General features: G+C 32.8%; 48 protein-coding genes (2 of these 48 running past the window's edge). 43 read left to right on the top strand and 5 right to left on the bottom strand.

Annotation, left to right across the window (positions count from 1 at the left end):
• From FNW52_RS09260 to FNW52_RS09185, 16 genes are all read left to right on the top strand, one after another.
• On the top strand, nt 1–346 hold the 3' end of the coding sequence (locus tag FNW52_RS09260) for a hypothetical protein (protein ID WP_143377179.1). Its footprint begins 827 nt before the window's first position; the window shows 346 of its 1,173 coding nt (coding positions 828–1,173); its start codon lies beyond the left edge, outside the window; it ends in the stop codon at nt 344–346.
• 15 nt (nt 347–361) lie between these two features.
• A complete protein-coding gene (gene tssO / locus FNW52_RS09255; RefSeq protein WP_143377178.1) occupies nt 362–874 on the top strand; it encodes a type VI secretion system TssO in 513 nt (170 codons plus the stop codon).
• A 58-nt stretch (nt 875–932) separates the two neighbouring features.
• Complete coding sequence (locus tag FNW52_RS09250; RefSeq protein ID WP_143377177.1) at nt 933–2,006, top strand: peptidoglycan-binding protein LysM; 1,074 nt, start codon at nt 933–935, stop codon at nt 2,004–2,006.
• Nucleotides 2,007–2,011: 5 nt separating this feature from the next.
• The gene (locus FNW52_RS09245; protein ID WP_143377176.1) at nt 2,012–2,506 is read left to right on the top strand and encodes a DUF4280 domain-containing protein; all 495 of its coding nucleotides are present in this window, start codon (nt 2,012–2,014) and stop codon (nt 2,504–2,506) included.
• 11 nt (nt 2,507–2,517) lie between these two features.
• Entirely contained in the window at nt 2,518–4,887 is a 2,370-nt protein-coding gene (locus FNW52_RS09240; RefSeq protein WP_143377175.1) for a glycoside hydrolase family protein, read from the top strand.
• 13 nt (nt 4,888–4,900) lie between these two features.
• Nucleotides 4,901–5,893 carry a hypothetical protein gene (locus FNW52_RS09235; RefSeq protein WP_143377174.1) on the top strand — a complete coding sequence of 331 codons (993 nt, stop codon included), beginning with the start codon at nt 4,901–4,903 and terminating at the stop codon, nt 5,891–5,893.
• Nucleotides 5,894–6,208: 315 nt separating this feature from the next.
• Nucleotides 6,209–7,495 carry a hypothetical protein gene (locus tag FNW52_RS09230; RefSeq protein ID WP_185965946.1) on the top strand — a complete coding sequence of 429 codons (1,287 nt, stop codon included), beginning with the start codon at nt 6,209–6,211 and terminating at the stop codon, nt 7,493–7,495.
• 7 nt (nt 7,496–7,502) lie between these two features.
• Nucleotides 7,503–8,192: a type IV pilus biogenesis/stability protein PilW gene (locus tag FNW52_RS09225; protein ID WP_143377172.1), complete on the top strand. Its 690-nt coding sequence runs from the start codon at nt 7,503–7,505 to the stop codon at nt 8,190–8,192.
• Nucleotides 8,193–8,380: 188 nt separating this feature from the next.
• Nucleotides 8,381–8,701 carry a hypothetical protein gene (locus FNW52_RS09220; protein WP_143377171.1) on the top strand — a complete coding sequence of 107 codons (321 nt, stop codon included), beginning with the start codon at nt 8,381–8,383 and terminating at the stop codon, nt 8,699–8,701.
• Between the two features lie 469 nt (nt 8,702–9,170).
• Nucleotides 9,171–10,010, top strand: a complete 840-nt coding sequence (locus FNW52_RS09215; protein WP_143377170.1) for a DUF5991 domain-containing protein — start codon at nt 9,171–9,173, stop codon at nt 10,008–10,010.
• 275 nt (nt 10,011–10,285) lie between these two features.
• Nucleotides 10,286–11,296: a hypothetical protein gene (locus FNW52_RS09210; RefSeq protein ID WP_143377169.1), complete on the top strand. Its 1,011-nt coding sequence runs from the start codon at nt 10,286–10,288 to the stop codon at nt 11,294–11,296.
• Nucleotides 11,297–11,623: 327 nt separating this feature from the next.
• Nucleotides 11,624–12,073 (top strand): hypothetical protein, encoded by a 450-nt coding sequence (locus FNW52_RS09205; RefSeq protein ID WP_143377168.1) that lies wholly within the window; start codon nt 11,624–11,626, stop codon nt 12,071–12,073.
• Between the two features lie 65 nt (nt 12,074–12,138).
• Complete coding sequence (locus FNW52_RS09200; RefSeq protein ID WP_255515548.1) at nt 12,139–13,458, top strand: DUF5458 family protein; 1,320 nt, start codon at nt 12,139–12,141, stop codon at nt 13,456–13,458.
• Nucleotides 13,459–13,694: 236 nt separating this feature from the next.
• Complete coding sequence (locus FNW52_RS09195) at nt 13,695–14,192, top strand: hypothetical protein (protein ID WP_255515542.1); 498 nt, start codon at nt 13,695–13,697, stop codon at nt 14,190–14,192.
• A 46-nt stretch (nt 14,193–14,238) separates the two neighbouring features.
• A complete protein-coding gene (locus FNW52_RS09190; RefSeq protein ID WP_143377166.1) occupies nt 14,239–14,952 on the top strand; it encodes a hypothetical protein in 714 nt (237 codons plus the stop codon).
• A 12-nt stretch (nt 14,953–14,964) separates the two neighbouring features.
• The gene (locus FNW52_RS09185) at nt 14,965–15,396 is read left to right on the top strand and encodes a GPW/gp25 family protein (protein ID WP_143377165.1); all 432 of its coding nucleotides are present in this window, start codon (nt 14,965–14,967) and stop codon (nt 15,394–15,396) included.
• Between the two features lie 480 nt (nt 15,397–15,876).
• Here the strand turns inward: FNW52_RS09185 and FNW52_RS09180 are convergent, their stop codons facing one another.
• Both FNW52_RS09180 and FNW52_RS09175 read right to left on the bottom strand, forming a co-directional pair.
• Nucleotides 15,877–17,889, bottom strand: a complete 2,013-nt coding sequence (locus FNW52_RS09180) for a sensor histidine kinase (protein WP_143377164.1) — start codon at nt 17,887–17,889, stop codon at nt 15,877–15,879.
• 90 nt (nt 17,890–17,979) lie between these two features.
• Entirely contained in the window at nt 17,980–18,183 is a 204-nt protein-coding gene (locus FNW52_RS09175) for a hypothetical protein (RefSeq protein WP_143377163.1), read from the bottom strand.
• Between the two features lie 335 nt (nt 18,184–18,518).
• On the opposite strand from FNW52_RS09175, the gene FNW52_RS09170 reads away from it, so the two are divergent.
• The 27 genes from FNW52_RS09170 (at nt 18,519) to FNW52_RS09045 (ending at nt 49,312) form a co-directional block, all read left to right on the top strand.
• Nucleotides 18,519–19,175, top strand: a complete 657-nt coding sequence (locus FNW52_RS09170; protein ID WP_143377162.1) for a response regulator transcription factor — start codon at nt 18,519–18,521, stop codon at nt 19,173–19,175.
• A 176-nt stretch (nt 19,176–19,351) separates the two neighbouring features.
• Complete coding sequence (locus tag FNW52_RS09165; RefSeq protein WP_143377161.1) at nt 19,352–20,695, top strand: sigma-54 dependent transcriptional regulator; 1,344 nt, start codon at nt 19,352–19,354, stop codon at nt 20,693–20,695.
• Between the two features lie 184 nt (nt 20,696–20,879).
• Nucleotides 20,880–23,927: a PAS domain S-box protein gene (locus FNW52_RS09160; protein ID WP_143377160.1), complete on the top strand. Its 3,048-nt coding sequence runs from the start codon at nt 20,880–20,882 to the stop codon at nt 23,925–23,927.
• A gap of 608 nt (nt 23,928–24,535) precedes the next feature.
• Entirely contained in the window at nt 24,536–26,338 is a 1,803-nt protein-coding gene (locus FNW52_RS09155) for a type VI secretion system Vgr family protein (protein ID WP_143377159.1), read from the top strand.
• Between the two features lie 4 nt (nt 26,339–26,342).
• Nucleotides 26,343–26,507: a hypothetical protein gene (locus tag FNW52_RS20720; RefSeq protein ID WP_185965945.1), complete on the top strand. Its 165-nt coding sequence runs from the start codon at nt 26,343–26,345 to the stop codon at nt 26,505–26,507.
• A complete protein-coding gene (locus FNW52_RS09150) occupies nt 26,497–27,963 on the top strand; it encodes a hypothetical protein (protein WP_143377158.1) in 1,467 nt (488 codons plus the stop codon). The genes FNW52_RS20720 and FNW52_RS09150 overlap by 11 nt, the downstream gene beginning before the upstream one ends.
• A 12-nt stretch (nt 27,964–27,975) precedes the next feature.
• Nucleotides 27,976–28,890, top strand: a complete 915-nt coding sequence (locus FNW52_RS09145) for a hypothetical protein (protein WP_143377157.1) — start codon at nt 27,976–27,978, stop codon at nt 28,888–28,890.
• Nucleotides 28,891–28,939: 49 nt separating this feature from the next.
• On the top strand, nt 28,940–29,155 hold the full coding sequence (locus FNW52_RS09140) for a hypothetical protein (protein ID WP_143377156.1): 216 nt from the start codon (nt 28,940–28,942) through the stop codon (nt 29,153–29,155).
• Nucleotides 29,156–29,166: 11 nt separating this feature from the next.
• Entirely contained in the window at nt 29,167–30,093 is a 927-nt protein-coding gene (locus FNW52_RS09135; RefSeq protein ID WP_143377155.1) for a hypothetical protein, read from the top strand.
• 11 nt (nt 30,094–30,104) lie between these two features.
• Nucleotides 30,105–30,479 carry a hypothetical protein gene (locus FNW52_RS09130; RefSeq protein WP_143377154.1) on the top strand — a complete coding sequence of 125 codons (375 nt, stop codon included), beginning with the start codon at nt 30,105–30,107 and terminating at the stop codon, nt 30,477–30,479.
• Between the two features lie 11 nt (nt 30,480–30,490).
• The gene (locus FNW52_RS09125) at nt 30,491–31,405 is read left to right on the top strand and encodes a hypothetical protein (RefSeq protein ID WP_143377153.1); all 915 of its coding nucleotides are present in this window, start codon (nt 30,491–30,493) and stop codon (nt 31,403–31,405) included.
• Between the two features lie 49 nt (nt 31,406–31,454).
• Nucleotides 31,455–31,670, top strand: coding sequence for a hypothetical protein (locus tag FNW52_RS09120; protein WP_143377152.1), 216 nt, complete (start codon nt 31,455–31,457; stop codon nt 31,668–31,670).
• A gap of 11 nt (nt 31,671–31,681) precedes the next feature.
• Nucleotides 31,682–32,410, top strand: a complete 729-nt coding sequence (locus tag FNW52_RS09115) for a hypothetical protein (protein ID WP_143377151.1) — start codon at nt 31,682–31,684, stop codon at nt 32,408–32,410.
• 157 nt (nt 32,411–32,567) lie between these two features.
• Complete coding sequence (locus tag FNW52_RS09110) at nt 32,568–32,912, top strand: hypothetical protein (protein ID WP_143377150.1); 345 nt, start codon at nt 32,568–32,570, stop codon at nt 32,910–32,912.
• A 503-nt stretch (nt 32,913–33,415) separates the two neighbouring features.
• Nucleotides 33,416–33,850: a response regulator gene (locus FNW52_RS09105; protein ID WP_143377149.1), complete on the top strand. Its 435-nt coding sequence runs from the start codon at nt 33,416–33,418 to the stop codon at nt 33,848–33,850.
• A gap of 19 nt (nt 33,851–33,869) precedes the next feature.
• The gene (locus tag FNW52_RS09100) at nt 33,870–34,598 is read left to right on the top strand and encodes a polysaccharide biosynthesis/export family protein (protein WP_143377148.1); all 729 of its coding nucleotides are present in this window, start codon (nt 33,870–33,872) and stop codon (nt 34,596–34,598) included.
• A 14-nt stretch (nt 34,599–34,612) separates the two neighbouring features.
• Nucleotides 34,613–36,775 carry a Wzz/FepE/Etk N-terminal domain-containing protein gene (locus FNW52_RS09095; RefSeq protein ID WP_143377147.1) on the top strand — a complete coding sequence of 721 codons (2,163 nt, stop codon included), beginning with the start codon at nt 34,613–34,615 and terminating at the stop codon, nt 36,773–36,775.
• An 81-nt stretch (nt 36,776–36,856) separates the two neighbouring features.
• Nucleotides 36,857–38,089: a hypothetical protein gene (locus FNW52_RS09090; RefSeq protein ID WP_143377146.1), complete on the top strand. Its 1,233-nt coding sequence runs from the start codon at nt 36,857–36,859 to the stop codon at nt 38,087–38,089.
• Nucleotides 38,080–39,195: a glycosyltransferase gene (locus FNW52_RS09085; RefSeq protein WP_143377145.1), complete on the top strand. Its 1,116-nt coding sequence runs from the start codon at nt 38,080–38,082 to the stop codon at nt 39,193–39,195. The genes FNW52_RS09090 and FNW52_RS09085 overlap by 10 nt, the downstream gene beginning before the upstream one ends.
• Nucleotides 39,195–40,505: an O-antigen ligase gene (locus tag FNW52_RS09080; RefSeq protein ID WP_143377144.1), complete on the top strand. Its 1,311-nt coding sequence runs from the start codon at nt 39,195–39,197 to the stop codon at nt 40,503–40,505. Before FNW52_RS09085 ends, FNW52_RS09080 begins: the two co-directional genes overlap by 1 nt.
• A 115-nt stretch (nt 40,506–40,620) precedes the next feature.
• A complete protein-coding gene (locus tag FNW52_RS09075; RefSeq protein WP_143377143.1) occupies nt 40,621–42,996 on the top strand; it encodes a hypothetical protein in 2,376 nt (791 codons plus the stop codon).
• Nucleotides 42,993–43,730 carry a DapH/DapD/GlmU-related protein gene (locus tag FNW52_RS09070; protein ID WP_143377142.1) on the top strand — a complete coding sequence of 246 codons (738 nt, stop codon included), beginning with the start codon at nt 42,993–42,995 and terminating at the stop codon, nt 43,728–43,730. The genes FNW52_RS09075 and FNW52_RS09070 overlap by 4 nt, the downstream gene beginning before the upstream one ends.
• A gap of 45 nt (nt 43,731–43,775) precedes the next feature.
• Nucleotides 43,776–45,002, top strand: coding sequence for a glycosyltransferase family 4 protein (locus tag FNW52_RS09065; protein WP_143377141.1), 1,227 nt, complete (start codon nt 43,776–43,778; stop codon nt 45,000–45,002).
• A gap of 1 nt (nt 45,003) precedes the next feature.
• Nucleotides 45,004–46,071 carry a glycosyltransferase family 4 protein gene (locus FNW52_RS09060; protein WP_143377140.1) on the top strand — a complete coding sequence of 356 codons (1,068 nt, stop codon included), beginning with the start codon at nt 45,004–45,006 and terminating at the stop codon, nt 46,069–46,071.
• Between the two features lie 119 nt (nt 46,072–46,190).
• A complete protein-coding gene (locus FNW52_RS09055; RefSeq protein WP_143377139.1) occupies nt 46,191–47,399 on the top strand; it encodes a DUF1972 domain-containing protein in 1,209 nt (402 codons plus the stop codon).
• Nucleotides 47,400–47,405: 6 nt separating this feature from the next.
• Complete coding sequence (locus FNW52_RS09050; protein ID WP_143377138.1) at nt 47,406–48,491, top strand: MraY family glycosyltransferase; 1,086 nt, start codon at nt 47,406–47,408, stop codon at nt 48,489–48,491.
• A gap of 35 nt (nt 48,492–48,526) precedes the next feature.
• Nucleotides 48,527–49,312, top strand: coding sequence for an O-methyltransferase (locus tag FNW52_RS09045; protein WP_185965944.1), 786 nt, complete (start codon nt 48,527–48,529; stop codon nt 49,310–49,312).
• Between the two features lie 186 nt (nt 49,313–49,498).
• On the opposite strand, the gene FNW52_RS09040 is transcribed toward FNW52_RS09045, so the two are convergent.
• From FNW52_RS09040 to FNW52_RS09030, 3 genes are all read right to left on the bottom strand, one after another.
• Nucleotides 49,499–51,442 (bottom strand): OmpA family protein, encoded by a 1,944-nt coding sequence (locus FNW52_RS09040; protein ID WP_143377136.1) that lies wholly within the window; start codon nt 51,440–51,442, stop codon nt 49,499–49,501.
• Between the two features lie 11 nt (nt 51,443–51,453).
• Entirely contained in the window at nt 51,454–52,383 is a 930-nt protein-coding gene (locus tag FNW52_RS09035) for a type IX secretion system membrane protein PorP/SprF (protein ID WP_143377135.1), read from the bottom strand.
• Between the two features lie 61 nt (nt 52,384–52,444).
• Nucleotides 52,445–57,671, bottom strand: the 3' portion of a protein-coding gene (locus FNW52_RS09030; RefSeq protein WP_143377134.1) for a PKD-like domain-containing protein. It continues 4,307 nt past the right edge of the window; the window shows 5,227 of its 9,534 coding nt (coding positions 4,308–9,534); the start codon falls outside the window, past its right edge; it ends in the stop codon at nt 52,445–52,447.

Raw genomic sequence — 57,671 nt, 5'->3', positions numbered from 1 at the left:
AGTGTCCTTGGCCAGAGTCATGAAAAATTTTATTGATTCAAAATCAGGATCAGGTAAGGAAGAGCTCTTAAACTATTTTGCAGACTGGTGTGAATTATCTCAAGGTGATTTCGAAACCTTGTTTACTACCTTAATAAACACCAATTATGATCATGTGCATATTGATAAAACAGCCACGGCATCGCTTTATTTTCTGGAAAAAATAGAAAAACTTTTCGAGACCCTAAATAGATTGGATTACATAGGTAAGAAAAAAGAAAGTATCGAATTATTTGTGGCCGAAACGGATAAACAAGATAGTATTTTAAACAACAAAAAACGTCATAGTTTCTTTATAGAAAAATAAAATTAAAAAATCAAAATGGAAGTATTAAACAAACAGGAACGTCAAAAAGCATTTTTTGCCTTTTTAGTCGTTTTTATTCTAACCGTTACGGTCATACTAATTGCAGCATCATTCAATTTTTATATGCCAAAGGCCGAAAATAAAGTATTGAAGTCTGACAATGAAAAACTCAAAAAAGAGATGGAATATCAAACCAACTTCGCTGTCAAGATTGATAGCGTGAGAACGGTGATAGACTCGATAAACGCTCCAAAACAAGACAATGATTTTCAGCAGCGATTGGCAAATGTAATCTTGGCAGACATTTATCAAAAACTACCAAAAGATTCTATTAACAACAAGAAAATGTACAACAACATCATCTTGGCCTACAAACAAATCATCGATTACAAAAAAGAAATCAGAAGCCTTACACACAATGCGCACCTTATAGACAGCTTAAATCAATCGGCTAAAACCTATAAAGAAGAGCTAGAAAAAGTGCGCAGAGACTTAGACGTTTGCCGACAAATCTATCAAAATCAATAAGTAAGGCTTCTTTTTTTAGCATATAAACGAAACTATCTAGACCAAAAACAGGAATCTCTTGAGAACAAAAGAAAAAACCTATACTATCAAAACAGGAGACACTTTGCATAAAGTAGCTCAGGAACTTGCTATGACCCCTATGGAACTCAGAAGGTATCATAATATTTATTGCGAAATTCCAGATTTGATTGAAGCTGATTTTCCAAGTCATCTGGAATTACTGCTATTACCGCCCGATAAGAGTGACATTGCTGAAAACAGTTCAACAGAAAAAAAGCCTAGAAAAGTTGGTTTTATAAATGGAAGCACATTGCCTTTTTTGCCTTCAGGTTCTAAGAAAAGTTATGCTGTTCGTTATGTTTTGGAAGAAGGAGACGAAAAAGATACGATTCATTTTGAAGCTAGTGTAAAATGGATGGCTCTTGATCCAAAAGGATTTCACTTTTTTGAAATTGACCGATTGACCAAAACATACATTAACGATACTGAACCTGACACGATGATGGAGGAATTGGCTGCAAAAACTGCTGAAATTCTATATCCGTTACAAATAGTTGTTGACCTTACCGGCAAATGGATCGACCTGCATAATTACACACAAATTCTAGAACGTTGGGGAAATAAAAAAAGAGAAATCTTAGACTATTATGAAGGCGAAGTAACTCAAATACATATCGAACATACGGAGCAATCTCTTACCAGCAAAGCTGCATTGATTGATTCATTAAGATCCGATTTGTTTTTGAGAGTCCTATTCAATGGTGTACATGTAGACTATACCTCAGAGCATACTTTTGAGAACAACATCACTTTCCCATTGGTAAAGGAGGAGGAAGCATCATTTCTTGTGCAACAAACAGTAACTCCTTTTTTGAAAGATGGTAAGTGGATCAAGGTAGAACAAAAAGGAGATTATATCGACACCGATTTTGATATTGATTTTGAATTAGATCCTTGGGAAGGTAATTATAATGCTACTTATTTTTTGAATCCAAATTCCTATTGTGTAGAAAAAATGGAATTAGAATCTATAATTCATTATGACAGTCCTATAAAGGCGACCCTAAATATTGAGGAGCTAAAACCGAAGGAGGTTGTAAATACCAATAATGAACCTCAAACACAAAATTAAAAGCTATGAGCGAGAAACATATAGTAGTACAAGGAGCCACCGTAAAATGCAAGTTTAGCGTAGAGCCTAAGTTAGACAAACTAAAGGTAAAAACACATAGTAAGCATTATGCCAATGACAAAGATGCCTCAAAGAAACTCATAGCCACCGATAAAGAAATTGGTCAAACTCTGGAGAAAAACACCTTTGGTAAATGCAAAATGCAACCCAACGGAAGCGGTGATTATTTGCCGTGTCAAGCGGTGATTACCAAATGGAGTGGTTTTTATGATAAAGTCACACTGTCTAATAAAGGAAAGATCTTGTTAGAAAACAGCAAAGCCACTTGTCCCATTGGAGGACCTGATTGCATTACTGTTGACAAACACGGACAAAAAGCAGAACCCGGTAAGCAAAATGCCAAAAAGGCCAAACCGCAAGTAAATAACCAATTGAATCCTTTGGTTAATACTACAAAATTTAAAGCTGAAGTTAGTGGAACTGATTCTATTTGTATATAAAAATAATAGTTATGTCTGAATTAAAAATAACAGGAAATCCAACTCCAGTAGTAGGCAAGGAAGAATTTTACTCGGTAAACCAATTGTTAGCAAACTCCATACCTACTAAAAATTTAGATGGATCAAAACCTAATCCTTTTGAATATCCAGTGGAGTGGTCGGTGCATATATTGGAAAACGGCAAATGGCGTAAAACAAAGGAGAATGACAAAAAAGGAATTAAGGTTACCTATAAGTTTATACAGCAAAGTCTGGAAAGAAAAGGCATTCGTATTTTGGCCAAAAGAGGCGATCAAGTGGCTAGACTTGACGTAAAACCTCACAAAGCCGAGAGTCCTAAAATAGACAGTATTGAGTTTCTTGACAAAAACGGAAAGAAGCCTACCAAACCTTTTGCTTACGGTCAAACCCTGAAAGCCAGAGTACATTGCCTGCATATGGAAAACCGTAGAGTATATGCTACCCTATGGGAAGATGATGCTGCCGGTGCAGGACATAATAAAGCCAATGAGAAGAACAAAATGAAAACGCTTCACGGTACTGTAAAAGGCGGAATTGCCGATATTGATTTTGTTTTAGAACCTGACTTTGCCAAAATTGCCAATGCCATAAAAGCCAAAGGAGATTCTAGTGAAGGCAAAACCCATGAGTATTATGTTACCGCCGAAATTTTGAATAAAAAGACAGCGAGTAAAAACACTAATGTTGCTAATCCTGATGACAAGGTTACAAAAGCAAAACCAGCTACTCCACCAAAACCAGCGGCTCCAAAAAAACAAACACCCGCCCAGAAAAAAGGGCCGTCCAAAAAACAAAAGAAAGAGAAATCTATTGGAGATGATGTTATAGATTGGTGGGAGGGTTTATTTAAAGTAAAACCAATAATTGTTCCTAACCCACAAGCACCTACTGGAAATAATCCTTTAAAAACTGGAGAGGCTGATAAAAATCCTAAAGAGGATAAAAAAGAAGGGCCAAATTGCGGAGAAAAATTTTGCATCAAAAAAGGCGACAAAAGTGAATTAATACGAGAAATAAATATTCGTCTAGCAGGTTTCGGTGGAAATGTCCCAACGGATGAATTTACGGATCGTACCGAAAAAATGATCAAACAGTTCCAACGAGATTATATGAAGGTACCTGAAACTGGAAAGGTCTGTGGGAATGTTTTGAAAGCGGTTGATGAATTTTGTAATAAATGGGTAGAAAAAATATCTGATTATACTTGTTTGTGTAAAAATGTACATTCTATAACAAACAAATGTTCTGGTTTTGGAAAAGGAAGATATAATGGAGAATATTCATCATCTTCAAAAATTGAACGATATCATAAATATGAAAGACCAGGAATTCATAGAGCATTATTATGGGGGACAAGCACACTAAGATTCTATTTGAGCAAACAAGATGTTTATAAATATTTATGGAAAACAGCTGGCTATAGATGTTGGGAGCATAATAATTCTGTTCCTAGAACAAGTACAAACCATATGGGTAAAGCTGTAGATATTCAGTTTAGTAAAAATGGTATTACAATTGGGGGGAAAAGAGAATCTAATTTGCCATTATTAAGAGATATAAATGATAAATTCTATTCGAAATATTTGAATGCAAAGTATCAGTGGGTAAATGGGAAAAATAATTTTTCCATTGAGCCAATTGGATTGGGCACAAATCAAACGTATAGTTGGATACATTTGGATGTTCGGGAATTTGATAACGAATATTTAGATGACAAATATTTTGTAAAAACACAAGAAAAAATTACAAATGGCAGTATTTCAGAATTAGCCAAAAAACTTGGATTTTTAAATACTTGTATGTGTAATTCTGGAGGAAATAATTCTGACACAAAACCACAAGAAGATGCTGAAAACGATAAAAGGATTGATCCAAAAAAATTGAAAGCATCATCAAAAGCAAAACTATTTATAAAAGACTGGGAAGCTTTCAAACCTAATCTATATAATGATGATTCTGAGGATCATCATTGCACAATAGGTTATGGACATTTGGTACATTCAGGACCTTGTAATGGCTCTGAACCTCAGGAATTTAAAAACGGAATATCAAAAGAAAGAGGTTTACAATTATTTGATTTAAGAATTGCTGATTTTGAAAAAGCTGTGCAACGCGACATCACAGTACCATTATATCAATATGAATTTGATGCGTTAGTGAGTTTTTTATTTAATTGTGGTGAAAACTTTTTTGTATTAAAAAAAGCACCAAAACTTTATAAACACCTTTTGAATAAAGAATACGATGATGCTGCTAAAGAGTTTTTGGATGTTACAAGTGGCGGTTTGGGAGGTCTTGTAAAAAGAAGAAAAGCTGAAAACAATATGTTTTTAAATAATATATATGACTCTAACCATTAATAAAAATAAAATTATGAAAAGAATACTAAACATCGCAATTTTATCATTACTATTTGCAAATTGCAATGGAAATGTAAAATCAGAAAATATTAAAAGTTCGAATGATAATTTAAATACAGAATTACTAAACGATTCTACTAATAAAATAGTAGAAGAAAACAGAGATGATGTAGTATCTAATGACAACAATACACCTTTAAACTCTTGGTCTTTTTATAAAATTTCTGAATCTTCAATTTCAGAGACTGCGAAAAAAACCAAAACAGAAATCACAAATGAACTTGAAGATGTAAAGATTGAAATTGATGACAAGAATCTTAATGTAATTAATGTCTGTACATACGAGTATTATAAAAGTAATAAAACACCAATCAAATATTATTTAAGTGTTAAAACCGCAAAATTATATGAGTCTATATATGCAAAAAATGGTATTAAGCTTGGAAAGGAGATTACTGTTTATAAATCTATGTATCCCGAAAAAGCTTGCCAAATACCTTGGGAAGAAATAGTGATTATAGATAACACATTAATAATTGTTTATGATGACTATTTAGTTTTCTTTAAAAAAGGCAATACTGAAAATCAACAAGACTGTTACTCCAAAACAAAAATCACAAATTTACCTATTACAAAAAACATTATAAATGGTAATAATGTGTGGAATCAATTAGAGTGTAATATAGCCAATTTAGAAACTAATGATTATCTCAGATTACCTGATATTAATAGTATTAAAGTTTTTATTATAGGTAATTTTAACTTTGATGATTTTACATATACGTTAGTAACATTAAAGAACAATAAAGTTATTACAAAAAAGGATATTGGTTTTACTAAAGAAGGAAATAAACCAAATACAATTTCTGAATTCACTCAATTTGAGATTAGTAAAGATTATATTTTTAATTTAAATACTAAAACAAAAAGTGGTCAAGACTTCAAAGTCTTAAAAACAGAGAAGTTTAAGATAGATGATAATGGATTAATTGTAGTTGTCAAATAAGATCTAATATCAAAGGAATAAAAACCCTAGATAGCGCGGATTTGCAATCCGTGCCCACAAAGAGAATAAAAACAATCCTTAAAGGATTCTGAATATATAAAAAGTTCATTGACATTTTGAAAAACAAAAAAATGGCTCATTAAGGCAAACAATAGCGTGTCGTAATAAACACGATGCGCTATGGGTTTGTTAAAAGGTCAAGCCCTGAAAGCCAGAGTACATTGCCTGCATATGGAAAACCGTAGAGTATATGCTACCCTATGGGAAGATGATGCTGCCGGTGCAGGACATAATAAAGCCAATGAGAAGAACAAAATGAAAACGCTTCACGGTACTGTAAAAGGCGGAATTGCCGATATTGATTTTGTTTTAGAACCTGACTTTGCCAAAATTGCCAATGCCATAAAAGCCAAAGGAGATTCTAGTGAAGGCAAAACCCATGAGTATTATGTTACCGCCGAAATTTTGAATAAAAAGACAGCGAGTAAAAACACTAATGTTGCTAATCCTGATGACAAGGATACAAAAGCAAAACCAGCTACTCCACCAAAACCAGCGGCTCCAAAAAAACAAACACCCGCCCAGAAAAAAGGGCTGTCCAAAAAACAAAAGAAAGAAAAATCTATTGGAGATGACATTATAGATTGGTGGGAGGGGAAAATTAAAATAAAACCTATTGTATTACCAAACCCTATTGATATTATAAGCGGTATTGCGAAAATTTTCACTCCTGATAAGAAGGAAGACGAGAAGAAAGAAGAGAAGAAAAAAGTGGGTGATTGTTTTTGTAATAGGGATATAACAGTTTTAGAATTAAAAAATGCTGGAGTATCAGAAAATAAAGCAACTGAATTTTTAGAAGCAATAAATAAAACTTTTACAGATTATAATATAAATACTTGTCTGCGAAAGGCTCATTTTTTAGCTCAAATAATACATGAATCTGGAGGCTTTAGATATACGGAAGAACTTCATGTAGCTGATACTGCATATCATGGATATAAAGGACGTGGATTAGTTCAATTAACTGGACGAACCAATTATGAAGAATATGGTAGATATGAGCGCGAAGATTTCACTTCAAGTTTAGAAAATAAAAACAAATTAAAGGTACTTCCGTATGCGGCAAGATCGGCTGGCTGGTTTTGGACAGAAAGCGCAAAACTTAATGATGATGCTGATTTAAATGACCATATTAATATTACTAGAATTATTAATGGTGGATTTAATGGTTATAATGATAGGACAAAAAACATAAAAAAAGGGTTTGCTGTATTTTATGAAAATTGCAAAAATGATACAGGGAAAAATACAAATTTTGAATTTAATTTAAGTAAAGCATATAATAATAAAAGAGGTGCTTTTGCTTGGGGATTATGGCATGATCCAGATTTAAGAAAAGATGGGTGTACAAAAGACAAAGATAAAGCTATAGCAGGTTATTCAAGATTTATAGAACTTGCAGGAGACCACTATAACGAAACGAATTGGTATAATATTTTAGATATATCAAGTTTTCATAATTTGATATATATTGTTAATAGAAAATCACATATCAAAGTTATTGATGCAGCAAAACAAAGATTAGAAAGTTTAAATTAAAGTAATCATGAAAAAAAAAATAATTCTATTTCTCCTAATATTTATTTCAATTAGCTGTAATTCACAAAATAAAAAAGCGGAAAGTAATATTTTGCATTCTAATTTTCCATTTAACAACTCATTGTTTTTTTCATATAAGAGTATATGTAACATTAAACTTGAATTCCTTTCAGATAATGATGTCGTTTTAATTATAAATGGAAAAATCATAAATGGAAAAATGACTCAAGACAAAAATGATAAAAGCTATTTTAATATAATGGAGAACAAAAAACATATTATGTCATTTTCTATAGAAGATTCGAAAATAATTGTTGAAAATCAAAAATATCAATTTGGTTGCGAGTCTGCAAAATTTATAGAATTAATACAAGTTGATTACGATGGAAAATCACTTCATGAAATCAAAGAATACATAAAAGAAAATACTGATATTTTTGACATAGCTTCTCTCAACGATAAAGCCTATTATTTAGAACAAATGAAATGTTATAAAACGTCAGCATATATACTGGAACAAATCCTTAAAAAACACCCTGATAGAGTAGTTGCATATTTAAATTTAGGAGATGCACGATGGGGTATCAATGACAAAGAAAATGCAGAAAAATCATACAAAAAATACATTGAATTAATGACAAGCCAAGGCAAAGATTTAAATAAAATACCAAAAAGAGTTTACGATAGAACAAAATAAAACCCGATAGCACGAATTTGCAATCCATACCCACAAAGTGAATAAACAAAACAATCCATAAAGGATTTTAAATATAAAAAAGTTCATTGACATTTTGAATACAAAAAAACAAAACTTGTAGTACAAGGATATGCTCAGGGAGCAAACTGTAGAACATCGCTAGAGATTGAGTTTCTAGCGATGTTTCTATGGTTTTTGTGAAAATAAAACAAGACCTACTCGAATATTACGAAGGAGACACAACAGATCAATATGTAGCGATTGTCGACAAAACGCTTCAATCTAAAGGAAAACTTGTAAACAAACTTGCTGCAAATTGGTTTTTAAGAGTATTTTTTAATGGAATTCATATTGATTACACCAAAAAGTTGGAAATTGAAAAAAATGTGTTTTTTCAGCCAATCGCCAAAATAGAGGATTTGGAGTTTTTAATAACCCAAAAAACCGAACCTTTAACAGATGATTTTTACAGAATAATTGTGAATCAAAAAAGGCTCTTTAGTAGATGAATATATAGACGAAAAGTATGACGCTACCTACTATTTAAACCCCTATAATCATAATATAGAACAACTATCATTAGAGTGCCTTATTGAAATAGAACCCTCTCAAAAAATAAGAATTGAGGTAAGTCCTAAAAAAGTTGAAAAAATAGATAGCATTACACAACCCTAAAATAGAGAGTATCGAGTTTCTTGATAAACAAGGAAACAAACCATCTAACCCGATAGCGCGGATTTGCAATCCGTGCCCACAAAGAGAATAAAAACAATCCTTAAAGGATTCTGAATATATAAAAAAGTTCATTGACATTTTGAAAAACAAAAAAATGGCTCATTAAGGCAAACAATAGCGTGTCGTAATAAACACGATGCGCTATGGGTTTGTTGAACGAGTAATGCAAATTGTTAAAAAAAAGAAATTAAAATTAGAAAAGAACCAAGATCATTTTCATCTAGGTTTAAGATAAATAGTAATATGAAAAAATCAAAATTAACATTTTTAATACTATTACTAATCATAGTATTTGGTTGTAAAAATGACAATAAAAAAAATGAATTAAGTAATCAAATTAATAAAAATAGTGCTTCTAAAGAATTTTTAAATAATCAACCAAATGACACCTTAGTTCTTTTAGATAACAATATTGTTGTTTTCTTTGAGCCAAACACAAAAGAGATAAAAGAATTAAAAAAGAAACATGGCGATGATGATTTCTATATAATTGCTGACGATGTTGCAGGATATATTGCTAACATCACAGAACAATTGGATTTAAAAAAAATCAAATACATAACAACCGATAAAATGGTAGTTACCTTTAAAAAATCGGGACTATCTATCAATAAGAATAAGTTAGAAAGTAAATGGTCGATATTATATTTTAATAAAAATGGAAAAATAAAAATTGTTGCCCCCATAAATTTTAATGAGAGTGATTTAAATATTAACAACAATATTAAATATGACAAATGGTATGGTAAATATGATTACACAGTAAATTACGGGAAGATCGATGATTTATCTGGAGCTGTAGTTGGGTATAATATTTCAATAACGAAGGATAGTATAACATTTTCAGGATCTGGATATCAAACAGATTTTTATTATTTATGTAATACAGAAATAAATAAAGATACTCTGACACTCAAATACAACAAAACAATTGAAGGAAATCCTTTCAAAGGAGATTTAAAACTTCCTCTATTAAAAATGTATTCAAAAAATGGAGATTTTTTTATTAAAAGTGAATTAGTGTATTCTAATGAAAATGGAAAACAAATTAACAATAATTATGTTAAGGCTCTAAAACGGTAAGTAATTGGAAATAAAACATCCTTATAAAGGATTCGATATAAAAAGTTCATTGACATATAGAAAAACAAAAAAAGCTCCTTAAGGCAAACAAAAGAGTGTCCTCATAAACACTATGGGCTATGAGTTTGTTAAAATAGCAAACCTAGACCAAGAATATATTTAATGGAGTTGAGAAATATTAAAAAAAATGTTTCAATTGTAAACCCTCTTTTTCTAGTTATGTAACGAAAGTTAAAAAAAGTAGCTATTAAATTATTATAAAAATTAAAATACTAATGAATAACATAAGAATAACAATGATTGTGCTATTGGCATTATCATATTTAAGTTGTAAAAACTACCCAAATAAAGAAGAAAAAATAGCTGTAATAGAGAAAAACGAGATAAAGGATTCCATTCTCATTTCGGAGAACAAGCCATGTGATATTCAAAAAAAGAATAGTAAAGAAAGATGGGTTTTTTATAAAGTAGTTCCTCTATCAAATTCTTATTCATGTAATTCGGACATGTATAAAAGTTTTAAATTTAGTGTAGAGAATGATTCTGTTTTTATTGATAATACATATACAGATGATGTTTTTAGTGGTGAAATAAAATCGGAAGCTTTTTTTAAAAAGGAAAACCTATATAGTTTATACAAGGATTTTTTGCCTAAAAATTTCAATGTAAATTTACCTCAAACAATTAAGTATATAAGAAATAAAAAAGCATATCAATCAGATTCTAAACTAGATGCTTTTTTTCAAGATGCCTTTTTCATAGATAAATTTATTTTTTTCAAAAAAGAGGGTTGTTTATATTGCTTCAAAAAAGAGGAAGTAAATAAAATAAATGAAAATAACTGCTTAAATAGTAAAAATAATTCTTCTTCATTACCATATAAAATTAATCACAAGGGTTTTAAAAAATTTGAAATAGCAAATTGTGATTTAAAAGGCGGCGAAGAATTTCTTTGTGATAAAAAAAACCTGCGTTATATTCCTTTACCTGATTATAAAAATATCCATGTTGTTTTGGTTCCACAAGATTGTGGTGATTTCTCTTATCGATTTTTCCTGCTCACAATATTAAATAATGAAATAATTTCTAATCAGTATGTTGAAGGTAAATGGAATGAACCAGAAGACGAATCATATAAAGAAATTACTAGTTTTAGTATTAATCCAAATTATAAGTTAGAAATCATAACAAACTCAATAGAGAACGGAAAGAGTTCTTTAAAGGAAAAATTGACATTTCAACTTACTGATAGTGGCGTTTTAAAAAAAATAAAAACGATTAAATAAGCTTTTTTAGTACTAATTTGTAAACCCGTTAACGAGGATTTAGAGTCCGTACCCACAAAAGGTACAAACAAAAAATATCCTTTAAAGGATTTTAATCATTAAAAAAACGTTTCTCTAAGAAACATTCAAAATAAAAATCTAAGGCAAAATACCACACTCTTGCCAAACCTTAGTATCAAGCCAAAAAGCTTGAGGGACATACTCATGCCCAAAAAAGAAAAAAACCAAAAACACGACATAAGGAAACACGCTATTGTATAGCAAAAAATATAAATAAATAAATCCTTAAAAAAGTAAAAAACGAACATTCATTTAAAAACAGAAACTATGTTAACAAATTATGGAATTGGAGGGAATGAGGTAAAATTAGACGCTGATGAAGCAATTAGCGCAATCCCTCAAAACAGAACCCTTATCGCACAAAAGCTTACAATTGACACGCCTGTAAAACCAGAATTGGTAGAAGGAATTACAAGCATCGAGAAAGCATTCGAACATTTTAAACCAGAAGTAAAAGTAAACTTCGAAAACGCTGAAGGGGCTACTAAAGCCGAAGCGTTGAAATTCAAAAATCTTGGAGATTTTGGTGTAAAAGGAATTACAACGCAAAGTACGTTCTTATCCGACTTAGAAACTGAAAAAGACCAATACCAAAAAATTATTCGCCAGTTGAAAACGAATAAAATTTTGAAAGCAGCTCTAGAAGATGGTGATGCCAAAAAAGCATTATTAGAAAGCTTAGGTGGGTTAATTAATGAATTAAAAGAAAATAAATAATTTAAGATATGAAGGATATCACGACAAAAGGAGCATTTCAGGATAATGATGGGGATGTTGCAGTAATGGAACGTAAAGTTGCCGGATCAGTAGAAAAAAGTGTTGAGAAATTAGCCAAATACGGTGGTTTCGATTTATTGGAAATGTCTATTGAAGGAACTCAAAACTTAAATCCTGACAGAAAAGCGAGAAGAAAAATTTTCTTGGGAGAAATCAGCAAAGCCAAAGAAAGAGAAACTTTGATGAAAACCCTAGAATTATGGGTTGCGGTTTTGAATAACAACGAAGCATTGACTGACATGGTGGCTCAATGTGAAGATAAAAGCAAGGAATCTGAAGCATTGCTTAAAAAGAATCTTGTAAAAGCGGTAGAAGATACAAGAGAAATTGAAGCAGCTTACCGAACGCTATCTTTGTTTTACAAAAACACAGAAACCGATAAAGTAAAAAATATCACTATTGTAAATGCCGATATTGAGCAACTAAAAGATCTCGACAACACTCGTTTTATTGATTCTATTCATGCTGAATTAGTGGACAACTACGACCGTTTGGATTTGAAAAATAACTACGGTATTGTTGTTATTCCTGGTTATTTAGGATCTAACAAAGTGGTTGAAAAATGGGCTAAAATAGCACACGAAAACAAAGTAATGTTGGTTACGGATTTCGAACACCTTGACGAACCGGATGATGTTATGGAAATGTTTGACGCTGCCAACTTAACAGGAGGTGATGTATATCGTTCGAATGTAATTATGACCTGCAACTGGTTAGTAGGACGTGGGCGTTTTGAGCAAATTGGAGAAGGCGAAGATTTATACATCGCTCCATCTGCGGCTCTTGCTGGTAAAATCTACAAAACGTTAATGTCACAAGTTACTGCCGGTAAGAAATTTGGTGGTATCAACGAAGTAGACGGAGTGAAATTTGACCTTAAGAAAAGTGAAATTGCCAACCTAGAAAACATGGGATTGGTTCCTATGGTAAATGAGTACGGTAAAGTAATGGCGTTTTCGGCTAAAACTTTGTTTAGCGGAGACAATTTAGGATTACAAACGTATTCAGTAGTTCGTGTATTTGATTATGTGACCAAAGTGTTAATGGATTTCCTTAACCGTCGTGCTTTTGAGAATTTCACTGCCAAAACACGTAAAGAAATCATGGGACAAATTGTTAGTTTCTTAGACGGAATTACAGGTCCAGACAAATTGATCGAGAATTTTGAAATTCGTCGTTTTGAACAAGATCCTATCCAAAAAGATAGAATCTATGTGGACATTCACATGAAACCGTACTTTCCTGCAAAGAACTTCCTTATCAAAATGGATGGTCATAAAGGAGATGACGGAACAGAATGGGATACTGATTACGAACAAAAATAATCCTTTGAATAATCCACAAAAAAGGGAACACAATTATTGTGTTTCCTTTTTTTTAAAAACCCATTTCAAAGAAAATCAAATGCTATAATTCAAAACCAATGAAATCGCCATGACAAAAGCTGTCGCAAACACCAATGAAGATCTGGCGATACCTCCCGATAGCTATCGGGATTCCATAAAAAAACAAATATTATCTTCATATGAAACTGTCCCATAAAATTTTACTTTTAATTGTAATGATTACTTTTTCTGGGGTATCCGCTCAAAAAAAGAAAAAGAGTCATCCTTTAGACGACATCAATTGTCCTATAACCCAAAATGAATTGTTACTTGATGGAAAACATTTTGCGAGTGTACCCCCTATTTTTTTAAGAGTATATAATGAGACTGCTGAATATGCAACAGTCCAACTTGGAAAAAGAAAAGGAAATGTTTTTTTGTATTTCAAAATATTCACGGATAATACCTGTGTCAAACAAGAACAGCCTCTAGAACTTTATTTTGAAGATGGAGCGGTTTTAAGTTTAAAAAATCAACTCAAAGTAAACTGCGATGGAAATGTTGTCTTAGAACTGAGTGTTCGACAAATTAAAATAATAAGAAGCCATCTGATCAATAAAATCAAATTTTTTACTTTAAATAAAGATTATGAATTTAGCCCAACAGATGCCGATAATAAACTATTAAGAGAGTATTTAACCTGTTTTAAATATTACAAAGTCAAGAACGATTAATCTCTTATAGTAACACAAACCTTTTTAAAATTAAACTTACAAAAACATGCCAATCCCTCAATTACACCTTTCGCTAGGACTGACAGACAATGACGGATCGGTATTTTATGCCGGATCTGGAGAAGGAAAAGTGATTGTACGAACCGATACTGCATTGATAAAGCACACCATCAGCATTACCATTTCCGAGCAAGAAGTAGGAACCATTAATCTAAGAACCCATTTGCCAAGTTCGGATATTCCCTCAGAAATTGAGATTCCGACCTATCAAATGATTCTTACTGATGATAAAACCAATGAAAAAGAAATCTACAAAGTAACTAGAGACACTTTTTTTTATAAAGAACAAACCACCAAAAAAAGCATTTGGAGTTTTCTGGGCCTAAAATTTTTAGCGCCTAAAAATTTCTTATTCGAAAACATTCCATTCGAACCTTTACTGGAAGAAATTGAGACTTTTGACATTTCAAAATACAGAAAACTCAATTCAGAAGAACTTACTTATACTTTTGAAAAAGACAAGCAAACCATCCAACTTTTTGCTGGAGATATTAATACACTTCAAATACAAAAAGGGATTAGTTACTTTATCATAGTTGATGAAAACAATGGCAAAAAATTGATTGGAGACCTACTCTATCGCGAGAAATTTTTGAAGCTTACGCCAAAAGTAAAATTGCATATTGTAAAAAGAAAAAAAGTTACAAAAGCCATGCAAACTGACTTAAAAGGAAAAACAGACAAACTTATTTATCTATAATAGCTATTCACTATGAAAGGAGCATTTTATAAATTACCCATCGATTTTGGAAGTATCATCCAAAAAAAAGAACTTGAAAAAACATCTTTAGAACATTCTATTGCCCAACAAATTATATTGATGGCCACCACTACTTTCGGAGAATGTAAATTTGACGAAACCTATGGCTCCAAAATATGGGAAATTGATTTTGACCTATTGATGAACGAAAACACCTTGAAAGAAATCATTTCGAAAACGATGAAACAATCGTTGAGTCTGCACGAAGCAAGAATCAAAGTCAATGAAATAAAGATTGAACTATCCGAAACAAAATACCTAATAAAGGATGTCAATAGAGCTAAAAAGAGAGTTGACATCATCATTGAAGCAACCGTAAAGAGTACCAACAGACCCTTTGACTTTAGAGGATACTTTTTTGTAGGGCCATTGTCATATAAGTAATTTTTTTTTTGCAATTCTGCGATGAGCACACCCTATCTATATATACTGTAAATAAAAAGATTGTTCAATTTGGAATGCGAATGCAATTACGCCTTTACTGCGAAAGCGAGACATAGTTTTCTTTTCTATTACACATCTTATTGTACTAATACGATTGGACGCTAGTGCTGAATTATCTCGCTACCGATTAAGAAAAAAATTCGGACTCACTAAAAATGAAAATCTTATAGTTTTTTTTAATGTCTGTTTAGTTACAATTTTGAATTGTCCGATTTATGTAAAGTGCTTAGCAATTTTGTCCTTTTGAATCAACTACTGGGCTATATAATTTTTATTGAGCCGTTTTTCTGAATGCCAATTAAAATTATCCGAAACGGTATAATTATCCTTTTCGTAATTCTTTCGCAAGCGGAACCACAATATTTTGTACTTCATATCTAATAATAGAATCTCCTTCAGCAGCAAATTTACTGTATTAGATTAAAAGACAACTTCTATAGTAGTACCATTCCCTAAACTTGAAATAATTTTTAAATCTCCTTTTAATGCATTGGCTCTTTCTTCAATATTTTTCAGTCCAATGCCATTTATTGAATTTTTAGGATTGAAACCTGTTCCGTTATCCCAAATGCGAATTGTTATTTTATCGGCAGTTTTCAATAGCATGATATAACATTTTTCGGCTTTAGAATACTTGTTACTATTTTGTATTGCTTCTTGAATTATACGATAAATATGTATTTTATCGGAACTGCTAACTCTAGACCAATAAATATATTTATCAATAGACAAATCAAATTTAGTATTAAATTGATTTTGCTGTGATGCGATTAAAGTTTTCAAAACCTCCGGCAAACCTTCTTCTTCAAAAATCAAATTCTGAGTTAAATCATGTGAAACTTTTCTAATTTCTTTTTCCGTTTTTTCAAGTTCTTGAACCAATTGCTCTTTTTTATCTATCTCAATTGAATTCAATTGCATTAAATTAAATCGAGTCGTAAAAATGCCATTTACAATTCCATCATGCAACTCCATCGCTATTCTTTTTCTTTCTTCTTTACGGGCATCCTCAGTTTCTGATTGTTTTGTTAACATCAATTGGTATATTTTTTCATTTGCTTCTTGCTGGCTCTGTACAAAAACAAGTTGACTGTTTTTGATTTTTAAGCGGCAAATCACAAAAAAACCACTCAAAACAATAAGAAGCCCCCCCAAACACAAAAGGAGAACTGTATTCCTTTTTGACAAAATTTCATTTTTCTCTTCTACTTGCTCAGTTTCGTATGCTATTCTTGCAAATTTATTTCTAGTTTTTCTTTCTATAATTTGAATACTGTCATTAACTTTAAAATATAATTTTGAATAATAACATTTCTTCTTTGTATCATTCTCCGTCAATAATTTTAATGATTGAATAACATCATCATTACTTTTAATTATTTTGGCCAATACCAATCCTTCATTTAGATACGAAAGTGCTTTTACAGTATCTTTTTCTAACAAGTAAAACTCTCCGATTCTAATTTTGCTAGCGACCAAACACGACAATACCTGCAAACTATCTCTTATTTTTAAAGACTCAAATAATCTGTTTTTAACATTTTTATTATGGTTTCCTAATTTCATTTCTGAATATGCCAGATTATTCAATAACATGGCATAGGATTTTGGATGATTTTGTTTTAGTTTTTCTGTTTGCAAACCCATTTTATACAAGTGAATGGCTTCTTTATAATTTTGAGATTTTTCATAGACGGTTCCCATATTGTTATAACAGGATGCTCTAGATTTTTTAATTATATCCTTAGAATAATTTTCTTTATCCAATTGTTCTAATTGCAACAAAGCCATATCAAAATATTCTAAAGCTTCCTTATAACTGTTCAATTCCTTCAAACACAATGCTATTATAACATTAGTTTCATAAATTAATCTCGTATTCTTTGTTTTAGACAACAATCTTAGCGCTTTAATTCCTTCTATTTCTCCTTCGCTAAAATTTCCTGTATCGTATAAAATACCCGCATTATACAAAGCTAGTTTCCCTAAATTCAAAGTGTCGTTGAGTTTTTTATACATCTTCTCAGACTGAAGATAATAAGAAAAAGCACTGTCTAATTGCGTTTTAGATTCATAATAATCGCCCAAATAACAGAGCGATTTTGCAATATGAGCTGAATCATTTTTCTGAATTGATTGCTCATAAACAATCTTTGTAACCTTAAAATATTTATCTAAAGAATTAAGATTAAAATATTTTACAGCAATCTTAAAATACAAATCTCTTGTAACGGAGTCGTTTACTTGATTCTGCATTTTTTGACATACCGTATCCAAGTATTTTTCTTCTGTATTAGGATCTAAATCCTTTACATCAGTTTTCTTGAAAAATACTAAAACATCATCTTTTTTTTCAAGTTCAAATTTCTTTTTTTGACAAGAAATAAGCAGCAGTAAACTAATAAAAAGAACTATCTTTAATTTTGCTTTCAATTTTTATAAATTTATAAATCGTATCAAAAATAAAGATTAAAAACCAGACAAACCATTAATAAAAAAGAATTATCTGGTTAATTCAAAAAATCACAATTTGACTCTATCTTTATCGGTATCTCCATTGAGCAAAACAGTATTTTGGACTGAAATAGAATCAATAACACTTCCCGAAATTGCCTTTTGATTATTCAAATTTGTTACAGTATTTGCTCCCTCAAGGTTGTCTGTTGTACAAGCAGTAGTTAGAAATACAGCTGTGATAAAGCCCATAGTAATTAAAAAATTTTTCATAAAAATAAAATTAAAGTTAGTAAAATCTAAAGGGTTGTGAATGAAAAATAAGCGTCATTTCTTTTTGATGGAATTCTTACAAATACGAGCTGTGATTGCACTTTTTTCAATCTGATTTATTGCGGTTTGACTATCTTTGGCAATACCTACACACAAATAATTTGAGAAATTTTCAAAAAGAGCGAAAGTTTCCTTTGTAGTGGTTGTATCGTCAATAATAAGAAAAGAAAAACACATAAGAATGTACTAAAAATGAGTAGTTGCAATATAGATAAGTAGCCATTTATTTTGTTGCAGAAAAACTACCTGTTTTGTTAAAATTAAACAACCAATTAATGAATATACTCCTAATAGACGACCATCCTATGACAGTAGAAGGGTACATCAATGCGCTATTGACACCTCCATTTGGTTCATTTGACCCCGTTTTTACCAAAGCCTATACTTGCGAAGAAGCCTACTCTCTCCTATCCAAAAGTGCTGCTATAAAACTCCCGTATGACATTGCAATAATAGATAAAGGACTCCCTAGTTATGAAGAAAAATCAATTTTCTCTGGCAGTGATTTAGCCATTTTAATACGAGAAATGATGCCTAATTGCAAAATTATTATCATTACGGCACATACTGAGGTTGTAATTGTTTATGATATTGCCAAAAAAGTGCGACCAGATGCGCTAATCATAAAAAATGACATTACACCCGAAAAACTGCAACATGCACTAATGGAGATTATGCGAGGGAATCAATACCAAAGTCCAACGGTAAAAAAATGCATTAATGAAATATGGAAAAAGGAGTTAATGATAGAAGACTACAATCGACAAATACTTTTATACTTGTCTAAAGGATTTAAAATAAAAGAATTAGAATCGATCATTCATCTCACTACAAGCGCTATTCAAAAACGTGTCATTCGGATGAAAAAAGTATTTGAGGTAACGGATGATACTGGCTTGGTAAAAGAAGCTATAAAACAAGGTTTTATTTAGCCTCAAAATCATAAATTTAACATAGTTTGTTTAAAAAATGCATATTTTGTTAAATCTGTTTTTATTGTATTACATATTGCTTTTTATTTTGAAACTTAGCGTAAAACATTTATTAAGAAATGTTTTCCATAAACTTTTGCTCGTTAATTTATAATGTTTCCAAATAAATAGAACTAATGTGCACACTAAAAATTTTTCTCGTTGAAGACGATCTTTTTTTTGGAGAAACGCTAAAATATCATTTACAATTAAATCCCGATTTTGATGTACACCTTTTTCAAACAGGAAAAGATTGTATCAGTAATTTATATAAAAAACCCCAAATAATCTGTTTAGACTTTGGGCTTCCAGATATAACGGGAGATAAATTATTAAAAAAAATACAAGAAACAAATGACAAAATTCCTATCATCATCATCAGTGGTCAGGAAGAAATAGAAGTTGCCGTAGATTTTTTGAAATCGGGTGCAAAAGATTATATCGTAAAAAACAGTCATACCAAAGATTTGCTTTGGAACTCTATTATCAAAATTAGAGAAAATCTAAAATTGGTTCAGGAAGTTGAAGAACTAAAAGAAAAACTGGAGCAAAAATTTAGTTTTGAAAAAACGATCATAGGTCAAAGTGAAGGCATTAAATTTGTTTTTAATAAAATCAACAAAGCCATCAATACCAATATCAATGTTTCGATAACTGGAGAAACCGGAACGGGTAAAGAAGTCGTAGCAAAAGCCATTCATTACAACTCTGATAGAAAAAACAAACCTTTTATAGCCATAAACATGGCTGCCATTCCCAAAGACCTAATGGAGAGTGTGTTTTTTGGACATGAAAAAGGCGCTTTTACAGGAGCCTCCGAGAGAAGCATTGGTAAATTTGAACAAGCTGATGGCGGAACCATTTTCTTGGATGAAATTGCGGAATTAGACATGAATCTTCAAAGTAAATTATTACGAGTTTTGCAGGAAAGAGAAGTGGTTCGTTTAGGAGGGACAACTAGAATAAAATTCAATGCCCGATTAATCATTGCCACACACAAAGATTTGTCGCAAGAAGTCAAAAAAGGAAATTTCAGAGAGGATTTGTTTTATAGAATAATTGGCTTGCCCATAGAACTGCCGCCGCTGCGAGAAAGAGGAAATGACACCTTATTACTTGCCAAATATTTTATTGATTTATTTGTAAAAGAAAATAAAGTAAAGCCCATTACCTTATCTAAAGAGGCGAAACAAAAACTAATGAAATATCCCTTTTACGGAAACATTAGAGAGTTAAAATCTGTAATTGACTTAGCTTGTGTAATGTGCGAAGAAAACGAAATCTTACTCGATGACCTCACATTCATTAGTATAAACAATAACGATGTTTTCCTTTCTGAAGAAAAAACATTAAAGGAATATACGGCTGAAATCATTTTTCATTACCTCAAAAAGAATAATAATGATGTTATTCGAACAGCCAAAAAATTGGATATTGGAAAATCTACCATTTATAATCTAATTCAATCAAAAGTAGTTTAGGGACTTACTATACTATCAAGCAGCAGTAAAACCAGTTCACTATTTGTAATTTCTAATGAATAAACCCATTATGAAAGTCGTGAGAACGAACAAATAAAATGAAATGCAACCCGTTTGAAAATTAATTTCTCCCAAAAAAAACAATCAATTAATTGTAAATAATATTTTTTAAAAAATACGATGAATGAATAACTTTCATGAGCTTTTACAAAAACAAATAGATACACACTTAACAGCAGATTGTATAAAAAATCATTCCATGACAGCTTTTTTTCAAGCTATTAATGAAAGCTATACAAATTTTGAAAAAGATAAAAAAATAATTCATACTACCTTTAATGAAATAAGATATGAATATGAATTAGCCAATCAAAAATTAAAAATGGAGCTTCATAAAAAGAAAGAATCTATAAAAAATCTAGACAAAAGTCTCGTAGAATTAGACTCGACCTATGAGGAAATAAAAAACAAAGGAGAACAGGAGGATATTCATTTAATTTCTACTTATATAAAAGATAAAATATCAAAAGGAAAAAAAATAAAAAAGAATTATTCACGCAATATTGAATTGTTAAAAACATTATTAACCAATTTGCAATCTGCAATTTTGGTAGAAAATGAAAATCAAAGACCCATGTTTACCAACCAATTATACTGTAATACATTTTTACTTTTTTATCAACCCGAAAAAATTGTCAGCAGTGGATTGCATAATTTATCAGAAATATCTGGCGATCTATTCAAAAATCCAGAATTATTTAAAAATAGAATAAAAAAAATCAAACAAAATAGAGTTATAGTTACCAATGAACTTCTAGAAACTGTTGACAATCGCTTTTTAGAAAGAGATTACATCCCCATTTTTATTAATTCTATACACAAAGGGCATCTTTGGAAATATAATGATGTAACGCAAAGGATAAAAACACAATCCCTTTTGGAACAAAGTGAAATTAGAAGTAACCTAATCATGAACTCCTCCTTAAATGGTATCATAAATGTTAATAGTTTTGGAGAAATTATTTTTTGGAATAATCAAGCTGAAATTATTTTTGGCTGGAAAAAAGAAGAAGTTTTGGGTAAAAGTTTATCCTGTAATATTTTTTCTAATCAAAATCATGTTGACTTACATACAAGTGCAATTGACAAGTATTTAAAAACTGGAGATGTTTCTGCATTAAACAAACAAATTGAATTATCTGTTTTAAATAAATCTGGAAATGAATTTCCGATAGAAATCGCCATAATCCCAATAAAACAAGGAGACGAAATATTTTTTTGCTCCTTTATTCAAGATATTTCCGAAAGAAAAAAATCAGAATTAAGCCTAAAACATCAAGAAGAAAAATACCGAAACATTATAGCTAACGTAAATTTGGGATTAATAGAAATTGACAATAACGACTCCATTCAATACGTTAATCAAACTTTTGTATTAATGTCAGGCTATCAAATAAACGAGCTAATAGGCAAAAAGACAACCGAAATTTTTGATTACGGGAACAACTTTGATGACATGAAATCAAGAATTGATGCAAAAGATCAAACTGTATCAGAGCTTTTTCAGTATCAGATTTCCAATAAAAGAGGCGAATTAAGATGGTGGGCAATAAGCCGTGCCCCAAATTATGATGACAACGGAAAATTAGTTGGTTCGATAGAAACTCATTTAGACATAACCAAACAAAAACAACTCGAGATTGACCTAGAAAATGAGAAAACAAAAGCCGAAAATGCCTCGATTGCTAAAGAAGCTTTCTTGGCCAACATGAGCCATGAAATACGTACACCTCTTAATGCAATAGTTGGTTTTTTGAGAGAATTAGAAAAACAAGACTTAACAGAACTCCAACAAAAACACATCCAAAATAGTACCATAGCCTCCAAACATTTATCGGCTATCATTAATAATATTTTAGATATTTCTAAAATTGAAGCAGGAGAAATGCATCTCGAAGATAATGATTTTACTATTGAAAACTCAATAAAAAAAATCATAACCGTCCTAGAACCAAAAGCAAAACAAAAAGGAATAAGCTTAACAACTACCATTTCAAATAAAATTCATAAAGTATTAATAGGAGACAGTTTGCGATTAGAGCAAATACTATTTAACCTTGTAGGAAACTCATTAAAATTCACTCAAAAAGGACAAATTGCTATTAACTGCGAACTCATCTCTGATGATGATACGTCACAAGAATTACGTATTTCTGTTTCGGATACAGGGATAGGAATGGATGATTTTTTTATAGATTCGATGTTTAGAAAGTTTTCTCAGGAAGACAAAGGTATAACCAGAAAGTTTGGAGGAACTGGTTTGGGAATGGCCATAACCAAAGAACTAGTGATCCTTATGGAAGGAAAAATTGAAGTAGAAAGCAAAAAGAATAAAGGCACAACAATACACATCAATTTCAGATTTAAAAAAGGAAACACACATAATTTAAATTTAGAAACAGAAAGAAAATCAATTAAAATAGACAATGTATCTATCTTATTGGTAGAAGATAATGAAATGAATAGAATGGTTGCTCAAAATTCCTTATCCTACTTTAATTGCAAGGTTACAGAAGCCGAAAATGGATTGGTAGCTTTAGAACTATTAAAAAAAGAAAAATTTGACATCATCCTCATGGACATTCAAATGCCCGAATTAGACGGAATTGAAACCACAAAAATCATAAGAAAAGAACTAAACCTAAGTGTACCAATTATTGCTCTGACAGCAAATGCCTTTAAGACCGAAATAAACAAATGCAAAAAAGCTGGAATGAATGATTATATTACCAAACCGTTTGAAGAAATAATCTTGATAGAAACAATTGCAAAACATACCCTTGGCAAAAAAATTGTAGCCGATAATCTAAATAGTTCCTCTACAGAACTACTATACAATTTAAATGCATTACAAGAAATGAGCAAAGGAGATCAAAATTTTGTAGTAAAGATGATTACCATTTTTACAAATCAAATAACTGATACTTTAGCGACGATTGATACTGCTCTTCTTGAAAATGATTTTAATGAATTGGCACGATTAATACACAAAATTAAGCCTAGTATCGAAAACTTAGCTATTGAATCTATTATTTCCGATGTTAAATATCTGGAAAAAGCCGTGAAATTCAACCGTAAAGATATAAGTCAGATCCTAATTGTTTATCATAAGGTAAAGGAAACTTTAGACAAAGTAGTGACCCAATTACTAGAAAATGAACTCAATACATAATTTCATTACTATTCAGCTAGTTTTCAGTCACAGTTTTCAGTCCAAAAAGGGTATTAATTTCTAAAATGATTCACTTTTTTATTAATAATGTTAAGAAATTGAATTACAATGTTTACAGCTAACTCTGAAAAATTGCGACAGAAAACTGCGACCTGAATATAGTACTAAAAATCAAGTCTTATCAATTTTAAAACTACTAAACCCTCCCGTAATTCTTGATTTAATTCAGCATAATTTTCCAAAATCTGGAACATAAGCAAAACACAAAAACCACTAACACACTGTAAGTTGTTTTTTAAAACACAAAAAACGCCCTTACTGGACAGCCTCATTTAAAAAAATAAACATTTATATTTTTTTATTATTATTTCGATCCTTATTTTAGCAAAAAATTATTTTATAAGATTATTTTTGTAAAAACTAAAAACAAAAGCGTTTCTTAGTTTTTCGGTACTTCTCCCTCCTCCTTAATTTGTTAAATCAAAAAAAATAAGTAAAAACTTAAATATCACTAAAAGTGGGTATTGTATTCTACTATTAAATGAGTTAAGTTTGTAAAAAATAAATTATATAGTTTATCATTAAAACAATACTTAACCTACAAGCCTATGAGTAATTTTGCACAGCAAGTCCATTTAGATATTAGCGGTTTCGCTCATAATGTCGTTTATTATGATTTGAAGTTAGAACAAAAGATGGCAGACCACCATCATTTTTCGTTTGTGTGGCAATACACCGCCTCACCTATTATAGAACCTAGCGCACAAGCCCAAGCCATAAGTGATTATCATGGTAATGAGGTAATCTTTACTTTCACAGGTCTTGATGGAAACAAGCTAATGGCTAAAGGTGTTATCAACACGTTAAAATCGGTTGATTTGCACGGCTGTCCAGCGGGATTACATGTTACAGGAATAAGTCACACGATTTTTCTTGATGATATGAAACGTTCCCGAACTTTTATGGAACAAGATCTCGAAACCATTGTTAAGAAAGTACTTGCCGAAGGCCCAACGGATTTTTTTAACCGTGATGCCATCATTCCCACCTACGACCCCAACCTAGACTATATGCCGCAATTCAACGAAACCAATTTTAAATTCCTAAAACGACTTGCCAAGCGTTACGGGCAATGGTTTTACTCGGATGGTATGCGCATGCAATTTGGACAGCTAAAACCCAGTAAAATAAAACTAATAAACGGTGGGTCATTGCATCATTTTAAGATAGAAACCTCGATATTTTCGCACAAAGAATCATTGGGTGGTTATGACTATAATAGTGCATCCCAGATCAAGAATTCATCATTAAAAACCACCACAGGCAGTGGCGATAGGTTTGCAACAATAGTAGGCTACAGGCAAGGCGCAGTAAGACAACCCGACCTAGAAGTAGGAGCCTATACCGCACAAGCCCCCGATTCTAGCACCCTTGCCGAAATGGTCAAACTGCAAGCCAACGGCAAAGATGCCAAGAGTGTTATTTACAGCGGTTTGTCCTATCTTCCGCTTGGAATTGGACAAAAATTCACCATAGAAAACAAAACCGTAGAACACAATTTGGTCGTTATAGAAGTAACGCATAACTCCGAAGTTCACGGGAATTACAGTTGCAATTTTAGAGCCATTCCTTCGGATGTTGGCGCGCCACATTACACCAATGTACACGCCTACGCCAAAGCTAAATCTCAATCTGCCAAAGTAATAGACAACAACGACCCCGAAGGTATGGGGCGTGTAAAAGTAGAATTTCACTGGGCTGGCGGAAACATGAAGAGTGACTGGATGCGAAAGCTCCAATCCTACGCTGGGGAGGGAAGAGGAATGTATTGGACTCCAGAAATAGGAGACGAAGTCGTGGTAGATTTTGTAGGTGGAAGCGCCGAGAGACCGTATGTAATAGGATCGCATTATAATGGTAAGGAAAAAAGCGGTTATGCAACCGCAGGAAACGATTTTAAAGTCATAAAAAACCGTTCGGGACAATATTTGGAATTCGAAGAACTAAAAAATATAACTCTTGCCGACAAAAAAGGAAATAAAATCCATATCGATAGCGATGGTAGTAATCTTAATCTTATTGCACTAGAGACAATTAATATAAAATGCAAGAATTTTAAAATAGAGGTAAGCGAGGATATGGAAACTAATGTGGGGCAAAGTGCTACTACAAAAACAGGCAAGGATATGAGTTTTGTAGCAGAGACAGATATACTAATTAGTGCTACTGGAAATTATTCTTCAAATGCCAATGAAAGACATGAAATGACAACTGGTGAATACAGTAGAGAAGCAAAAGAGATAGACCAATATGCAGATCAAATTAACCTCTCGTCTACCAAGGATAATATTATACTAAATGCATCCAAAGAGGTGAAATTGAATAGTGGCGAAAAATCTAATTTGTTTTAAACCTATGGCAATTACAATAACCGCAAAAAAAATTACAATCACTACAAAAACTAATGATGTAATTATGGCAGGAAAAATCAAGGAAAGTGCCGAAGATATTCATTTTGAAGCAACAAACGGAAATATAAATTTGAACAGTCAAAAAAAAATCATAGCAAATGGGAGTTAGTTTTGGAGATTATGTACCTAAAGTTAGGAAAAAAAGAGAAGAAAATACAAGCGAAACAGTAGTGTCGCTTACTGCCAAATGCATCGTGCATTTTAGACCCAAAAGCAATTGGAAAGGCGAGTTTGGTTTTGACTGGTTTAGAGATGGAGATACCGATAGAGACGATAGGAAAAACTATAATAATTGGGTAGGAAAGTATTACAATAATCCATTAACAGAACCTACGACTGCTATAAATAGAAGCGAAAATCTATGGTATATAACAAATGGTGAGGGAGTAAACAAAGAATATTTTAAGACAGACCCTCAAATAGATACTGCCAATAATACGTTAGAAAATCTCAAGGAAAGTTATGGAATCTATAGCTATTCTTTAGAAGAGAATGCACAAAAAAAATATTATGCTCCAATTATAGCCTTGTTTGCCGAAGATCAACAGGTTCTTGACTACAAGAGTGAGGTTGAGTTAAAACTATATTTGGAGTACAAAGACAACGACCACAAACCCGACCGATTGGAGTTTATGATGGATAATAAAATAGCTGATGCAAGCCATCCGCTAATAACCATTGACAAGGCAGTTATACAAAAAAGTGACATTGGCAGAGCAACAACCATTAAATTAAAATGCAAAACCGCAACCAATTTTAACACAGACAAAAAAATAGAAGTCTTTGCCATAACGGTAAACCCCGACAAAACCGAAACCAAAGAAAGCGCAGGCATACTCAAAATGTTTGCGCCTGGCAAAAAACAGACCTTGAATTTGGTTATTGTAAAAGTAATAACACCTGAAGGCGAAGGAAGCGTCAAGCCCTTGATCCAACTTCAACGCAATTTAAGACAGGCGCTTATTGTATTGAATATTGTAAAAGAAATAGCTCCAAAAAAGTCGATTGAAATTGACGTAAGTGCTAGTACTCTTGATTTCAACACTAAATTTAGTGTTGTTGATGATAATATTACAAAAACAAATTTTGACGAAACAATAGAGGGGGCAAACAATACCATAGACTTGATGGATTTTTTAGACCGTCATTTGGAGCTTGCCTACCCCAATGCCTATACCAACCATTACAAATTGTACTTTCTTAAAAATTATTGCGACAAAAAAACCAATGCAAATGGGGAACTTATAGGCTGTACAGCGGGCTATTCTATCAATAACACTTCGCACGCCATTATGTTTCAAGGACATAGTGAAGAGACTATTGGTCATGAATGTTTGCATGGGTTAGGATTACCACACAGTTTTAATAGCAAAGCCAAGTTTACTTATAAGGCTATGCAGACAGACAATGTAATGGATTATTCACACAGGGTACAAGACCCTGTTGAAACCCAAAAAGATGCCGATGGAAATATTATTAATAGAACCCCCATAGATCGATTTACGCTATGGCAATGGCAATGGCAAATTGTTAACGATAGAGTGAAAAATGCTTTTCAACAGTAAATCATTTAGGGTATGAAAAAAATAATTTTATTCGCAAGTTTACTGTTACTGAATAGTTGCAAAACAGGACTTATTACAAACCAAGAAAAAAAAGGAGACTATATGTTTGAAAAATTTGATTTTAATAAATTAGAAAATGAATACAAAGGGTTTGAGGATGCTGAAAATCTTGGTCTTTACAATTTAAAAGACGGGAGTATAGTACTTCCATCATATCCTAATTGGTACATACTCCCTCCTAAACCTGCGTTTTATACCATATATAAATCGTATTACAAAAGCAATGATGGTATCAAAGCAAAAGGTAAATATTTTGGCAAATGCGACCCCGGCTCTACCATTATGAAAATAGGTATTTGGACTTATTTTGACGAGCAAGGCAAGGTGATAAGAGAAGAAGACGAAGACAAAAAATTTGGTGCTTTTGGCTACAACGAACTATTAACGTTTTTAGACCAAGAAAAAGTAATTAACCTTAGGACAGGGAAAAACAGAGAAAACTTTAGTGCGTTTATTAACGATACAGAATTAAAAGGAAGAAAAATATGGCATGTAAAAGTCTATACCGATAAAACAAGATATAAAGGCGTACGATATCTCCTTGATTTTAATACTGGTGCACTCTTAATGAAGTTTAGTATAAAAGGCTGGGAAAATGGAAATGGTACTGACTATAAGTTTACTAAAATAATAGATAATACCATAATCTACAAAACAGAAAACGGCATTGACTATACCGAACCAGAATGGAAAGAACACCAAAAAAAGAAAGAAGAAGGAATCTATTACTATAATAATGATGATGATAATAAACCAAACAATACTAACTATTCATTATGGATAGTAGTGCTTATTGTAGTATTTGTAGTTATTTTTGGAGGTTTCATTTACTTAACCAATCACTCTCGTAGTTTGCTACAACCATAAACTAGGTTGCTCAAAGTTCCTGCTCCATGAATCCTTACATGGGTTAGGATTGCCACACAGTTTTTATAGCAAAGCCAAGTTTACTTACAAAGCCATGCAGACGGACAATGTTATGGATTATTCACACAGGATACAAGACCCTGTTGAAACCCAAAAAGATGCCGATGGAAATATTATAACCAGAACCCCTATAGATCGATTTACGATATGGCAATGGCAGTGGCAAATTGTTAACGATAGGGTGAAAAATGATTTTCAACAATAAATATTTGGGGCATGAAAAAAATAATTTTATTCGCAAGTTTACTATTGCTATACAGTTGCAAAACTGGACTTATTACTAACCAAGAAAAAAAAGGAGACTATATGTTTGAAAAATTTGATTTTGCAAGTAGAGATAATAACTACAAAGAATACAAAAAAGGTAATTCAGAGCATTCATTTTTTCTAAAAGATGGAAGCGAATTTTTAACAGTTGTTTATAAAGAGGGTTGCGAAATGTGGATACTTCCCCCAAAACCTGCTTTTTACACAGTAAATAAAGTGTATTATAGAGGGGGTATTATCAAAGAAAAAGGCAAATATTTTGGCAAATTTGACCTAGGTTCTACCCCTATAAAAATAGGTGTTTGGACATATTTTGACGAGCAAGGCAAGGTGATAAGAGAAGAAGACGAGGACAAAAAGTTTGGTAATTTTGGTTACAACGAACTATTAACGTTTTTGGATCAAGAAAAAGTAATTAACCTTCGGACAGGCAAAAACAGAGAAAACTTTAGTGCGTTTATTAATTATACAGAATTAAAAGGAAGAAAAATATGGCATGTAAAAGTCTATACTGATAAAACATGGTATAAAGGTGTACGATATCTCCTTGATTTTAATACTGGTGCTCTCTTAATGAAATATAGCATAATTGGCTGGGAAAATGGGAATGGTACTGACTATAAGTTTACCAAATTAATAGACAATACCGCAATCTACAAAACAGAAAATGGCATTGACTATACCGAACCAGAATGGAAAGAACACCAAAAAAACAAAGAAGAAGGAATCTATTACTATAATAATGACGATAACAATAATAATCCAAACAATACTAACTATTCATTATTGATAGTACTACTTATTTTAGTATTTGCTGTTATTTTAGGAGGTTTCATTTACATAATGAGCAACTCCCGTAGTTTGCTACAACCATAAACCACTACAAATTGTATTTTCTTAAAAATTATTGCGACAAAAAAACCAATGCAAATGGGGAACTGATAGGCTGTACAGCGGGCTATTCTATCAAAAACACGTCGCACGCCATTATGTTTCAAGGACATAGTGATGAGACTATTGGTCACGAATGTTTGCATGGGTTAGGATTGCCACACAGTTTTTATAGCAAAGCCAAATTTACTTTCAAAGCCATGCAGACGGACAATGTAATGGATTATTCACACAGGATACAAGACCCTGTTGAAACCAGAAAAGATGCCGATGGAAATATTATAACCAGAACCCCTATAGATCGATTTACACTTTGGCAATGGCAGTGGCAAATTGTTAACGATAGAGTGAAAAATGCTTTTAATCAATAAATATTTGGGGCATGAAAAAAATAATTTTATTCGCAAGTTTACTGCTACTGAATAGTTGCAAAACAGGACTTATTACAAACCAAGAAAAAAAAGGAGACTATATGTTTGAAAAAATAGATTATAATAAATGGGAAAAAGATAATGCAGCGTTTAAAGATGTTGAAAGACCAAGTTTATACAATTTAAAAGATGGTAGTTTTGTATATCCTTCAAATACTGACTGGTACATACTCCCTCCAAAACCTGCCTTTTATACCATATATAAATTGTATTATGAAAGCAGCGGCATAATCAAAGAAAAAGGCAAATATTTTGGCAAATGCGACCCTGGCTCTACCATTATGAAGATAGGTATTTGGACATATTTTGACGAGCAAGGCAAGGTGATAAGAGAAGAAGACGAGGATAAAAAATTCGGAGCTTTTGGCTACAACGAACTATTAGCATTTTTGGATCAAGAAAAAGTAATTAACCTTAGGACGGGGAAAAACAGAGAAAACTTTAGTGCTTTTATTAACGATACAGAATTAAAAGGAAGAAAAATATGGCATGTAAAAGTCTATACCGATAAAACAAGATATAAAGGCGTACGATATCTCCTTGATTTTAATACTGGTGCGCTCTTAATGAAGTTTAGCATAATTGGCTGGGAAAACGGGAATGGTACTGACTATAAGTTTACTAAAATAATAGATAATACCATAATCTACAAAACAGAAAATGGCATTGACTACACTGAACCAGAATGGAAAGAACACCAAAAAAAGAAAGAAGAAGGAATCTATTACTATAATAATGATGATGATAATAAACCAAACAATACTAACTATTCATTATGGATAGTAGTGCTTATTGTAGTATTTGTAGTTATTTTTGGAGGTTTCATTTACTTAACCAATCACTCTCGTAGTTTGCTACAACCATAAACTAGGTTGCTCAAAGTTCCTGCTCCATGAATCCTTACATGGGTTAGGATTGCCACACAATTTTTATAGCAAAGCCAAGTTTACTTACAAAGCCATGCAGACGGACAATGTAATGGATTATTCGCATTGGGTAAAAGACCCTGTTGAAACCCAAAAAGATGCCGATGGAAATATTATAACCAGAACCCCTATAGATCGATTTACAATATGGCAATGGCAGTGGCAAATTGTTAACGATAGGGTGAAAAATGATTTTCAACAATAAATATTTGGGGCATGAAAAAAATAATTTTATTCGCAAGTTTACTATTGCTATACAGTTGCAAAACTGGACTTATTACAAACCAAGAAAAAAAAGGAGACTATATGTTTGAAAAAATGGATTATAATAAATGGGAAAAAGATAATGCAGCGTTTAAGGATGTTGAAAATCCAAGTTTATACAATTTAAAAGATGGTAGTTTTGTAGACCCTTCATATCCTGACTGGGGTATACTCCCACCAAAACCTGCCTTTTATACCATATACAAGTTGTATTACAAAAATAGTGGCATAATCAAAGAAAAAGGCAAATATTTTGGGGAGTGCGACCCTGGATCTACCATTATGAAAATAGGTATTTGGACATATTTTGACGAGCAAGGCAAGGTGATAAGAGAAGAAGACGAGGATAAAAAATTCGGAGCTTTTGGCTACAACGAAGTACTTGCTTTTTTAGACCATGAAGGACAGATTAATTTACGTAATGGAAAAAATAGAGAAAAATTGGAAATTTATTATGATTTTTCAAAAAACTCAAGCGAGAAATTGTGGAAGGTAGTTGTAGAAAAAGGAAAACCTTATTCAGTACCTAATTTAGACGGAATGGACGGTGAAAGAATGGAGCAGAAAGTCAAAACATATTATTTAGATGGGAATACTGGAGAAATTATAGCTAGAAAAGATTTGATTAAGTATAAGGAAATAATTCCTGGCTTCGAGTGGACATATCCTGATTTGAAATAGTTTTAAGCTATATTTAACTCCCGATAACGCGGATTTGCAATCCGTGACCATACAGTACATCGACAAAGTGAGAAAGGAATAAAAAAATAAATTGGGTTTGATAATTGGAATGGGCGCGGGTTTTTCTTTTTGACATTCTATATAAATTAAAAAAATTATGGTTAAAACAACCTCAGAAATAACAATTATAGACAACGATGTAACCTTAATGCTCCATAATAAAAAAAATAGAGCATTATACACTTGTAATAAAGAGCAAAACAGAATAAGTTTCAGCGATTCAAACGGGAATAAAACATTCAATTACTCCGTTACTGCTAGAGTTAATTTCAAGGTATTTGAATTGTCTCAAATAGGGGAAACTATAAATTTTAAGGATGGTAAAATAATTGCTTATTTATCTACCAAGGACGTAGAAGAACTAGCGCAAAAAACATTCTATGAAGATGGACAAACCCGTATTTATGATTTTATGAACCATGAATTTACTATAGAATTATGAGTAAAATAAGCAGTAAATAATTTAAAAAAACAACCTTACAATAATTTACAACTTCCCCCGTTGCACAAAGTCTTCAGACTCTTTGTGTATTTTTTTAATGTTCTTAAAAGACATAAATCAAATAAAAGGTACTACCTTAAATACTTTATAAATAATAGTGTTTTACTTATAACACTTGAAACGCATACAGTACTAAAAACATTCACGGAAAGAGTCGGGAGATTCACTTTTACGACTTACAATAACTTTAAAAAAAAAACAAAAGTCATGAGACTTTATGGAGCGTGAAGGATAAACCCTGTTTTTCAAAATGTTATTTTGAAAAACAGGGTTTATCAATTTTAAAACTACTAAACCCTCCCGTAATTCTTGATTTAATTCAGGATAATTTTCCAAAATCTGGAACATAAGCAAAATACCAAAACCACTAACACACTGTAAATCAACAAATAAAAAAACTGGTTTGATTTTAGCATAAGAATTATCAAAATAATTATTATACTATGGAAGCTGAACCCCAATTCAAATTTTTTATTGTTGATGATGATATTTTTTGTGCCAATGTTTATGAACAATTTCTAAAAAACATTGGTCATTACGATATCACCTATTACAGTAACGGCAATGATTGCATTGACAATCTTGACCAAAACCCAGATATTATATTCTTAGACCATAATATGGATGGTATGAAAGGATTTGATGTTTTAAAGAAAATAAAACGATACAATCCAAACATCTATGTCGTCATGATTTCTGGTCAGGAAAACATAGAAACTGCCGTAGATGCGCTCAAATACGGAGCCTTTGACTACTTAATAAAAGATGGAACGGTAAGTACCAAAGTTACTAACGTCATTAATAAAATAGTCACAATCAAAGAAATGATGAGAGAATCTAATCCCACTATTGTACAAAGGATCCTTTCATTCTTCTAGTTTTAAACACAGTAGCTTTATGAGAATTATAATCAAAATTTTTCTAGTCTCAATACTTTTTACTTCGTGTAAAACGTACAATCTATTTGAAACAAAGGAACCCATAAAGGATACTACTACTTTTTCATACGATGCAAATTATCAATATAGAATTAGAAAAGATGATAAAATTTCCCTATCCGTTTGGGGCGAGGAAGGTCTAAGTGTAGGATCTGTTTATGGAATTTATGACTCGAACGAAGTATATGGCAAATGGCTGCTTGTAGATGCAAATGGGAACATAGAAATTCCTAAAATTGGGACTACAAACGTAGTTAACAAAACTGTTCCCGAGTTGAAAGAATATATAAAAAATCAGCTCAAAAAATGGATCATTAATCCAATTATAGATGTAAAAGTCCTTAACAAAGAAATTACAGTTCTAGGAGAGGTTAGAAATCCGAATGTAATTACAGTAGACAAAGACCATAATTCACTCATAGAAATGATTAGCAAAACAGGAGGTTTTGAATTTTATGCCAACTTGAGAGCTATAAAAATATTACGTCAAGAAGGAGAAAATGTACGGGTAACGAATATCGATTTGACAAATCCAGATGATATTCGCAATAGAAACATTCAGCTTTATCCTGGCGATGTTGTTATTGTTCCTTCTAAAAAGAATAAAGAGTTCGACAAAAGAATTTCGATTATCATCCCTTTTACCTCAACGATAACGGCTGCAGCAATTCTTATAGGATTGTTTTAATGAAAACTTAAGTAATGAACGAAAACATTAGATTACTCAGACCGCTTCTTAAAGGCATACCAATCATTCTTTTGGCAATGTTTATAGCCCTTTTATTAGCTGAAAAGTACTTAGAATATGTTACTCCTATGTATGAAAGTACTGCTAAACTAAAATTGGCCGATAATCAAGAAGGTGTTCCTAGCGCAAATACTGTTAAAAATTCAGGTGCTTTTACCTCAACAAATAAAATAGCAACAGAAATAGAAGTTTTAAAATCATCAAATTTATTAAAAAAAACACTTAAGGAATTACCATTTGATATCGAAATCTATAGAAAAGGTAAATTTAAATCCGTAGAGTTGTTCAATAACTCTCCAATTATTGTAAAAGCTTTATCAAAATCTGATAAAATATATGACAAACGATTTTTGATAAATGTTGTTTCTGAAACAGCATTCACACTTTATGATCCTGTTGCCAATCAAAAAATTGAAGGTTTTTTTAATAAACCAATCGCAACTAAAGGTGGTACTTTTTTAATTACACTCGATAGGCTTTTTATAAAGTCTAAAAAAGAAATAAAAATCATTGATACTTATGAGTTCGAATTTTTAAGCGATCAAAAATTGATGGATAAAGTCAATCAAAACCTCGATGTATCATCTGTAGATAGAGATGTTCCTATAGTACGCATCAATTTTAAAAGTAATGTTCCTGAAAAAACAGCCCTTTTTGTTAATAAATTAGCCGAAACGTACATCAAAGATTACATAGAGACCAAATTTCTGGATGCAAATGTCACAGTAAATTTTATTAAACAAGAAATAAATAAATCTCGCAATAAACTAAAAACATCCGAAAACAACCTCCAAAATTATAGAGATAAAAAAAATGTCATTAATATAAAACAAGAATCAGAAACTGATTTAAGAAGAATTGCGCAGCTAAAAATTCAGCAAACCAATGTTCGAATGAGCTTGAACGCTATAAAAAAATTAAATAGATACATTGACTCTGGCAAAAAAAACTTCTTTGATCTCGCCCCAAATTTTGAGGCCTATACAGATTTACTATCTACTGAATTAGTAAAGAGCATGAAAAATTTACAGGCCGAAAAAAAAGATTTATTACTTGTCTATACTCCCGAAAATGAAAAAGTAAAAGTGATTGATGCCAAACTAAAAGATCTTATTGATTACCAAATCGAGAGTGTTAAGAATAGTGAACGAGATTTACAAATAAAATACGATGCCCTTTCACGAGACATTTATCAGCTAGAAAGTGTTTTTGTGGGTTTTCCTGAAAAAGAAAAAAATCTGGAAATTTTAAATCGTGAATTCAATCTTTACGAAAATGCGTATAACATTTTGAACCAAAAACGAATTGAAGCCGAAATTGCAAAATCAGCGCGAATCATTTTTCATAAAATAATTACACCAGGTGAAGTACCCAAAAAACCTTTTTTCCCAATACGTTCTGTTATAATTATTGTCTCTATTTTGCTAGGAATGTTTGGTTCGGTATTTATTATTTATCTCGTACATTTTACAAAAGCTAAAGTTAACGACACTTATACTATAGAAAAAAATGGCTCCATCCCTATTGCTCTTACAACACCTTACATAAGATCACAAGAAGAAATAAGAATCAATTTCCTCAAAGATGTTGTACAACTAGAACTAAAAGGAATCATACAAAACAAAAGTATTCTTGCCATTAGTTCTTATGATGATTCATACGATCATTTGTTTCACACTGAGAATTTTGCAAGAGCATTACATGAACAAGGCCGAAAAATTCTAATCATAGATGCCACTGGGGGATTGAAGTACATCTCAGAAGGAATTGATTATGCTGATTATTCGGATTTAAAATATTTGAGTTATACCAAAACGGCATTCGAAAATGAATTTAAAGAAAAAACAAAAGAATATGATTTGTGTATTATAAACAACCAATCGATCAAAGAAGATCGATTGGCCTTACTGTTTATGAGCTTGGCAACACAAAACTTATTTGTTTTAGACAGCAGAAGAACTGCTAAAAAAACAATTGTTACTATGGAATTACTAAAAGAGGAATACCAATTACAATCATTATGGTTCATTCTCAATAAAGCAAATTATCATCCCAGTATTATGGTAGAGCTAAAAAAACGTTGGACTAATTATAAAAAAAACACATTGTACCTATGAAATCGCCATGATTGCAAATCACAAGCTGGAATGAAGAATGGCGATACCATATGAACGATGAAAAACAAATAGTATCTACTTATGAATTACATAAAAAAAATATTCTTTTCACAACCTGCTTTGGTGCTACTAGACCAAGCCATATATAGCGGAACTAACTTTTTGCTTATGTTATTTTTAGCTCAAAAACTAGATTTAAAAAGTTTTGGTTTGTTCTCTACATTGATGCTTTTTGTGTATTTAACCATGAGTATTACCACGGCACTTGTTATACAGCCGTTTCAGGTATCCTATCTCAAGGTGCAACAAAAAAAACAATATTTTGTTTTTCTATGTCTGGTCATACTATTTTTAATCGCACTTTTTATACTAATTGTCAAACTATTATTCCTTTGCTTGCCTATATTATCCATTTACAGTGCGTACGGAAACACTATTGCTTTTTTTATATTTGGATTATTGATACAGGATTTTTTTAGAAAATTTTTCTTGGGACTGGCGCAAGTTACAAATGCTCTTATTATCGATAGTCTTTTTACCCTTTTAATAATTATACTATTTTATGTTTTGCGAGACGGGATTCAATTGTCTAATACGCTTTGGATAATCAGCATTGCCAATCTAGCTTCATCCTTGCCCGGTTTCATTTTTATCATTAAAAATTTTGAAACTCCGCGATCTTGGAAACTTTTTCGAGACAATCATATTCTACAAGGCAAATGGCTGGTTTATATCGCTTTCTTACAATGGGGGTCTAGCAATTTCTTTGTACTAGTGTCTGGTCTTTACTTGGGTATCGAAGCTCTTGGTGCTTTGCGATTGGTGCAATCTGTTTTTGGAGTTCTGAGTGTTGCTTTAATTTCTATTGAAAATTATTTATTGCCCAAAGTGATTTATTTCCATCATCAATCTCTTGCCAAAGCAAAAAAATACTTAATCGATATTTCATTAATAGGATTGGTCATTTTTGGCTCCATATTGACATTTGTTTTTATATTTTCTGATGAGATTATTATCCTTGCTGGAGGCTTCAAATATCAAAAATATGGCTATGTCGTAAAGATTATGACCATTCTATACCTTTTTATTTTTCTAAATTATCCTATCCGAATTGCCATAAAAACACTCGTTTTAAATAAAGTGTTTTTTTATGGATATGTAATTTCCTTTGCATTATCAGTAGTTACTTTTCATTTTTTTCTCAATTACTTTGGCTTATACGGTGCTGTTGCGGGACTTGCTATAAATCAATTAGTCATGACCTTTTATTGGCAAAATCAACTCAAAAAAAATCAATTTCAATTATGGATATAATACACCTTGTTTTAGGAAAAGCCAATCCCGAAAGGATGAATGGCGTTAATAAAGTGGTACATCAACTCGCTACTAAACAAGTAGAAGCTGGGCTAAAAGTATCGGTGTGGGGAATTGCCATAAACGAAGAAAAAAACTATGAAAATCGCAATTTCGACACCCAACTATTTTTGCAACAACGCAATCCGTTTCAGGTCTCTAAGCAATTAAAAATGGCATTGATCCATCAAAATGAGCAAGCCATATTTCATCTTCACGGAGGCTGGATTCCTGTTTTTTCGACTATATCAAAAATACTATCTCAACATAAAATCCCATTTGTATTTACGCCACATGGTGCATACAATACTATTGCAATGAAAAGAAGTTATTGGGCAAAAAAAATATATTTTCATTTGTTTGAAAAAAGATTGCTACTAAAAACAATAAAAATACATTGCATCGGAAAAAGCGAAATGATTGGATTGTCAAACTTATTTTCTATTCCAAAATCAATATTATTGCCTTATGGATATGAAAATAACAAAGTGATACTTACCACAAAATCCTTGAACAAAAATATCGTCTTCGGGTTTATAGGACGATTGGATATTTACACCAAAGGGCTAGATACGCTAATTGAAGCTTTTGAAATTTTGCTTGACAAAACGCCAAATGCTCAACTCTGGATTATTGGGGACAGCAACGAAAAATACAATCTAGAACAAAAAATTAAAGCAAAAAATCTAGAACAAAGCATACTCCTTTTCGGGAGCAAATTCGGCACAGAAAAAGACATTCTATTATCTAAAATGGATGTTTTTGTTCATCCTTCTCGCAACGAGGGGTTACCCCTTTCTGTTATCGAGGCGGCTAGTTTTGGAAAACCCTGTGTGGTAACAGACACAACCAATATTGGCGATCTAATCACAGAATATCAAGCGGGAAAAACAATTTATACACAAAACAGTCAAGAATTAGAAGTGGCAATGTCTGCATTAAGTTCTATTTGGAACAATCCTGTAGCGTTTTCTAAGCTGCAACAAAACGCCATAACCATGATTCAGGAAAACTACAATTGGAAAAGAATCATTCAGCAATTTAATCAAGAATTATACAGCAGCTAATGAAACCCAATCTGACAAACCTACACGCTCCCTTCTTAAAAAGAACAAATACCTATTTGTTTATCATTCTATTATTAATGATTGCTTGCTTTTTTACATGGAGTGATAATGTTATAATAACTAGAGGGATAAAAGTGGTGGGTAGAATGGGTGTTATGTTGTCATCAATTGCACTTTATTATAGCATTATTCGCTACGGTGCGATTCATACTATGGGGTACAAAAATATATTTTCGCCATTGCTTTACTTACTTTATCTCGCATTGGGATTTATCTCTTTCCTGTGGAGTACCAATCCTGGTTATAGTGCTTTACAATGGTTTATGACTTTTCAAAGTTTGGTATTTGCTTATTTTTTTATCAAAAGCATCAAAGTATTAGATTATTATTTTGAGGGACATTCGATTCGATTGTATCATTTGCTAGGCAATGCTGTTTTTGTAATTATAATGGTTTTTATTATTGGTATGTTTATCGATCCAACAACCTTTTTTAGATTTACCAATGGTGGCGAAGAGGCGCGGTTAGGCGGAACAATCATGAATCCGAATGAATTAGGAATGCTTGCAGGAGTTGGAGTATCCTGTTTACTATTTGATTTGTATCAAAAAGAAAACAAAACAGGAACAGTTATAAAAATACTACTGCTTTTTTGGGCGTTGTACATGACTGGATCACGATCTTCCTTGATTGGTGCGTTACTAATTGTCTTTTTTCATATCAAACAAACCAAAGGAAAAATGCTAAAAGTAGTTTTCATTACTGCGGTATTATTAATAGCTCCCATTGCAATAAACAAAATGATTCTAAAGGATGGGGACAGTTCTCGACTAGAGGAAGTAATGAGTTTAACGGGTAGATTACCATTCTGGAAAGCCCTTATTACAGAGGGATTGCCAAGAGAACCGCTACTAGGTTTTGGTTATATGAGAATTGATTACAAAGACTATTTTCAAGGAACTCATACTTACCCAGGAAACATGACTCATAATACTTTTATACAGGTGTTAATGAACTTAGGATTTATAGGATTTACAATTGCTATCTTTCAGTTAATCTATACTTTACGAGCCTTTCTATCCGAGAACAAAGAGACTCGATTAATGCTTATTGGAATTATGATTCCCGTTTTGATTAATTCTTTTACAGAATTTGGGATTTTTGGCGATAGTAATTATGGTATTTTATTTTATCAAATGATTATTTTTTCGATTTCTTTTAAAAACAACCCACATCTCACCAACATTCAGAAACTACAATTAAAAAAAAGAAGACCAGAATTAGTCTTCGAAGATCTTTCCATAAAATAATTAATTTCCAAAATATGGAATTTTAATTTCTTTTATCGTTGCTTACCTCCACTAAAATAAGGACTTTTTTATTTGGCATACTTTTCCTTATATCTAAAGCCTAAAACTTTGCACGATGGAAATGATTTTAAAAAAATTTGGATATTCATCCACTTTAGGAAAAGACAGTCAAAGCACAGCAAAACTAGAATTACTTTCTATAAACAATCCAGACCAAACCATGAGATGGGTCTGGAATGCCAGTTGCAAAAAACCGCTCTTTTTAAAGTTCTATAATATAAGTAGTATTAGAGCCAGACTATTTGCCATGACAATACAAACTGTATTTCTCTTACGATTACAAAAAATCATATTTCATAAGAAACTCTTTTTGTTTACTAAGGAGGACAATCCAATTTTTGATTGCACAAAAGACTGGGCTCTCTTTATGGGAACTATTGGGCTAAATAGTAAAGCTGTTCTATATGCCAATACTAATTTTTACAAAATAGCCGCTACTGAAAGCGCTCGAAAAATGATTACGACAGAGCGCACTTTTTTAGAAAAATTACAATTAAAAGAAACCGATTTTATTATCCCGAAAGCATCATTTATAAGCAAATATATAGTACAGCTTACTGACATATCCGCTAATGGAAAAAGAACAAAAACTTTTACTCCAGCACATCTTACAGCGTTGGTAGAAATGAGCTTTATAGAAAAAAAAACAATCCTTGTGGATAAATGGACACTCTTCAATACCCTAAAAAGAAAGTTTGAGGGTAGTACAGATGAAAGAATTCCAAAAAATATTGTTCGGAAACTAAATACCTTAATTCAAAACTGCATTCCCAGTAAAGAAGTAGAAACCCATCTTTCCCATGGTGATTTTACACAATGGAATATGTATAAAACTAAAAACGAAATCGCAATATACGATTGGGAATTAGCCAGTTTTCAAAGACCAAAAGGGTATGACTATTTTCATTATATTATGCAACAAGGGATTCTCGTTGAACAAAAAAGTTGGAAACTTATCTATCAAGACATCCTAACTTTTAATGAAAATGAATTTGGAAATTCTTTGTTTGACCAGAATCTAAATGAATATCTAAAATGGTATTTGATCATAAATTGCATGCAAAACATACAAATCTATGCCAATCATCCTAAATGGTACAAACAAATTTATTGGACATTGCAAGTCTGGAACGAAGCATTGAATCTTTTTATAGCCGAACACTATAATCAAAGAGAAATGATAATTATGGATCTGTTTGACTTATTAGAAATTCAAGATTATGCAGCACTAAAATACCCTAAAGGATACCCCGAAGATTTAAGTATCGATTCAGACATTGACTTAGTTATTGATAAAAACAACAATAAAACAATAGTAAAGTATCTTAGAAACCACTCTTTGGTCTCCAGAATCACTGTTAATCAAAAATCATTTATGAATACCATTCAAGTTTTTACACTCGAAGGAGGTATTCTATCTATAGATTTAATATGGCAACTAAAAATTAAGAATTATGAAATATTGAGTGCAAAACAAATAATTGCAAATAATTATAAAAACAATTATGGTTCAAAAAATGCTTCTGAAATTGATACCGCACGATTTATAACCCTATTTTATACTCTTAATAAATCTAAAATTCCCGAAAAATATTTAGAGTGTAAAAAAGTCATAGAAAATTCTACCGAAGCAATTGATCTAATATTTCAAGACTACTTTAACAAAGGGAGCAGAGATACTAGAAATATCAAGGGTTTTGTGAAGCAAAAAAAAGAGAACAAAGGGTTTTCGTTTTTAAAAAACACTTTTAATTATTTCATAGATACTGTAAAGAACATTGCTCATAATGAAGGCTTCACTATTACTTTTAGTGGTGTAGATGGTGCAGGAAAATCTACTATCATAAACCTATTGGCCTACAAAATAGAAAAGCAACTTAGAAAACCCGTTGTTATTCTAAGACACAGACCTTCTATACTCCCCATTTTGAGTGTCTGGACAAAAGGCAAACAAAAAGCACATCAACAGGCAACAGATAGTTTACCAAGACAGGGAAAAAACACAAATGTAGTGTCTTCTTTTTTTAGGTTCTCCTATTATTATTTTGATTATCTGATAGGCCAGTTTTTTATTTATTTTAAATATATTCTAAGAGGTTATGTGGTTCTTTACGACAGATACTACTTTGATTTTATTAACGATAGCAAGCGAAGTAATATTGTTTTATCCAAAAAGATACCCTCTTTTGGGTACCAGTTTTTACTAAAACCGAAATTTAATTTTTTCCTATTTGCCGATGTTTCTGTAATTCTCAATAGAAAAAAAGAGCTTAGTAAAACAACTATAGAACAGCTAACAAACGACTATAAAAACCTATTTACAAAATTAAAGTCTAAAAGTCATTCAACTGTTTACGAATGCATCAACAATACAGATCTTGACGTCACTCTAAATCATATCGTAGCAACTATAATTCAGAATAAAAAATGAAACGCATCCTAGAGCAAATAATTCAATATCGAAATCCAAATTTCAAGTTTGATGAGACCTTGGGTTTAGCCCCCATTCTTGAGTTTGTATGGATGCAAGTTCGATGCTTGTTGAGAGGTTTAAAAGTGCTATTTTCTTTTCGAAAACCAAGAGGAATGATGCTTGGCAGAGGGGTTTCTTTTTTTTATATGTCTAAAATAAAATGGGGAAAATTTCTTCGATTGGGCGATTTTGTATTTGTCTCTGCCTTGAGCAAAAACGGAATTCAATTTGGCAATAATGTGAGTATAGGTGCTTTTAGCCGAATTATTGTTTCGACTACATTAAACGATTTGGGAGACAAAATAGTAATTGGAAACTCCGTAGGTATAGGCGAATATGCCTCACTTGGAGGATCAGGAGGCCTAGAAATTGGCGACGAATGCATCGTGGGCGGGTATTTAAGCTGTCATCCCGAAAATCACAATTATAGTGATTTGACTGTCTCAATTCGCCACCAAGGAGTGAATAGAAAAGGCATAAAAATAGGCAAAAACTGCTGGATTGGGAGTAAAGTAAGTATTCTGGACGGTGTCCAACTAGGCAATGGCTGCATCATTGCTGCTGGTGCAGTAGTGACAAAATCCTTTCCTGACAATAGTATAATAGGCGGCGTTCCAGCAAAACTTATAAAAACAAGAAGCAATGAGATCGACATTAACAACAAGTTTGCACTAGCAAACACAAATAATTAAAAGGCGACAACATAGATAACCATTAACAAATAAGCTTTTACCGAAATGAAAACTAAAACTATTTTGGCCAGTTGTTATGCCATAAATCCGTACAAAGGTTCCGAGAATGGAATGGGATGGAACTTTGTATATCAAATTGCGAGATACAACAAAGTGATTGCAATTACACGAGAAAACAATAAAAAGATGATCGATCAATATATGGATCAAAATCAAGATGTGGTTTACAATAACATTACTTTCCTGTATTTTGATTTACCGTATTGGATGCGTTTCTGGAAAAAAGGAGGTCGTGGTGCAATGCTCTATTATTATTTATGGCAAAAAAGTATTGTTCCCTTTATAAAAAAACAAGACTTACATTTTGACATTGCTCATAACGTAAATTTTCATAATGACTGGACTCCTAGCTCCTTATGGAAACTAAACAAACCAATGGTTTGGGGGCCAATAGGACATCATCCAGAAATTCCCGAGCATTATTTAAATCCCTACCCATTAAAGTATTTGGTGCAAGACCGAGTTACTTGGTTTATAAAGAATTGTTTCTGGGAGCTCTCCTTTTCTTTGCAAAAAACAAAAAGCAAGTCAGTTCATATATTAGGTATGAACTCTGGAGTAGCAACTGCTCTAAAAATTTGCACAGAACCCTTTTCGATACTCCCCTCTGTGGCTACCGAAGATAATTTTTCAGGGAACATTAGTATAAAACATGGGTTCAACATTATTAGTGTTGGTCGTTTTGTACCCTTGAAGGGATTTGACTTGACACTACTCTCCTACGCCAATTTTATTGACTCTTTGCCAATAGAAGATCGCATAAAATGCAAACTAACACTTGTAGGAACAGGCCCTGAAAAAGAATTTTATAAAATCATCATTGCTCGAAATCATATTGAACCTTATGTAGAAATTATAGAATGGATTGATAGAACCGAGTTGATGAAACGCTACGAACAGTCATCGGTTTTTTTGTTTCCTTCTCATGAGGGCGCAGGCATGGTGGTTGCAGAGGCATTATCATTTGGCTTACCTGTAATTTGCTTAAATAATGAAGGTCCTGGTGAGTTTATTAATTCTAAATGTGGTTTTGCGGTGACACAAGCAACCTACAATGAAACCATTTTAGAATTGAAAGAAGCCCTTACAACTCTCTATTTTGATAAAAATTTGCTACATAAAATGAGTCTCAATGCCCGAAAACACTACCTAGATAAATTTACATGGGATAGTAGAGGAGATTATTTAAAAACAATATATAATACCTTATGAGATGAGAATTATAGCCGTGCACCTGCTCAATAATTATAGCGGAAGCCCAAAAGTATTAATGCAATTATTAAAATGTTGGACAAAAAATGATATAGAAACTCATCTCTACACTTGTGCAGGAGAAGGCTTTTTATCGAATATCCCGCATGTCAAACCCCATTTTTATTGGTACCGTTTTGCAAAAAATCCTATTATACGGTTGCTTTTCTTACTAACGAGCCAATTTCTATTAGCGGTTCAATTGTTTTTTACTTTAAATAAAAAAGACATTCTATACATCAATACCGTATTCCCGTTTGGAGCAGCCTTTGTTGGTAAAATTATTGGTTGCAAAGTTATTTATCACATTCATGAAACTGGAGTAAAACCAAAGATTTTGAATCAATTTCTTTTCGGAATCGTCAAATTGTGTGCTACAAATGTAGTTTATGTTTCTAATTTTCTAGCCCAACAGCAACCTATGAAAGTTAAAAATAATGTCTTGTATAACGTAATAGAAAACAGTTTTAGAAAAGAGGCACGATTTCATTTAGGAAAAGACAAAGAATCAAAAATTATTTTGATGATTAGCTCTTTAAAAAGATATAAAGGCATAAATGAGTTTGTAAAATTGGCTGAACTATGTCCGCATTACATTTTTAAGCTGGTTCTAAACGCCAATCAAAAAGAAATAGATCATTATTTTAAAGATGTTTTTTTGCCCTCTAATCTAATTTTGCACACTAGTCAAACAGAAGTACATCCTTTTTATAAAGAAGCCAGTATTGTTGTTAATCTTACGGTTACTCAGCTCTGCAAAGAAACCTTTGGATTAACCATATTAGAAGCAATGACTTATGGAATTCCGACAATCGTTCCTCCTGTAGGCGGCATGACAGAACTTGTAGAGAATAACAAAAACGGCTATTTAATTGACAGTCAAGAATTGGTTCTTATTTCTGAAAAAATAAATCAGCTATTCCTAAATCCATTTTTATACCATCAAATGAGTCAGAGTGCCGTTGTAAAAAGTACTTTTTTTTGTGAGGATTATTTTGAAAAAGAATCTATAAAAATCATTTCCAATTAAATTCATTTTTTTCCAACTTATGGAAACAAACCCTTTAAAATAGATTACAATGTACTGATAAACAATAAATTAAAACAATAGTACAGTTTTTGACTTACTATTACTAAAGCATAGAAACCATGAAAAAAGATAGAATCGCAATAATAGGAACTGTAGGCATCCCTGCCAAATACGGTGGATTTGAAACTCTTGCAGAACATTTGATAGAACATTTATCTTCAAAATATGACTTTACAGTCTATTGTTCTAAAAACAAATATGCAAAAGAGGAACGGATTTCAAATTATAAAGGTGCTTCTTTAAAATACATTCCATTGAATGCAAATGGGATTCAAAGTATTCCTTATGATACTATTTCTATTTTGCTTGCTTTAAAAAAATGTGATGTGCTATTAATACTTGGAGTAGCTGGTGCATGGATATTGCCTTTTGTTCGGATTTTTACAAATAAAAAAATTATTCTTTCTATTGATGGAATGGAATGGAAAAGAGACAAATGGTCCTTGTTTGCAAAACTATATTTATGGTGGTCAGAGAAAATTGGAATCAAGTTTTCTCATATAGACATCTCTGACAACGAATCGATTCAAGATTACACAGCACTTCGTTACAAAACTCTGAGCAGAGTTATAGAATATGGAGCAGATCATACTATGCAAGTAAAACCCAATCGTAAGGATATTAGAAAATATCGTTTCCTAAAAAGAAATTATGCCGTAAAAGTGTGTAGAATAGAACCCGAAAACAATGTACACCTAGTTCTTGAAGCTTTCAAAAAACAGTCAAAAATGAAATTGGTAATAGTAGGCAACTGGAATAATAGCAAATACGGTATTTCATTAAAAGAAAACTATAAAGACATCAAAAATATTTTTCTTTTTGACCCCATTTACGATCAAAGGGAAATTGATTTAATACGAAGCAATGCCGCTTTATACATACACGGGCATTCGGCAGGCGGGACAAATCCGTCCTTGGTTGAAGCAATGTTTTTGACACTTCCTGTAATTGCTTATGATGTATCGTACAATAAAATCACGACAGAAAACAAAGCATTGTATTTTGGCTCATCCGAAGATTTAATAACACATTTGAATACCATTACTGAATTAAAATTACTGGAACTACGCATAGAAATGAAAGCAATAGCGTCTAGACGATACACTTGGAAAGTTATTTCGAGACAGTATGAATTATTGATAAAAGAAGCCCTTTTAATTGACCTTAAGAATAGTGTTTTGGGCGAAGTACAAAAACTACACCCAAGCATATTACAAGAATACCAATTATCCCATTTTCAAAATAGCATATTGTTTTACGAAAAATAAATAATTATGAAAATCATTTTAGAATATCTTTCTCTAGGCGTATTATCATTATTGCTGAGCTTATTATACATCCCTATAATAAAAAGAATTGCAGTAAAAATTAACTTAGTTGATACCCCAAATTTAAGAAAAATACACACTAGCAATGTTCCGCTTATTGGTGGAGTTTCAATTGTATTTACAACACTTACCGTGATTTTAATATCTGGAAACTGTCTTTATATTTTAAAAGAATACCTCTCTATTTTTAGTGCGGCCTTTACGGTTCTAATTTTAGGGATTATAGACGATAAAAATGATATAAGACCCAAATACAAACTGGCAATTCAGCTAATATTATCCTTCATAATTGCTTTGTCAGGAATACGTATTTTTTCTTTTTACGGGGTATTCGGGGTTTATGAAATCGCAATTTGGTTGCAGTATGCAATTACAATTTTGGTAATTACTGGTGTAGTAAATGCTTTTAATCTAATAGACGGAGTAGATGGGCTACTTGGCAGCTTATCACTATTAGGATTTACTATGTTTTTATTGGCCTCTATCTATTACAACGATTATTATTTAGGAATAATAAGCGTCATCTTTATTGGTGCCATTATTGGTTTTTTAAGGTTTAATTTGTCCCCCGAAAAAATATTTATGGGCGATTCTGGCTCATTATTTCTAGGGTTTACTTTAGTGACTTTAGGTATACAACTTATGGGCAAACAAGATATTCAAAAAGAATACAATTATCAATATGTATTTCTGGTTTTGGTAGCATTCTTCTCAATTCCCGTTTTAGATTCTTTGCGGGTTTATATGGGGCGAATAAAACGAGGTAAATCTCCCTTCTTAGCAGACAAGTCCCATTTACATCATTTATTGCTTGGAGCTGGATTGACACACAAAAAAATTGCATTAACAGTAATCATCCTTTGCTTAGTTTTCTTCTTTTTAGGATTCGGATTAATCACTTCCTATTCTACAACCTTAATCATTTTTTCTATTATGCTTGTTTTTTGGATCATAATTAGGCTGCTATTAGTCATCAATAATTTACAAAAATGGATTCGAATTATCAAGGAAATAGAAAAACAGAATAATTAAAAACCATCCTTTAATAACAATAAATAATGAAATTTATGGAATATTTAGATTTACTACAGAAAAAAACAGCTTTATCCAACGGGTTATTTAATGTACCTGCTCAAACCTTTTATGAAAGCAAGATTAATAAACTGACTGGTTCCTACACCGTAGCATGGAGGGATAAAGGCGAAGAACATTCGCATAAAGCCTCATTGCGCATTACCGATTTTGAAGGGTATCGCATTAATCCTTCCTCTTTTAAGTATTTATTACCCGCAATAACTACTTACTTGCAAGCCAAAAAAAGTTACATCATAGAGAGACCTGTTCCCTTTATTGTATATGAAGCCATAAATTTTATGAATGACATCTTAAAGCCAGGCAAAAAAGTGTTAGAATTTGGTTCTGGAAACTCAACACTGTGGTTTCTAGAAAAAAAATGTGATGTCACTAGCATAGAACATGACACACTATGGTACAAAACGGTCAATGATTATGCACAATCTGCATCATTTGACAAGCAAGTTATGGATCAGTTTAGTTTTCAGAATACTCAAAAAGAAGCTACTTGGGCGTTACTTGACAAAGCTGAAAACGAAAGCTTTGATTTAATTCTTGTAGATGGATCAAATGATTTTAACAACCGCAACGAATGCATAGAGAAGTCTATTTCAAAACTAAAAAAAGGAGGATGGATGGTCTTAGATAATTCTGATCACCCTAATAACTGGCCAGGTGGTTTACATATGGATTCCTTGTATAAAAGAGTACGTTTTACTGGCTTTACTCCTATGGGATTGTACATCTCACAAACTAGCTTTTGGCAAAAAATAGATTAAAAAAGATACCGCAAAATTCCCAATTATAAATGTTTAATCCTTTTTTTGAGTGTGCCGTTAGCTATTTACAGCAGTAAATAATTAACGGCACACTTTTTATTTCTTAATTGATTTAACTGACTTTAATAAAAAAGTCCCTCCCACACTATTCTAAAACCTATCTATTTTTTTTAAATATCAAGCTTTCTAGTCTATCGATATAATAATAAATTCGCTTCGTCTGTTTGCTTGATGCTCCAGCTCTGTACATTGTACGTCATCTGAGCAGTTGTTTACCAATTGGGATTCTCCATATCCTTTTCCTGTTAATCGATTTTTCTCTATACCGTTTTTTATCAACCAATCTACAGTAGATTTTACCCGTTTATCAGACAGTTTCAAATTATATTGCTCTGTTTGTCGGCTATCGGTATAGGATCTAACATCAATTTTCATTTTTGGAAATTGTTGCATAACAACTAATATTTTAGCTAACTCAAAAGTCGCATCTTTTCTGATGACCGATTTATCCAAATCAAAGTAAATAACAGGAATATCCAATGTTTTGGTCAAATCTGTCCCTACTTTAATTGGTTTTAAAAGTTTGTTTAATTTTAATGGAAAATCTGTTTTGCCATTGGTGTTTTTTATAATAATCTTTTCTTCTTTTGTTTCATAATCCTCTTTATAAGCTCTTACATAATACGTTTTACCACAAGCTACTTCAATACTATAATAGCCTTTGTCATCTGTTGTTATTTCTTGCTGAAGCTCAAAATGCTCATCAAACACACTTATTTTTGCGTTGGCTAGTATTGTCCCCGTTTCTTGATCTATAAGAATACCAGACAATACTTGCTCGCAAAGCAACTTACGTGTTTCTGTAAAACTATAAATGTCATCATACCCTACTCCACCAGTTCTATTGGAGGTAAAAAAACCTCTGCTGTCTTTTGTATTTATCAAAAAGGCAAAATCGTCTTGTGTACCATTTATAGGTGCACCAACATTTAGTACGCTCGAATAAGTACCATTTTTTCCTATTGTAGTAACAAAAATATCTAAACCTCCTAAACCTGGACGACCATCACTTGCAAAATACAATTCATTATTTCCAGATACAAATGGAAATGTTTCTCTACCTTCGGTGTTGATTGCATTGCCTAAATTCTCTGGTTTTCCATAGGTTCCGTCTAGCTTTATGGCTACTTTAAACAGATCTGATTGACCAAATGTCCCTGGCATATCCGAAACAAAGTAAAGCGTATTTTCATCTACACTCAAGGCTGGATGTGCTACACTATAGTCGTTGCTATTAAAAGGCAATTCGACAATATTCGTCCAATTTCCATTATTCAAAGTTGCTTTGTATAACTTTAATAGCGTCACTTTTTCAGTATCTTTTCCTTGTTTTCCGTCTAGATAATTATTTCTTGTAAAATACATGGTTTGTCCATCCTTAGTAAAAACAGGTGTTGATTCATGAAACTTTGAATTAATAATTTTACTAAATCGCTTCGGATTACCTAAATTTCCATCCGCATTTATCTCGGAACTGTACAAATTTGTAAACGATTGATTCGTCCATTTAAATACTTTTTTAGAAACCCTTCCTGTATCTCTAGCCGAAGCAAAAACCAAATTATCATTAGAAAAAGAACTTCCATAATCTGAATATTCGGAGTTAATTCCAGCATCGGCTATTGTATAACGCCCTGAATTTGCTTTAATTTCTTCTAGATAATTTTTTTGACTTTCATAAAGTTTACTTCTTGTATCATTCCCCGCTTTTTTATTAAATTTTTCTAGCATTTTATTTGCTTTGCCATAATCTCCTACTGATTTTAAGGTTTGAGAATAGCGATAATAATATTCTGACTCTTGTTCTTCATTTAAGGCAAATAATTCTCCGTACCATTTTTCGGCTTTACCAAAATCTGCATTAAAATAATAAGCATTTCCTAGCTTCTGAAACATTTTTTCGTTTTTGTATCCTTTTAGAGCGACACTCTCATAAGTAGCGATGGCATCTATATAGGAATAGTTATTATAATTTTTGTCGGCGGCTTCAATTCTAGCTTTTTGTCCATATACAGATACTGTTAATAATAACAATATTGCACTGTAAATTAGGGTTACAATTTTCGTCATAGCAAAGTGATTTAGAAGAATCTTGGTGATATAATTTTATCGTATTTTTTGAACAATTCAAAACGTAAAAAGAGTTCATGAGATCCTGAATTGTAGTTTGCTAATTGTGTTGTTTCTAGGTCATAACCATATCCTATAAACCAAGAATCAGTAGCCTGAAATCCTGCCATCACACTTACAGCAGCACTCCATCTATAAGCAAGACCTAGTACAAACTTGTTATTATACATCATATTGGCAGACAAATCGACTTGCAAAGGAGCTCCTTGTATATATTTTGCCAATAATGATGGTTTAAATTTTAGATCATAAGTCAAATCAAATACATAACCTGCAATTAAATATAAATTGACCTTTTCTTTTGCCACATGACTCGTAGAACCTGCCCCTGCATAACTATCAAAATGTTTTGTTTCTAACAAATTAGGTGCAGACAACCCTAAATATGATTTATCTGAATGCAGGTAAAAACCAAATCCTATATTGGGAGAAAATTTGTTATCTATATTCTCTTCAAATATTGGATCACTTGAATCATGCTGATTCAACTTATTAAAATCTATACTAAGTAAATTTGCAGTAGCTTTGATTCCTAGCGACAATTCATATTGTTCTGAGGTTCTAATACTATAGGATAAATCTACCGCTAAATTATTTTCGCTTGATGGTCCAATTTTATCGTTAACAATTGAAACACCAAGTCCTATATTACTCCCATTAATAGGAGTATTGATTGAAGCCGTATTGGTTGTTGGTGCCCCTTCGAGCCCCACCCATTGAGTTCGATGCAGAATAAAAAAACTCATCGCTTCTCTAGACCCTGCATACCCTGGATTAATATTTATTGTGTTATACATATATTGTGTAAACTGTGCGTCTTGTTGACTAAAAATCGCCCCCGAGAAAAGCAGCAATGACAATGCGATTATTTTCTTTCTCATTTTTCTCTTTTTAATAGTTAATTGAAAATCTTGACTCTTTAGACATTAAAATTGAATTAATCTATTTTCTATTTACATACAAGTATCCTACTTTTCGAACAATATTTCCTCCAAATTCTTTGTACTTTATAACATAATAGTACGTTCCTGCTGGTAGTTCATCAGCTTGTTTTACCGTTACACGCCCTTCAGACTCCCCTTTAAACGCTTTATCGGTATTGTTATATCCACTGCGTTCAAAAACCAAAACACCCCAACGATTATAAATTTCTACTGTATTATCGGGGTAACATTCTATCCCTCCAATATAAAACATATCATTTCCTCCATCTGCATTTGGAGAAACTGCATTAAATACTTCAACCAGACAACCTGAAATTGACAATACCGTAGGATTATCGCTTCCGTTATCCGAATCATCCGATAAGTCTTTTACGACAACTCCTTTTGGGCTTATTCCTGTTACACTGGCTTGGTTCGAAATACTTCCTGTATTAATATCAGCCTGGGTAATAACATAAGTAGCCTTAAATGAATTAGTATCATTTTGTCCGACTGCTAAAAATATTGGACCTCCAGTTACAATTATACCGGGTAATAAATCAGTAAGTATCACATTAGACAATGGCACATTACCAGTATTAGTTACTTTAAAACTATAAGTTACACTCTCCCCTCCTTGGGCAAGACCATCTCCGTTGTTATCATCAAATACAGCTTTTTTGATTACTGCAATACTCGGTTTTTGATCCAATTGTACAACTGTTGTTCGGTCTCCGCCTTTTATAGGATTGTCGTTATCCGAAACAACAGACACCACAGTACCGTTTGTATCAACCCCAGAAGCAATGGCAGAATTTACTACTTTGCCAAAGTCTACATCAGCTTGTGTAATGGTATAATTTACTTTGACCACAGACACACTTCCAATTGCTAATGAACTCGCAACTACAATTGGGGAAACCGATAGTAATGCATCATTGATAACTATAGTATTGATGGTAACATTTCCTGTATTAGTAACTGTAAACGTGTAAGTAATAGTTTCTCCTGCTAGTCCTGAGCCAATCAAAGCAGCGGTTTTAATTAATGTCATTGCTGGTATTTGAACCAAAATAGTTACAGTAGCCGTATCGCAATTAGAGCTGTTAGCCTTTTCACATATTTGATAGGTTAAAGTATAAATTCCTGCTGGGGTATTAGGTAAGACATCTATTGTTCCATTTGGATTTAATATTAAATTTGGATTGGAGGTTAGTACTGCTATTGTAACATCCGCTACTGTAATGCCAACCGTATTTAAAGTATCATTATTAAAAACATTGATTACTGCCAAAGCTGCTCCTTGCTGATTTACGGCTGTCGTTACCAAATCATTTACAGCATCAATAACAAAAGTTGGTGCTGAATTACAAAGAGCCGTTGCAGGAGGATAATTGACTATTTGACTTAGAGTTGGATTTAATGAAAATTCCATTGTTACTGCTGGTCTTGTTAATTCGAATCCATCACTGCCTTGTATCCATTTACCATTTACCAACAACCATCCCGGCCAATCGATAGTTTTTCCGTTCCCATCTAATACGGTTCCAGGCCATAACAATTGACCTGCTAATGGTAAATTGGTTTGTGTTGCCACTACATTATTAGCACTATCAATCCACTTCACTGTAAGCAAATTAGTTGGCGTAAAATTATCAGGAGTAACTGTATAAGACACATAAGGAGTGTTATTTAAGCAAAGACTGCTAGTTACAACAGTCATTGTAGGAGCAACTACCGATACTGTCACTACAGCCGTATCACAATTTAACGGATTTAATATCTCACATATTTTGTATGTCAAAGTATAAGTTCCTGCAGGAGTGTTTGGAGCCAAAACTACTGTTCCATCGCTATTTAGTGTCATGAATCCAGAAGAATCTGCTACTGTTTGCGACAACACAACTAGAGAAGAATTTACAGGAACACCATTAAGTACATCATTAGTGAATACATTTAAAACCGTAACTATTTGATTAATTCCTACAACAGATGCCGCGGAATCATTAATTGCATCAATTGGTGTTTGACCTCCAACTACATTTACCGTGACGGTTGTGGTACTGCAGTTGCTTGGATCTAATACTTCGCAAATAGTGTAATCAAAAACGTAAGTCCCAGCTGGAGTTTGAGGATTTACGGCTACTTCGCCTGTACTGGTATTGAAGGTAATGCCTGCAGGTAAAGCAGTTGCTAATGTTAACACAACTTGACTTGGGATTACTGCTACACCATTCAATTTATCATTCGCCAGTACATTGGCTACAGCCGTACCTCCTGTGTAACCGTTTACAGGACTTAAAGTGGCGTCAGTTACGCTACACAAAATATTCTTTAAGATTATATTAGCTGTTGCTCCTGAAGTACATCCAACCGAATTGGTTACTGTAAAATCATAACTACCTGCTGCTAATGCTGGTATTAAATAAGAGCCTCCTGAACTACTATAGGTTGTTGGATAAGTTCCATTTTGGTTTATTATCCAGTTTCCAGATGGTAATCCGCTTAAAACTATACTTCCAAGAGTGTTCATACAAATTCCTTGTGTAATAGTACCAAGTATTGGAATAGATGGAGTAGTTGGCTGAGGGTTTACCGCTGTATTGGTACCTAAAGAAATACAGCCATCAATACTCTTTGCTGTTACTATGTACGCTCCTATTGGAACTAATGTAAAAACACCAGATGTATTAGTATATGTCGATCCATCTATGCTATAAGTCATTCCTGCACTTATAGGAGCAGTTATAGTTATACTTCCCGTCAATATAGTGCAAGTTGACTGTAATGTTGTTACAGTTGGGGTTGTTGGCGTTGGATTTATGGTAATCGTTACTGTAAAATCAGCTCCCACACAACCTGTTGAAGCAGTTGGAGTAATCGTATAAGTTGCGGTTTGTGATACTCCGGTTGGGTTTACCAAAACATCGGTAATGTCCGCTGCGCTTCCTGTACTTCTGGCGCTTCCGCCTGTTATTCCTCCCGTAACTACTGGTGCAGCATACGTAAAGGTCGTACCAGAAACCACTGGACTAGTGGTCAATGATTGATTCACTGCCTGTCCGCTGCAAATGGTTTTTAGTGCGGCTACTCCTGCTGGTGTTGGATTTACCGTAATCGTTACTGTAAAATCAGCTCCCACACAACCTGTTGAGGCGGTTGGAGTAACGGTATAAGTTGCGGTTTGTGAAACTCCAGTTGGGTTTATCAAAACATCGGTAATATCCGCTGCGCTTCCTGTGCTTCTGGCGTTTCCGCCTGTTATTCCTCCTGTAACCACTGGCGCGGCATACGTAAAGGTCGTACCTAAAACTACTGGACTAGTGGTCAATGCTTGATTCACTGCCTGGCCGCTGCAAATGGTTTTTAGTGCGGCTACTCCTGCTGGCGTTGGATTTACCGTAATCGTTACTGTAAAATCAGCCCCCACACAACCTGTTGAGGCAGTTGGTGTAACGGTATAAGTTGCGGTTTGTGATACTCCGGTTGGGTTTACCAAAACATCGGTAATGTCCGCTGCACTTCCTGTACTTCTGGCGTTTCCACCGGTTATTCCTCCTGTAACTACTGGCGCAGCATACGTAAACGTGGTACCCAAAACTACTGGACTAGTGGTCAATGATTGATTCACTGCCTGGCCGCTGCAAATGGTTTTTAATTCCGCTACTCCATTAGGTGCTGGATTTATGGTAATTGTTACTGTAAAATCAGCTCCCACACAACCTGTTGAGGCGGTTGGAGTAACGGTATAAGTTGCGGTTTGTGATACGCCGGTTGGGTTTACCAAAACATCGGTAATGTCCGCTGCACTTCCTGTGCTTCTGGCGTTTCCGCCGGTTATTCCTCCCGTAACTACTGGTGCAGCATACGTAAAGGTCGTACCAGAAACCACTGGACTAGTGGTCAATGATTGATTCACTGCCTGTCCGCTGCAAATGGTTTTTAGTGCGGCTACTCCATTAGGTGTTGGATTTATGGTAATTGTTACTGTAAAATCAGCCCCTACACAACCTGTAGAAGCGGTTGGGGTAACGGTATAAGTTGCGGTTTGTGATATGCCTGTTGGGTTTATCAAAACATCGGTAATGTCCGCTGCGCTTCCTGTACTTCTGGCGTTTCCGCCTGTTATTCCTCCTGTAACTACTGGTGCAGCATACGTAAAGGTCGTACCCGATACTACTGGACTAGTGGTCAATGCTTGATTCACTGCCTGGCCGCTACAAATTGTTTTTAGCGCAGGTACACCTATTGGATTTGGATTTACTGTAATGGTTACTGTAAAATCACCCCCTACACAACCTGTTGAAGCGCTTGGAGTAACGGTATAGGTTGCGGTTTGTGAAACTCCGGTTGGGTTTACCAAAACATCGGTAATGTCCGCTGCGCTTCCTGTGCTTCTGGCGTTTCCGCCTGTTATTCCTCCTGTAACTACTGGTGCAGCATACGTAAAGGTCGTACCCGAAACTACTGGACTAGTGGTCAATGCTTGATTTACTACCTGTCCGCTGCAAATGGTTTTAAGTACAGGCACTACTGCTGGTGCTGGATTTAGCGTAATGGTTACCGTAAAATTAGCCCCCACACAACCTGTAGAAGCGGTTGGTGTAACGGTATAAGTTGCAGTTTGTGATACTCCGGTTGGGTTTACCAAAACATCGGTAATATCCGCTGCGCTTCCTGTGCTTCTGGCGTTTCCGCCTGTTATTCCTCCCGTAACTACTGGTGCAGCATACGTAAAGGTCGTACCAGAAACCACTGGACTAGTGGTCAATGCTTGATTCATTGACTGGCCGCTGCAAATGGTTTTTAGTGCGGCTACTCCTGCTGGTGTTGGGTCTACGGTAATCGTTACTGTAAAACTAGCTCCCACACAACCTGTAGAAGCGGTTGGTGTAACGGTATAAGTGGCGGTTTGTGATACGCCTGTTGGGTTTACCAAAGCATCGGTAATGTCCGCTGTGCTTCCTGTGCTTCTCGCTGTTCCTCCAGTTACTCCTCCTGTAACTACTGGTGCAGCATACGTAAAGGTTGTACCCGAAACTACTGGACTAGTAGTCAATGCTTGATTAACTGATTGACCGCTGCAAATAGATTTTGCACTCACTACTCCAGATGGAGTTGGATTTACCGTAATTACTACAGCAACAGGATTTCCTGGACAGCCATTAATCAAGGCCGTTACCATATAAGTAGCAGTTTGAACTACTCCTGTAATATTCACTAAAAGATCCGAAATTGGTAAAGTG

Origin of the sequence: Flavobacterium sp. ZT3R18 (genome assembly GCF_007097385.1) — a bacterium.
Taxonomy (GTDB): Bacteria; Bacteroidota; Bacteroidia; order Flavobacteriales; family Flavobacteriaceae; genus Flavobacterium.
Note: the sequence above shows the minus strand (reverse complement) of the source record. Positions and strands in the feature narration are given on the sequence as shown.

Coding starts and splice junctions, on each gene's coding strand:
- tssO (WP_143377178.1), top strand. CDS start 362: ATGGAAGTATTAAACAAACAGGAACGTCAAAAAGCATTTTTTGCCTTT.
- FNW52_RS09245 (WP_143377176.1), top strand. CDS start 2,012: ATGAGCGAGAAACATATAGTAGTACAAGGAGCCACCGTAAAATGCAAG.
- FNW52_RS09240 (WP_143377175.1), top strand. CDS start 2,518: ATGTCTGAATTAAAAATAACAGGAAATCCAACTCCAGTAGTAGGCAAG.
- FNW52_RS09235 (WP_143377174.1), top strand. CDS start 4,901: ATGAAAAGAATACTAAACATCGCAATTTTATCATTACTATTTGCAAAT.
- FNW52_RS09230 (WP_185965946.1), top strand. CDS start 6,209: ATGAAAACGCTTCACGGTACTGTAAAAGGCGGAATTGCCGATATTGAT.
- FNW52_RS09225 (WP_143377172.1), top strand. CDS start 7,503: ATGAAAAAAAAAATAATTCTATTTCTCCTAATATTTATTTCAATTAGC.
- FNW52_RS09220 (WP_143377171.1), top strand. CDS start 8,381: ATGGTTTTTGTGAAAATAAAACAAGACCTACTCGAATATTACGAAGGA.
- FNW52_RS09215 (WP_143377170.1), top strand. CDS start 9,171: ATGAAAAAATCAAAATTAACATTTTTAATACTATTACTAATCATAGTA.
- FNW52_RS09210 (WP_143377169.1), top strand. CDS start 10,286: ATGAATAACATAAGAATAACAATGATTGTGCTATTGGCATTATCATAT.
- FNW52_RS09205 (WP_143377168.1), top strand. CDS start 11,624: ATGTTAACAAATTATGGAATTGGAGGGAATGAGGTAAAATTAGACGCT.
- FNW52_RS09200 (WP_255515548.1), top strand. CDS start 12,139: ATGGAACGTAAAGTTGCCGGATCAGTAGAAAAAAGTGTTGAGAAATTA.
- FNW52_RS09195 (WP_255515542.1), top strand. CDS start 13,695: ATGATTACTTTTTCTGGGGTATCCGCTCAAAAAAAGAAAAAGAGTCAT.
- FNW52_RS09190 (WP_143377166.1), top strand. CDS start 14,239: ATGCCAATCCCTCAATTACACCTTTCGCTAGGACTGACAGACAATGAC.
- FNW52_RS09185 (WP_143377165.1), top strand. CDS start 14,965: ATGAAAGGAGCATTTTATAAATTACCCATCGATTTTGGAAGTATCATC.
- FNW52_RS09175 (WP_143377163.1), bottom strand. CDS start 18,183: ATGAAAAATTTTTTAATTACTATGGGCTTTATCACAGCTGTATTTCTA.
- FNW52_RS09170 (WP_143377162.1), top strand. CDS start 18,519: ATGAATATACTCCTAATAGACGACCATCCTATGACAGTAGAAGGGTAC.
- FNW52_RS09165 (WP_143377161.1), top strand. CDS start 19,352: ATGTGCACACTAAAAATTTTTCTCGTTGAAGACGATCTTTTTTTTGGA.
- FNW52_RS09160 (WP_143377160.1), top strand. CDS start 20,880: ATGAATAACTTTCATGAGCTTTTACAAAAACAAATAGATACACACTTA.
- FNW52_RS09155 (WP_143377159.1), top strand. CDS start 24,536: ATGAGTAATTTTGCACAGCAAGTCCATTTAGATATTAGCGGTTTCGCT.
- FNW52_RS20720 (WP_185965945.1), top strand. CDS start 26,343: ATGGCAATTACAATAACCGCAAAAAAAATTACAATCACTACAAAAACT.
- FNW52_RS09150 (WP_143377158.1), top strand. CDS start 26,497: ATGGGAGTTAGTTTTGGAGATTATGTACCTAAAGTTAGGAAAAAAAGA.
- FNW52_RS09145 (WP_143377157.1), top strand. CDS start 27,976: ATGAAAAAAATAATTTTATTCGCAAGTTTACTGTTACTGAATAGTTGC.
- FNW52_RS09135 (WP_143377155.1), top strand. CDS start 29,167: ATGAAAAAAATAATTTTATTCGCAAGTTTACTATTGCTATACAGTTGC.
- FNW52_RS09125 (WP_143377153.1), top strand. CDS start 30,491: ATGAAAAAAATAATTTTATTCGCAAGTTTACTGCTACTGAATAGTTGC.
- FNW52_RS09115 (WP_143377151.1), top strand. CDS start 31,682: ATGAAAAAAATAATTTTATTCGCAAGTTTACTATTGCTATACAGTTGC.
- FNW52_RS09110 (WP_143377150.1), top strand. CDS start 32,568: ATGGTTAAAACAACCTCAGAAATAACAATTATAGACAACGATGTAACC.
- FNW52_RS09105 (WP_143377149.1), top strand. CDS start 33,416: ATGGAAGCTGAACCCCAATTCAAATTTTTTATTGTTGATGATGATATT.
- FNW52_RS09100 (WP_143377148.1), top strand. CDS start 33,870: ATGAGAATTATAATCAAAATTTTTCTAGTCTCAATACTTTTTACTTCG.
- FNW52_RS09095 (WP_143377147.1), top strand. CDS start 34,613: ATGAACGAAAACATTAGATTACTCAGACCGCTTCTTAAAGGCATACCA.
- FNW52_RS09090 (WP_143377146.1), top strand. CDS start 36,857: ATGAATTACATAAAAAAAATATTCTTTTCACAACCTGCTTTGGTGCTA.
- FNW52_RS09085 (WP_143377145.1), top strand. CDS start 38,080: ATGGATATAATACACCTTGTTTTAGGAAAAGCCAATCCCGAAAGGATG.
- FNW52_RS09080 (WP_143377144.1), top strand. CDS start 39,195: ATGAAACCCAATCTGACAAACCTACACGCTCCCTTCTTAAAAAGAACA.
- FNW52_RS09075 (WP_143377143.1), top strand. CDS start 40,621: ATGGAAATGATTTTAAAAAAATTTGGATATTCATCCACTTTAGGAAAA.
- FNW52_RS09070 (WP_143377142.1), top strand. CDS start 42,993: ATGAAACGCATCCTAGAGCAAATAATTCAATATCGAAATCCAAATTTC.
- FNW52_RS09065 (WP_143377141.1), top strand. CDS start 43,776: ATGAAAACTAAAACTATTTTGGCCAGTTGTTATGCCATAAATCCGTAC.
- FNW52_RS09060 (WP_143377140.1), top strand. CDS start 45,004: ATGAGAATTATAGCCGTGCACCTGCTCAATAATTATAGCGGAAGCCCA.
- FNW52_RS09055 (WP_143377139.1), top strand. CDS start 46,191: ATGAAAAAAGATAGAATCGCAATAATAGGAACTGTAGGCATCCCTGCC.
- FNW52_RS09050 (WP_143377138.1), top strand. CDS start 47,406: ATGAAAATCATTTTAGAATATCTTTCTCTAGGCGTATTATCATTATTG.
- FNW52_RS09045 (WP_185965944.1), top strand. CDS start 48,527: ATGGAATATTTAGATTTACTACAGAAAAAAACAGCTTTATCCAACGGG.
- FNW52_RS09040 (WP_143377136.1), bottom strand. CDS start 51,442: ATGACGAAAATTGTAACCCTAATTTACAGTGCAATATTGTTATTATTA.
- FNW52_RS09035 (WP_143377135.1), bottom strand. CDS start 52,383: ATGAGAAAGAAAATAATCGCATTGTCATTGCTGCTTTTCTCGGGGGCG.